This is a genomic window from Pseudomonas sp. FG43 (assembly GCF_057809175.1).
Map to the genome: position 1 here is coordinate 1 of NZ_JBMDJL010000020.1, position 57671 is coordinate 57671.

A 57671-nucleotide genomic window follows, 5' to 3' on the forward strand; every position below is an offset into this window, starting at 1 on the left:
GTTCGTGAATTGCCGCGAATACTGCTCTTTCTGAGCTGCCTATACGGCAGTGAAGACTTCTACGGCGGCCACCATCGATTCTATGATTTTCTGAGCTGCCTATACGGCAGTGAAGAGCACCCCCGTTCAGCTTGGCAACTTCGTCGATTTCTGAGCTGCCTATACGGCAGTGAAGCTTGAGTTCGTGAATTGCCGCGAATACTGCTCTTTCTGAGCTGCCTATACGGCAGTGAAGTCATTTTACACGCTGATGTGCTGGTTCCATGTTTTTCTGAGCTGCCTATACGGCAGTGAAGCTCCACCAGCGAATGGTGGGCTTATCACTCCAATTTCTGAGCTGCCTATACGGCAGTGAAGTCTGTAACCCTGCAAAGCCTCCGCCCCGTTCCTTTCTGAGCTGCCTATACGGCAGTGAAGTCCGCTTCATCACGATCCGGCCAGATAATGCATTTCTGAGCTGCCTATACGGCAGTGAAGGATCGCTCAATCATCGACAGGGGCCGCGCCTTTTTCTGAGCTGCCTATACGGCAGTGAAGGGGTCGTCTTCGTCGGCGGCTGGTGCGGCCTTTTTCTGAGCTGCCTATACGGCAGTGAAGTAGACACTTTGCTCGATAACCCTCCGTTTTCAAAGAAAAATATGCGCCTGAAGCCGTTTTACCCCTTTTTTCATCAAGTTTTGTAAGTCATTGATTTTTAAAGCACGAACCTGAGACGAAAAAAAGAGGGTCAAGAAAGGGTTCATTCCTGGCCGTTGTAGACAGGTGTTCAAACACTATGCGACATAGCCGTACCTGTTGATATGTCGCAGCCAAGGCCCCTCCCACGAAAATTCATTGCCCGCGATGCATCTCACGGGTAGATCCGATCCCAGTGGGAGGGGGCTTGCCCGCGACAGGGCACACTCTTCACTGCCGCATAGGCAGCTCAGAAATGCACCGCTGCTGATATTCGCACTGCCTGCGTTTTGAACCATGCATTTTTCATTGCCCCGTCGCGGGCAAGCGCGCTCCTGCGTATTTTCAGAGCGGCATATATGCCTCTTCGCGAATGAATTCGTTCATGCAATCGTTTGCGAATGGCAAAGTGTTAAAAAACCTGACCAAGTGGTTTATATATTTATCAAGCGTTTTTTATGGCATGACAGGCACAATATTGTAAAAGAATTTGACGGCCATTATTTTGATGTTAATCTCTGCGCGCTTTTTCAGTGGGTCGTTATCTGCCTCGGGAAGTTTCAATACTCCCACCCACTCTGAAAGGCCTCTATCCAGGGTACTGCCAGCGCCTGGATACGAGAGCAGCTACAAGAATTAAAATAAAAACAGTCAGCCAGGTTTTCAGAGTATGCGCCGTCAAGAACGCAAAAAATTGCCGCTCCCGTTCCTATCCTCCATGCCTTGCGCTTCTCTGCGGGCTGCCTTGTTGCGCTAACTTCAAAAACATCATTGATTCGCTTATGCCTGAGGCCATGCATTTTGTGTCATGCGTTGCCTCACCCGTTGTTGTTCCAGCAGTACTTATAAACAATAAAAAAGGTGCTTAGCACCACAGGGATGTCACACATGACAACAGCTATAAAACAAAGTGCCGAATCCGTTGTATCTATCGCTCAACAGGAAGTCAGAACTTTCCGTTTTGATGACCAACAGTCCAAACTGCTGCATACATTCTCGCAAGAGTTGGCGGCCATTGGCGGGCCGCAAGCCGCGGGCGCGAGGGCCAAGGCTTCTGTGGCGGCCACTGAGTTGAAGTTCTCGATGTCGAAAGAGCAATGCGAACTTCTGGGTGCTTATTCCGATGGTCTTATCTCGCTGCTGATATTTGAAGGTTTGCAAAAGATCAGCGATGTCAGCCCTCCCGATGAGTTGCCGGAGCTGGAAGCACTGGAGAATCGAGACGACGTACTGTGCATGGCCGCACGTAATCAGATCCTGTTGAAGCTTGTGGATAACAGTTCCTTTGCCTATGACATGGACAACGAAGGCAAACTGGTTCGTCTGGTCGCCAACTTCAAAGGCGGTGGCTTGACTAAAATCGAGGCCGAGCCGGAGATAAAGGAACTGAGTTCCCATTCAGGCCTAGCGCTCGGGCCTCATACCGAAGCACCTTACTGGTGTGCCGTGAACGCTCAGGACGGGCATTCGCCTTCACCGTCCTCGCTGATACTGTCAGCCCTCTGGAACCCGAGCCAGGAGCCGACCACCGTCATCCCGCTCCCGCCTGTGCTGGACAAGATCGGTGTAACCCATTGCCTGGCATTGACGACCGGCAGTTTCCAGTTCACTCGCAGCGACTCTTTTGTCAGCGGTAAAGGTGAAGATGGTAAAGGCGTGTCGATTCTGGAGTTCGATAATAAAGTCGGCTTTGCGGCCCGCTTCAATTCATATCGTTTTTCAGTCAATGAAAACGCTTCGCCCTTCGTGAAAAAAGCCTACGCCGCTCTTTGCGACGGTATTAAAGAAAGCACGCCGTATGAGTACGTACTGACTCAGGAGTCGGCCATTATCATCAATAATATTCGGGCCTTGCATTGCCGGGATGTCATCAAGGATAACCGGCGGGTACTGGTCCGTATCTTTGGCATGTCCAAGTTCTCTTCCCCTCTCGTTATTTCAGAGGACCCGCTGTTGCTGCGTGGGTGATTGCGTTGCTCTCGGTTTTGCCGAGATTCTTGAACGGCCAGCCATGCAGATGGCTGGCCTGTATGGGTAATGAGGGAATGTGATGTCTTGGGATTTGATTGGCATGTTGGCGCTCGTGGCTTTTTGCGCCGGTTTTTTTGATGCGATTGCCGGAGGCGGCGGGCTGATAACATTGCCGGCACTGTTTCTGGCCGGTGTCGACCCGATCAGTGCAATTGCCACAAACAAGTTCCAGGCGGCTTCGGCAACCATTTCGGCAACGGTCACCTTTGCTCGCAAGGGCATGATCGAATGGCGGGAAGGTCGTTTTCTGGTGTTATGCGGGTTTATTGGCGGTGCCAGTGGTGCGTTACTGGTCAGCTCCATCGACAAGCACTATCTGGAAGTCTGCGTACCGATCATGCTGATTCTGGTTGCGCTTTATTTTGCTTTTTCGCCAAAGATCGGCAATGAAGATCGCCGCAAAAGAATCGGTATTCTATTGTTCTCATTTACCGTTGCGCCTGCCTTGGGTTTTTACGACGGTGTATTTGGCCCTGGTGTCGGTTCGTTCTTTATTGTGGGTTTCGTCCTGCTGTGCGGCCTGGGAATGATGAGAGCAATGAGTTTTACCAAACTGGCCAATGCTTCCTGCAACCTGGGTTCTCTGTCGGTCTTTATCACCAAGGGCGTGATTATCTGGCCGATAGCAATTGCCATGGCCCTGGCGGCCTTCATTGGCGCTCAACTGGGTGCGCGGGCCGCTGTAAAGGTTGGCCCAAAGTTGATCAAACCCATGTTGGTCGTGGTGTGCTGCGCGCTGGCCATTAAACTCTTGAGCGTGGAAACCAACCCGTTGCGCGTTGCATTCATGCACACACTGGCTTCGTTATGATCAATCTGCCGGCGTTAACCCGCGATTCTCGACTTCGGTCCCGGTTGCAGTTTGATGAAACGCCGGCGGGTCCTGCCTGTTATTTTTCACAGGCCTTCGAGGGGTATGAACTTGAAGGTCGAATCCTGTCGAGCACAGCGACGCCAGATGCAATGCCGCAGGTTCTGGCCATTCATGGTGCCCGCTCGGATTACAGCAAACTGAACGGCATTCTGTACCCTTTGCAGGCATCGGGCGTTGCCAGTTTGAGTTTCAATCTTTCCGGGCACAACACAACAACTGATATCCCGTTAGCAGACACTTCCCTGGCCAATAACCTGCAAGAAGCCTTGCGGTTTGCCGATTGCCTGGGCACAGGTTTCAATACCGTGATCGGCCACAGCATGGGCGGAGCACTGGCCCTGAAAGTGGCTGAAGCCCACAGAGCCAGCGTCAAGAAGGTCGTCCTGTTTTGCCCTGCCCTGTATGCAGATGCGGCGTATCAACAACCGTTTGGCGAGCCGTTCAAACGTGCCATTTCGGTCCCCTGTAACTTTCTCGACTCATCGTCGCTTGAGTTCCTGCGCGATTTCGAGGGAGAACTCATGCTGGTAATCGGCGAGTTCGATGGTCTTGAATCCACGGCTTTCGGCAAAGTTGTCGGTACATCGGTGGGAACAGTGACAATAGATCAGGGCACGCCGCAAGAACGCATCATCAATAGCGCGATTCCTTATGAAGTGATCGAAGCCATTGAAAAGAACCTGCTTCCCCATCAGTTCAAAAAGCATGTTCTGCCCGAATGCGACCATGCTGTTTCGGCCTGGTTTCGCAATAACCCAGAATATGCGCAGCAACTTTCGTTAGAGATTTCAGATTTCATCAATAGCTGAACTCGCCGACAGAATACCCACTCGCTCTTTTCGACTGGTCTATCGTTGAACCTGATCGCCCCATGAAGGGACGGCCGTTCATAACATGGAGAAGTCTATGAAGAAGCTGGTGATGGCGACATTCGCTGCAACTCTATTGCTGGGTAGCGTCACGGCTCCGGCCCTTGCCGAGAGCGAGCTGGAGAAAGGCGTCCGGCACGATGCCCGTGAAGTGGAAAAGGGTGTCAAACATGACGCCGAAGAAGTCGACAAAGGTGCCAAGCACGACGATGAAGAACGCCATAAGGCGGACAAGCATGTCGACAAGGAAGAGAAGAAACTTCTCTGACCTGCCCTGGATATCCAGAACCTGGCCGTCAGCCAAGAACTGACGGCCGGGTAATATTACTCGCCCTTCTCGTCTTTCACTTTCTGCGCCACTTCACCGGCCATGGACGTTGTCACCACGCCCCCCACACCTGGCACGACTCGCGTGACGGTTTCGTTGACGGAGGTGCTGATAGTGCGGGTGTATTCCTCAATCTGAATGCCGCCACGCATGTGGGCAGAAACCACTTGAGGCGTAAGAACCGTGCGGGTGATGGTGGAGCTGATGGTACGGAACAGGTTGCCCAGGGCTGAAACGATGGAAATGACGGTCAGCGCCGCAAAGGGAATCGAGAGCCACATGATGCTCATCTTGAACAGCGCATTCCGGGTGGTAAGCCCATTGAGGCTTCGGCAATAGATGATCGCAGCCACCAGATAAGCACTGGCAAGTACGGCAATGGCCAGCGGGTCACGAATATCGAAGGCCAGTCGGGCAAGCAGCAGGCCGTAAATGACCACACTGGTGAGCACATCCGGGATCAGGCTTTTCAGGCCATCCACAGCTTTGGAGATGTTGTAGATCACAAAACCGATCACCACGATCCAGCCAATCACCGGGATGACAGCCAGTGCCATGATCAGCACTGACAACAGCAGGCCACGGATGATGCCGTGATGCAGGTTGTTCTTGATCAGGAAATAGACGAAGTAGCTACAGGAAAACAGCGCAATCAATGCGAATGAAACGCCAGCGGCTTCGGGTTGCAGAAAAAAGCTCAGGCAGCCCACGGCGATCATGAAAGCCATACACAGGTAACCACTTTGATTCATTGATGTTCGTCCATGACGGAAGCTCTGCGCATCCTGCGAGGTTGGGCCGAGCCGTGATTGAAGTTACAGCGGTATCGGCGTGACATCATTCATCTTTAAAAGTAATCCATCGCTCTCACTTCAACGACGCCTCAAGAAACCCCACCAGCGCCTGCATCCGCGCACTGCGGTGCTTGCGCGAGGGCACCAGCAAAAGAATCGGCGCGCTCTCGAACGACCAGTCCGCGAGCACCCGAACAAGGGCGCCGCTCTGGATGGCATCGTTTACATCCCACTCGGAGCGCAGGACCAGCCCTTGATCCTGCTCGGCCCAACGGCGCGCAACGCTGCCATCGTTGCAGAGCATCGCAGGCTCGATACGCAGCGTATGCCGGGCGGTCTGTTTGCGCAGGTGCCAGAGCGTGACGTCTTCTTCGTTCTCGCGAATGCAGATGCAACGATGGTTAGCCAGTTCGGCCGGGCTCTGCGGTACACCGTAAGTTTTCAGGTATTGCGGGCTGGCACACAGCCAACGCTCGTTTTGCACCAGCGTGCGGGCAACCCATGAGCTGTCATTGATGCTGCCGATATGGATCACGGCGTCGCTGTCGTGCCGATCCGGCCAAGGGGTTTCGCGCAGGTCCAGGTGCAGGCGCAGCCCTGGGTGAAGCTTCGCAAACCGGGCCAGCAGTGGCGCGATGCGTTGGCGACCGTAGCCGAAGGGTGCAGCGAGTCGCAGGGTGCCGCTCAACTGATCGTCGGGCTGCTTGAAAGACTCGGGCAGTGCTTCCAGCCGCTCCAGCAAGGCTGCGCTTTCTCTGGCAAAACGCTCGCCTTCCGCCGTCAGGCTCAGGCGTCGGGCATCCCGATTGGCCAGGTTGGAACCCAGCAAAGCCTCCAGCTTGCGCAAGCGCATGGACAGCGCCGGAGGTGAAACATTGAGGGTTCTGGCGGCTGCGCTCAGGGATTCGGAGCGCGCCAGGGTCACGGCCAGACGCAGATCTTCGATGGTGATCATTCAATTTTACTTAATCATAAGTGACAGCCGATTTAACCATGGATTTACGGTTGATCAGTAGAGTGAGGCCATCAGTCGACATTGGAGAACCGACCATGCCCACCGCTCTCTCTACTCTTGAAACGCCTGCCGCGATCATTGATGTGGCCAGAATGCAGCGCAATATCCAGCGTATGCAGCAGCGCATGGACGGCCTGGGCGTTCGCCTGCGCCCCCATGTCAAAACCAGCAAGTGCCTGCCGGTGATCGAGGCGCAGATAGCAGCAGGTGCCAGTGGTGTCACGGTGTCGACCCTGAAAGAAGCCGCGCACTGCTTTGCGGCCGGGATCACTGACATTCTCTACGCGGTCGCCATGGTGCCCGGCAAGTTAGCTCAAGCGCTGGTGCTCAAACGTCAGGGTTGCAAGCTGAGCATCATCACCGACAGCGTTGCCGGAGCTCAGGCCATCGTCGCTTTTGGCCAGGAGCGAGGTGAGGTGCTGGACGTCTGGATTGAAGTCGACAGCGATGGCCATCGCTCTGGAATCAAGTGCGACGACGATGTGCTGATCGAGGTCGCGCAGGTGCTGCATGACGGCGGAATGCATCTCGTCGGGGTCATGACTCATGCAGGCTCCAGCTATGAACTGAACACCGCCCAAGCCCTGCAACGGTTGGCCGAGCAAGAGCGTTATCAGTGCGTCAGCGCCGCCGAGCGGATTCGGGCGGCAGGGCTGCCGTGCCCGCAGGTGAGTGTAGGCTCGACACCCACCGCGCTGTCGGCTGCCGATCTGCAAGGCGTCACCGAAGTGCGTGCCGGGGTCTATGTGTTCTTTGATCTGGTGATGCATAACGTCGGCGTGTGCCAGGCCGATGAACTGGCCTTGAGCGTGCTGACCACGGTCATCGGCCATCAACTGGACAAGGGCTGGGTGATTACCGACTCGGGCTGGATGGCCATGAGCCGCGACCGTGGCACGCAACGTCAGCAGCAGGATTTCGCCTATGGCCAGGTGTGCAGCGAAGACGGCCAATGGATCGACGGCACCCTGCTGCACAGCGCCAACCAAGAGCACGGCATAGTGACTCTGCAAGCATCAGCAGGCAGCGACCTGACCGCCCTCTTCCCGATAGGCAGCCGCCTGCGCATCCTGCCGAACCATGCCTGCGCGACGGGTGCGCAATTTCCTCATTACCACGCCCTTGATGCCAATAGCGAAACGCACATCTGGAGTCGTCTGCATGGCTGGTAAACCGATCGACCTGGTCCACACCCCGAATGCTGCGGCACCGGGCGGGCATTATTCACAGGCCGTGCGTCATCAAGGCTTATTGTGGGTGTCCGGCCAGTTACCGGTACGCGCCGATGGCAACCACAGTGTCGATGAGCCTTTCGAGGTCCAGGCCGCCATTGCCCTGAATAACCTGCTGGCGATTATCGAAAAGGCCGGCAGTGGCGCAGATGATCTTCTGAAGGTGACCGTCTATATCGTCGGCATCGAACACTGGCCCGCGTTCGATCAACTCTACGCCCGCTGCCTGGGCCAACATCGCCCGGCACGCGCGGTGGTGCCCGTGCCGGTTTTGCATCATGGGTATCTGATTGAGATCGAGGCGGTTGCGCGGTGTGAGGGCTGACGTCAACGCAGGAACCCGGCCCATGCCGACACCAGCAACAACACCGCCATGCCACGGTTCAGCCGCTGCATGGCCTGCCCGGACTTGAGCAGCCGCGCCGATCCACGGCCCAGCAATGCCCAGCACGCCATGCAGGGCAGCGATACCAGGAAGAACACCAGCGCCAGATCGACCACCGTGCCCTGGCTGAAGACACTGACGACCGCCAGCGCCATCATCCATGTCTTGGGGTTGACCACTTGCAGGCCTGCCGCGCCGACAAACCCGAGCCGTTGCTGTTTGTCGTCCTGCTCGATGGTGCTGGCACTGGTGAAAATCTTCCACGCCAGCCAGGTCAACCACGCCACACCGACAACCGACATCAGCGTCTGAGCACCGGGAATCTGTACCAGAGAACGTCCCACGCCAGTCCCGACTACCAGCACCAGTGCCGCTGCGCCCATGCAGCCACCGAAAATGATCGGCAGGCTGGCGCGCAGGCCATAACGGGCGCTGTTGCTCAGGACCAGAATATTGGTCGGGCCTGGGGTAATCGAGGAAACAAAGGCAAACAGCAGGAAGGACAACATGAGCACAACTCCAGAAGCGGGATGCGCTCATGCTCGCCCGGTATGCGACCTTAGTCTGGAAGATCCGTGCAGCGGTTTCGATAGGCCGATGGTGTCATGCCGTTGGCTCGCAGAAACCATCGACCCAGGTGGCTCTGATCGGCAAAACCCAGGTCGCTGGCAACCTGAACGGGCAACGCTCCGGCAGCCAGCATCCTTCGGGCCTGGGCCAGACGCAGTTGCACAAGATAGGCATGGGGTGGCAAGCCAAATGCCGACTTGAAGGCACGACTCAGACGAAAACGATCCACGCCGCAGACCTGAGCCAGTTCATCAAGGCCAAGATCGCGTCGAAAGTTGGCATGCAGATAGTCACGGGCGCGCAAGGCGACCTGTGGCAGACGCGGGTCCTGATTCTGCCGAAGCCGCCAGCGCAGATTGCCGGTCAGCCGCTCCAGCAATCCATCGAGCGCGCTTTGCCGGAACAACCGCGTTTCCTGCCCATGCAGCGCGGCAAAAGCAAAAAGAGTGGCGTTGGTCAGTCGCGGGTCGCTTGCCAGAGTGCTGGCGAACCCCAGTTGATAGCCATCTGGCGCGTCTTCAAACAGCGAGGGCAACTCACGGGCCACCCAGTCCGGGTCGAGGTAAAGCATCCGGTACGTAAAGCCGTCTGCACTTGGCGCATCCCCATCATGAATCTCCCCCGGCTCCAGCATGAACACCTGCCCCGGCGTACAGGCATAACGCTGCCGCCGACAATGAAACTGCTGCACACCCTGCTCCGTGACACCCACCAGATAACTGTCATGCCAATGCGGATCGTAGACATGAGCATTCCCCTGGAAATGGGCATGCAACGTCTCGATACCGGTGTCGCGGTCCTGAGCAAGATTGATCCAGTTGCTCTGAGTCATGGTGGGCTTACAGGGTTTGGGGTCGGGTTGAGTGTTATCGCGTATGGGCGGTGGGAAGTCTAGAAGGTTTGTGCAGGGTTGGCTGATCACGGCCCTCAAAGCCTGTAGGACCGGATTCATCCGGGAAAGCCGTATTGAAACGCCTTTCGCGAATGAATTGGCTCTGTGTTTCAAGTCAGTCAGAGGGCCGTGAGAGCAACTGGCGATGCGTGCCTGAGTCGGTTTGCTGGGCTGCCTATGCGGCAGTGAAGTGGGTTCACGGGCATACGGTGTGCGCGCCGTGCTTTCTGAGCTGCCTATGCGGCAGTGAAGTCGGCGTAGCGTTCCGCCCGGCTGCCCATGACTTTCTGAGCTGCCTATGCGGCAGTGAAGCCTTGGCCATCTGCGCCACTGCCGAATCGCTGTTTCTGAGCTGCCTATGCGGCAGTGAAGGAAGAGGATCCGTTTGGCGATCCGCCGCCAATTTTCTGAGCTGCCTATGCGGCAGTGAAGCGGTCACACCGCCGATGCCTTTGTCTTCGGCATTTCTGAGCTGCCTATGCGGCAGTGAAGTTTCAGCTTGTTGCATCGGCTGCCGGTGTGCCATTTCTGAGCTGCCTATGCGGCAGTGAAGTTCCGCAGGCTGTAAGGTTGGTCGCCTTTGCTTTTCTGAGCTGCCTATGCGGCAGTGAAGCATCTTTCTCTGATAGGCGGGGATTGCTGCAATTTCTGAGCTGCCTATGCGGCAGTGAAGAGTTTTACCTGTTCCGCGCTCACCAGTTTCAATTTCTGAGCTGCCTATGCGGCAGTGAAGACCAGGTAGCCGGCGTCGTTGCCATCCTCGTTTTTCTGAGCTGCCTATGCGGCAGTGAAGGTGGTGAATCACACGAAGAGCGCTACGTGAAGTTTCTGAGCTGCCTATGCGGCAGTGAAGGTGAAACAAAATACCCCGACCAGCAATTGGCGTTTCTGAGCTGCCTATGCGGCAGTGAAGGTATTGGCGCACGCCGGTCGTCGCGACAAGCTTTTCTGAGCTGCCTATGCGGCAGTGAAGACTGGATGGACAGGCCACATGAGCGCGTGATTTTTCTGAGCTGCCTATGCGGCAGTGAAGCGATCAGTTCTGCAAGCACACGCTGAAAGTGCTTTCTGAGCTGCCTATGCGGCAGTGAAGTAGACACTCTGCTCGATAACCCTCCGTTTTCAAAGAAAAATATGCGCCTGAAGCCGTTTTACCCCTTTTTTCATCAACCTTTGTAAGTCATTGATTTTTAAAGGACGAACCTGAGGCGAAAAAAAGAGGGTCAAGAGAGGGGTCCTTCCTGGCCGTTTTAGACAGGTGTTCAAACGATATGCGACATGGCCGTACCTGTTGATATGTCACCATCAACGCCTCCACAACGAGTCGCTAAAAACCGGAGATTCTGTCTGAACCCTGTCGCGGCCAAGGCCCCTCCCACGAGACTTCATTGCCCGCGATGCCATCTCACGGCTAGATCCGATCCCAGTGGGAGGGGGCTTGCCCGCGACAGGCACACTGCAGATGATCATGCTTCTCGCAGTGCTGGCGACATTGCCAAGAGGCCTGTCGCTGTGATTGTTCGGTAATCCAGGAACGCTTGCGGCGGCGAGTGTGGGTTTAGTTGCTGATCATGACCCTCTTTTTTTCACCCAAAATGCACCCTTTTAAATCAACCACTTACAGAAATCATGAAAAAAAGGGGTAAAACTGTTAGTGACACATATTTTTCTTTGAAAACGGAAGGTTATCGAGCAGAGTGTCTACTTCACTGCCGCATAGGCAGCTCAGAAAGCAAGACGAATCATCACGGCATGCAGCAGCGGCTTCACTGCCGCATAGGCAGCTCAGAAACAACGAATAGCCCTGGAGGCGATCATGAACGCCTTCACTGCCGTATAGGCAGCTCAGAAATACGACCCGGTCACTAACGGTCATCTGCTCTGATTAACTGCCGAACAGGCAGCTCAACACCAATCAAATCATCTTTCTAAAAACCATAAACAACTGATTTACATAAATTTAAAGCACTCACTGTAGGAGCGCGCTTGCCCGCGACGGCAATATTCCTGACGACAGATGTGTATCGACTCTGTCTATGCCGTCGCGGGCAAGCACTCTCCTACGGCCCTTTCCGTAACTCCCTTCGTACACAAATCGCGGACTGGTCTTTCTGACACTCTGCCGCTCCCCGGCTCAAAAAACATAAAGCGCCGCCCTACGCTATCGGCTATATATGTTTTCTCTCACCGGCCTAGTGCCATTAGTGGTAGTGCTTCTTTCATGGATGACATCAGCTCTTCGGATCTCAAGACGATCCTGCATTCCAAACGCGCGAATATTTATTACTTGCAGCATTGCCGGCTATTGGTAAATGGCGGTCGGGTCGAGTATGTGACCGATGCGGGCAAGCAGTCGCTGTACTGGAATATCCCCATCGCCAATACCACGACTGTGTTGTTGGGCACCGGCACTTCGGTCACTCAGGCGGCGATGCGTGAGCTGGCCAAGGCGGGTGTGCTGGTCGGCTTTTGCGGCGGTGGCGGCACGCCGTTGTTCAGTGCCAACGAGATCGATATCGAGGTCGCATGGTTCTCGCCGCAAAGCGAATACCGGCCAACCGAATACCTGCAACGCTGGGTCGCGTTCTGGTTCAAGGATGATCTGCGACTCGAGGCCGCCAAGGCTTTTCAACGGTTGCGGCTGGCACACATCAGGCGCCAATGGGTCGAGCACAAGGCCTTCGCCAAAGCCGGTTTCAAAGTCGATCCGGCTGAGCTGGACAGCGCACTTGAGCAATCTCTCGTAGCCCTGAACAACGCTCCAGACCACACCTTCCTGCTCACCGAAGAAGCCCGGCTGACCAAACGCCTCTTCAAACTCGCGGCCACGGCGATGAAGTATGGCGATTTCGTGCGGGCCAAGCGTGGCGCAGGTGGCGACCCGGCCAACCGGTTTCTCGATCACGGCAATTACCTCGCTTATGGCCTGGCTGCAACGGCCACGTGGGTGCTGGGCCTGCCCCATGGTCTGGCGGTGCTGCACGGCAAGACCCGGCGCGGCGGACTGGTGTTCGATGCTGCCGATCTGGTCAAGGACGGGCTGATCTTGCCCCAGGCCTTTATCTCGGCCATGCGTGGCGACGATGAGCAAGCGTTCCGCCAGGCCTGCATCGAGAACCTGACCCGCAGCGAAGCACTGGATTTCATGATCGACAGCCTCAAGGACGTTGCCGAGCAACTGGGAGGCAGCGTCGCGTGAATATTCTGCTTATCTGCCAGTGCGACAAGCGAGCACTGGTAGAAACCCGGCGCATCCTGGATCAGTTCGCCGAACGTCGTGGTGAGCGCACCTGGCAAACGCCGATCACCCAGGCCGGCCTCGACACCTTGCGCCGTCTGTTGAGAAAAAGCGCCCGCCGCAACACGGCGGTGGCCTGTCACTGGATCAGAGGACTGGACCATAGCGAATTGCTATGGATTGTCGGTGATGCCAGCCGCTTCAATGAACAGGGCGCCGTACCGACCAACGTCACACGCCGCAATGTGCTGCGCAACGGCGATGAAAACGACTGGCACACGGGCGAAGACATCACCTTGCTCGCGCAGATGGCCGCGTTACTGCACGACCTTGGCAAATCCAGCATCGCTTTTCAGAAACGCCTGACAAGCTCCATCCACGAGAAAAACCTTTATCGCCACGAGTGGGTTTCGCTGCGGCTTTTTCTGGCATTCGTCGGGCGCGACTCCGACGAAACCTGGCTTGAACGTCTGGCCAAACCCGACTCACTGGACGATGCCAGCTGGCTGGCTGAAGGCCGATATCTGCGCGATGGTCTTGACCCCGACACGCCGCCTCCTTTTCGCCAATTGCCACCACTGGCGGCAGCGATTGCCTGGCTGGTCGTGACTCACCATCGCTTGCCGACAAAGCCTTTTGAGGATTATCTGGGCGACGAAAAGCTCTGGTTCGGCAAGCCATCGCGCAACATATCCACAGCATCGCTGAGCAATATTCTGGATGGCATCACCCACGAGTGGAACGAGCTGAAACGCCCTGCCGAACCGGGCGAGATAAAGCCTTACTGGCAGTTCGAGCACGGTTTACCGGTGACGCTGCCCAAATGGCGCACCCAGGCAGCGAAACTGGCTACTCGCCTGTTAGTGCTGCTGGGCAAGGCAGGCAAAGGCGACTGGCTGAATAACCCTTATGTCATGCATGTGGCACGCATGAGTTTGATGCTGGCCGACCATCATTACTCGGGGCTAAAGGCCGACTCGAAAAAGCGCGTCCAGGGCGATGCACAATGCCTGCTCTACGCCAATACCGAAAATAACGTGCTCAAGCAGAAACTGGATGAACACTTGCTGGGCGTGGCTCGTCTTGCGGGCACCATCGTTCATGGGCTGCCGGGTTTCGAGCGTCATCTGCCGCGTCTTGCAAAGCACAAAGGGCTGCGCAAACGTAGTGGTTCGGAACGCTTTCAGTGGCAGGACAAAGCCACCGATGCCGCCACCAGCCTGCGCGACAAGTCATTCGAGCACGGGGCGTTCATCGTCAATATGGCTTCGACCGGCTGCGGCAAGACTCTCGCCAACGCCCGTATCATGAATGCCCTGGCCGACCCGCAACTGGGGTTTCGCTGCACGTTCGCCTTGGGCCTGCGCACGCTGACGCTGCAGACCGGGGCCAGCTATCGCCAGGATCTGCACCTGAACGAAGACGAACTGGCCGTGCATGTCGGCGGCTCGGCCAGCAAAGCCTTGTTCAAGTTCCACCAGAAGCAGGCGGAGCAAACAGGCTCGGGCTCGGTGCAGGCCTTGATCGAAGAAGACAGCCACGTTTTGTACGAAGGCCAGTCGAGCGATCACGGTCTGCTTTCCAAAGCCATGGCCAATCAGGACATACGCTCGCTGCTCAGCGCGCCCATGCTGGTCTGCACCATCGATCATCTGATGCCCGCCACCGAAGCCCAGCGCTCGGGCCGCCAGATCGCGCCGATGTTGCGCATGATGAGCAGCGATCTGGTGCTCGATGAACTGGACGACTTCGACCTGTCTGATTTGCCCGCCCTGACCCGCCTGATGCATTGGGCAGGCATGCTCGGTACGCGGGTATTGCTGTCATCGGCAACATTGCCGCCGGCGCTGGTGGACGGGATGTTTCAGGCCTATCGGGCAGGTCGTGTGCATTATCGACGCAACCGCGGCTCCCATGACCATCAGACTTATTCACCATCAGATGTAGCGTGCCTGTGGGTGGATGAGTTCAGCGCCCACGGCACGACCTGCGCTGATATCCAGCACTTTCTCGCCGAGCATGAAGCCTTCGTGCAGCGTCGTGTTGAAGAACTGGGCAAAGCCGAGCCGCGAAGATGCGGTGAGCTGATACCGCTGAATATCACAGCCAAAAAACCGGAAGCCATTCGTGTCGAGTTCGCCAGGCATGTGCGCAGCGCCATGCTTGAGGCCCATGCCCGACACGCAGAAAGCTGCCCGCACAGCGGCAAGCGGGTCAGTTTCGGTCTGGTGCGCATGGCCAATATCGAGCCGCTGTTCGATACCGCTCTGGCGTTGTTTCAGGCTGGTGCGCCCGAGGATTACCGCATCCATTTATGCGTTTACCACTCGCGTTTTCCACTACTGCTGCGCTCGGCCATCGAAGCACAACTGGACACCAGCCTGAACCGGCGCAAGCGTGAAGCGGTTTATGGGCTGCCGGGGATTCGGCAGGCCATCGATCAATCGCCCGAGCAGAACCATCTGTTTGTGGTGCTGGGTTCTCCGGTGACGGAAGTCGGCCGTGACCACGATTATGACTGGGCCATCGTAGAGCCGTCGTCCATGCGCTCGTTCATTCAACTGGCCGGGCGCATACAGCGGCATCGCAACGAACCCTGCAAGTCGCCCAATGAGCTTATCTTCGATGCCAACCTGCGACACTTTGAACACCCGCAGGCAGCCGCTTTTGTGCAGCCGGGTTTCGAGAACAAAAATGGCGCGCTTGATGATCCGTTCAGGTTGACGACCCATCGGCTCGGCAAGCTGCTGAAAGAGGATGAATACAAGATCCTCACAGCCCGCCCGCGCATCCAGCCGCGACCCGCTCAGGAGTGGCAGGCCAAGAAAAGCCTGGTGGATCTCGAACATAGTCGGCTTGCGGCACAAATGCTGCCCAAGGATCACAGCCAAACATCGAAAACGACATTCAGCCTGGATGCGGCCTGTGCCTGGCAGTATCCACAGGCTTCACTGACCTGGATCTTGCCGCAGCATCAGCCCTTCCGCGAACAGACCACACAGGAAACCGAACTGGTGTTTCTGCCTGACGAGGATGAAGAGCAACTTGTGCTGCATCGCATTCATGAAGAAGCCAAACGCGGCAAGCCTGCAATTCATACCCTCGCCCAGAGCGAACTCACCACTATCGACCTCGACAGCTTGCTTGGCCCACGGATAACCCCTTGGGGTCGGCATGACTTGATGGAGCTGCTTGTTGAACAGGCAGAGGCTCAAGGCCTCTCCCTTGAGAGATGTGCCGAGAAATTCACCTCGGTCAGCGTGCGTGAAAGCCGGTTTGGGTGGAGGTATCACCCGGTTTTGGGGTTTGAAAAAGCCAGAAACGAATAAACATCAAGACAAAGGAAGGCATATGCAGATAGAGAATTACCCAAAACCAGTCATGGGACTGGCATCCGCCAAGTCGATTTTTAAAGGTTCCGAACATGGATGAAGGATCTAGGCCCTCGCCCCGCTCCACCCTTTTTCGTACCGCCATCACTGCCTTTATCAATGAGCGCAAAGAAGCAAAGCTCAAAGGCAATGATAAGGGCGAAGGTGGTCAGGCTGCCGGCAAATATGATTACGCCACCTGGCTGGCCGATGCCGCTCGCCGGGTCACTCAGATTCAGGCAGTGACTCATGTGCTCAAGGCCACGCATCCCGATGCTCGAGGCAGTAGCCTGCATGTCGTGCCGCAATCGCTGCATCAACATGCCGAGGTAGGCAGCCATTTATTGGGGGAGGTGTATGCCGACGATATCGTTGGCAATGCTGCCGCTCTCGATGTGTACAAGTTTCTCAAGGTAGAAGTCGAAGGCCGTCGCCTGCTGGACTGGCTGCAAGCCAATGATGCTGACCTGTTGAATGCACTGAGCGCTGACGAAGCCACTGCTCATGAATGGGCATCGGCATTCAAGGACCTGATCCGGTCTGCCTCTACCCTGACCTCTCACACCATGGCCAAGCAGGTGTACTGGAGCGTTTCCGGTAATCCGACTGACAACTCGGGCTTTCATCTCTTGCAGCCCTTGTTCGCCAGCAGCCTTGCCCATGCGGTGCATCAGGACATCAACGATGCGCGCTTCGGGGAAGTCAACAAAGCGGCCCGGCAGGCCAGACGGGAAGAAAAGCTTCACGCGGGGCAAAACCACGATTACCGTAATCTGGTCACCCGCAAGCTGGGTGGTACCAAGCCGCAGAACATCAGCCAGCTCAACAGCGAGCGCGGTGGGGTGAATTATCTGCTGGCTTCGATACCGCCAACCTGGAAGCAGGACAGGTCACCTAACTTTCTCAACATCGAAACAGCGTTTGATCGTTTTCGATATTTTGAAGGTGTTCCCGAGCAGATCGAGGCCTTGTGCACGCTGCTGAAAAAAGACCCGCCCAAAATTCTGCCTACTCGGGATGCACGCAAAAGCATCGAAAAAGCGTTGGGCCTGTCACTGGTCGCCTTTGGCCTCACCAGTCGCGAACGACTCGAACCGGGCTGGAGCCGTCATCCTGATTGCGACCTACCGTTATCTGAACAACTGTGGCTCGACCCTGGCCGTATCGATCTGCCTTTGCGCGACGATCATCTCGATGAGGATCAGGCATTTATCGCGGCCTTTGAGCGCAATGACTGGCCCGATCAGGTCGCCAAGCGCTTTGGCCAATGGCTGAACGCGATCCTGCGCGATATAGGTTTGCCTGTCGGCGATGTGGAGCTGAGACACTGGACAAAACAGGCAATCATTGAGGCTGACTCTTTCATGCCGATCACTGGTCGGGAGAGCGCCAATGGCTGACTGCCCCTCGTTCACTCACCTGCTGGTTATCCCACGTATTCGCGTGCAGAACGCCAACTCCGTTTCCAGCCCGCTGACCCACGGTTTTCCGTCGATGACGGCATTCCTGGGGCTGATGTGGGCATTGGAGCGCAAGACCCACGATGCAGGCCTGGAGCTGAAATTCAAGGCTGTCGGCGTCGTTGTGCATCATCACGAAGAGCAAATTACCGACAGCAAATACGTGAGTGCCTTGCGCCTGACCCGCAATCCCATCAACAAGGACGGCAGCACCGCCGCGATTGTCGAGGAAGGCCGGATGCATATGGAGATCAGCCTTGTGTTCGGAGTGCAAGGCGACACGTTGCCGACCGATAGTGAAGCCACGCTGTTGATCGCCCGACAAGTACGCGATCAGCTTTCGCAAATGCGTATTGCAGGCGGCAGTGTGGTTCCGTCCAGTGCGCCCCCCTACAAGCAGCAGCCCTTCCTGGCGCTCACGCCCAAAGAAGAAAGCTACAGGCAAGAGTTGTTCAGCAAAATCCGCTTGCGCCTGCTGCCGGGCTTTGCGCTGGTTGATCGTCAGGATTTGCTCGAAAAGCGGCATGACGCGCTCAAGGAGCAAGATCCCGATGCATCTTTGCTCGACGCCTGGCTGTCGTTATCACGCATCAACTGGCAGAGCGTTGCCAACGAGGATCCGGACAAGAAGCCCAAGTGGGTCAGCGATAAAAAGGGCGGCGGCTGGATTGTGCCCATTCCTGTCGGCTATGGCGCGTTGAGTGATGTGCTAGCCGCTGGTTCGGTGGCTAACGCCCGCGATGGGCAAACCGAATTCCGCTTCGTCGAAAGCCTGTATGGCATCGGTGAATGGATCAGCCCCCATCGCCTGCACAAACCAGAACACCTGCTCTGGTACGCCGATTCGCAACCCAATGATGGCCGCTATCGCTGCGCCAACGATTATCGCCCTGTTGTTTTGCACGACTTCGACTGACTGCTGACCATCTTCCTAAAAGGTATTTGAACATGGCTAAAGACACCCTCAAGACCGCTTCCGTTCTGGCTTTCGAGCGCAAGCTCGATCCTTCCGATGCGCTGTTTCATTCAGGCGACTGGCAGTCTCGCGAAAGCTGGACGCCGGTGGAAGTTCGTGAAAAATCGGTACGTGGCACCATTTCCAACCGCCTGAAAACCAAAGACCTGGACCCGGCCAAACTGGATGCCCAGATCGAAAAGCCCAACCTGCAAACCGTGGATGTCGCCGCCCTGCCCCACGATGCCGACACCCTGCGGGTCAGCTTTACCCTGCGCATCCTGAGTGGCACCGGCCAGCCTTCGGCCTGCAACGACACCGAATATCGCGACAAGCTGCTTGCTACTGTAAAAAGCTACGTAGACGGCAATGGCTTCGATGAACTGGCACGCCGCTATGCCCATAACCTGGCCAACGGTCGTTTCCTGTGGCGCAATCGCATCGGTGCCGAGCAGGTGCAAGTGGAAGTCGCTCATCGGGTGGATGGCAAGGATGCGTCGAAATGGGCTTTCGATGGTCTGGCGCTGTCTCTGCGGGACTTCAACACCAGCGCTGAAAACACCAAGGCATTGGGCGAACTGACGCAATTGATCGCCAGCGGTCTGGCAGGTAAACAGCATGTGCTGCTGGGCGTGACGGCGTATGTACGCATCGGCGCGGGGCAGGAAGTCTTCCCTTCGCAAGAACTGATTCTGGACCGATCCAGCGGCACCAAAAGCAAGACGCTCTATCAGGTCGGCGGTATCGCGGGCATTCACTCGCAAAAGATAGGTAACGCCATTCGCAGCATCGACACCTGGTATCAGGAAGCCGATATCAACGGCCCGATTGCCGTAGAACCCTATGGCTCGGTCACCACGCAGGGCAAGGCTTATCGCCAGCCTCGCAGCACCAAGGATGACTTCTACACCCTGCTCGACGGCTGGGTGCTCAAGGACAAGGTGCCAGAGCTGGATCAGCAGCATTTCGTCATCGCGACCCTGATTCGTGGCGGCGTATTCGGTGAGGCGAGCTAAGCCATGGATCACTACCTCGACCTGCAATTACTGCCCGATCCGGAGTTTGCAGCCACGCAACTGATGAGCGCGCTGATGTCCAAGCTGCATCGCGGTTTGCATGACCTGCGCCGCAATGACATCGGCATCAGCTTCCCCGCTCTCGGAGGCAAGGCCAGCGGTCTGGGCGACCACCTGCGCCTGCATGGCAGCGCGCAAGCGCTGGATGCCTTGATGGCACTGACCTGGCTGACGGGCATGCGTGACCATGTGCGGGTAGGCGAACTGAGCGTGGTGCCAAGCGACGCGCAGCATCGCCGTGTCAGCCGCGTGCAAGTGGACAGCAACCCGGAACGCACAAGGCGGCGCCTGATGAAACGCCACGGCATCACTGAAGAACAAGCCCGAGAACGCATCCCCGACAGCGCCGCAAAACGCTGCAACCTGCCCTTCACCCAACTTCGCAGCCGCACCAGTGGCCAGACGTTTCTGCTGTTCATCCAGCATGGATCACTACAGGCCAACGCCCAGCCGGGGACCTTCAATAGCTATGGGTTGAGTGCTACGGCTACTGTTCCCTGGTTTTGATGCTCTTTTGGCTAATGGACCGAAACCCCTTGCAGGTGATGTAACTGCGAGGGGTTTGGTTTGGGCTGCCTGTGCGGCAGTCGGGCCGTTTCGCAAATCATCACCTATGGCACCATTTTCTGAGCTGCCTATACGGCAGTGAGCAGATATCGCACCAGGGCAGACTGACGCTGGCTTTTCTGAGCTGCCTACTCGGCAGTGAAGCTCAAGCGCGCTGATGAAAGAGCGGGAGATCTTTTCTGAGCTGCCTATTCGGCAGTGAAGCAGGCGCACTACGAACTCCATGTTCGACCTCCTTTCTGAGCTGCCTATTCGGCAGTGAAGTCGCCCTCGACCGCATCATGATTGGCTTCCATTTTCTGAGCTGCCTATTCGGCAGTGAAGAGCTCGGCCATGGCCCGAGCTTTCGACGTGTATTTCTGAGCTGCCTATTCGGCAGTGAAGGGACAGGACCCTGGAGCGCGCTCGCGCTCACCTTTCTGAGCTGCCTATTCGGCAGTGAAGCCATCGTCGCTTACTACTGCCCCGGTTGTGATTTTCTGAGCTGCCTATTCGGCAGTGAAGTTTGCCAAGCACTGAATTGCTGGCTCCCTTGCTTTCTGAGCTGCCTATTCGGCAGTGAAAGCTCCGCGCAGAATTCTATTGTGCTTTCGCTTTTTCTGAGCTGCCTATTCGGCAGTGAAGTAGACACTCTCCCCGATAACCCTCCGTTTTCAAAGAAAAATATGCGTTTTCAGCCGTTTTACCCCTTTTTTTATCGAGCTTTGTAAGTCGTTGATTTTTAAAGGATGAACCTATGGTGAAAAAAAGAGGGTCAGGAAAGGGTAATGCCGATCATTTAAGGCCTACATGTCACCAGTGGGAGGGGCTATGTGTTCTTAGGATAGATCTATCAGCAGCAAACACCCCCGCTCTCGACTACCCTCAAACCCATCATTTAAGCGGTTGATGCTCTGGCCACCTTGACTGATGGGGACAAGAATAATAATGAAAGACCCTTATGCCTTCGGGTTCTACAGTGCCTGTTTTGCGCTGATGGTGGTGGTTGCGGCGACTTATTACAGCGCGGCTTCCGGTACTCATCCGATTCGGACAGCAGATGCCTATTTTGTCATTTATTCGGCCTCTTCTCTGGTCGAGGCTCTGGCGATCATCGGGATCGCGGGGGTGACGTTCAAGGCTTATGGGTCCTGGAAGCGGGATGTGCGCCAGCACAAGGCGCTTGGCGTTATCTGGGATGCCAGTGTGGCGTTCCGGGAGATCGAGATCGGGTTCAACGAGTGGTTCTTCGGCCCGGATGCCGAGCTAAAGGCCGGCAACGATGCGCGCCAGATCGATTCGCTGCTCAGCGCCAGCCCGCTGGGTCTGGCGCTGAGGGCGTTCAAAAAACAGTGCATCCTGCTGGACAAGGTGGTGATCAAGAGTCACTGGCGCTGGCTGAACCATGCAGCCGAACTCGAAATGCTGGCGCGGGCGCTAAGTGCCGAAGCGTTCGGGGCCGTGGGCAAAGGCAAGATCACCCACTCCATCGTGGATTTTCTCTATGCCCATGAGGGTGAGGCCTGGCAAAGAACCCAGGCCGATTGGGAAACCCTCATGACGACGATCGAAGAACAGCTCACAGAGCTGGAAGAGTCCTACACATAGGCCCGGGCCGATCAGATATCCAGCGTGATCTTGCCGAAATGCCGGTTGGTTTCCTGATAGCGGAATGCTTCGACGATATCGGTCAGCGGGAACGAGCGGTCAATGACCGGGCGGATACCGGTGGCGTTGATCGCGCGGATCATGTCCTGCTGCTGGCTGCGACTGCCGACCAGCACGCCTTGCAGGCGCAATTGCTTGATCAAGGCCGGCACGATTGCCAGTTGTCCGGCAACGCCGGTCAGAATGCCGATCACCGAGATATGCCCGCCCACACGCGCCGCCTGCATGGACTGCTCAAGTGTCGATGGACCGCCGACTTCGATGATGTGATCGACACCACGGCCACCGGTCAGGGTGCGGGCTGTCTCGCCCCAGTTGCTGTCCTTGCGATAGTTGATCAGGTGATCGGCGCCCAGTTCGCGCAGACGCTCCAGTTTCTCGTCACTGGAGGATGTGGCGATAACCGTTGCTCCGGCCATTTTGGCGAATTGCAGGGCGAAGATCGAAACGCCGCCTGTGCCCTGAACCAATACGGTGTCGCCTGCTTTCAGGCCGCCATCGCTCATCAACGCACGCCATGCGGTCAGGCCAGCGGTGGTCAGGGTCGAGGCTTCGGCATGGGTGTAGCCGATAGGGGCGTGGGTGAAGGAAGTGGCGCGGGCCGTGACCTGTTGGCGGGCATAGCCATCGATGCCATCGCCTGGCACCGTGACAAAACCTTCTACCAGTGGCTCACCACTGATCCAGTCCGGGAAGAAGGTGCTGACGACTGAATCCCCGGCCTTGAACTCGCTGACGCCCTCTCCCACCGCCGTGACCACGCCAGCGCCGTCGGCCATGGGAATGCGTGACTCGCTAGGCCCCCACATACCGCTGACCACTGCGAAGTCGTGGTAATTGAGGGAGTTGGCATGCAGGCGCACGGTGATTTCCCCGGCCTTGGGCGCCAGCACTTCGCTGTCACCGACAATAACGCGCTCGTAACCGCCACCGGCCTGTACATAAATGGTTGTGTTGCTCATGATCGATCTCCTGTCTGTTCAACGTCCTGTGAAATGACGAAATGCTTACCCGTTAGTTCAACGAACGGGCATGGCTCTGTTGCGGCTTCACATCGCCCTGGCAAATGAAGCACTCTGCCGCGTCCGACCAAACCAATCAAACCGCTGCGAGTATCCAGCCCCATGATGAATCTGAAATACAGCGTACCGGCCGCCCTTCTGCTGGGCCTGACAGGCATGGCTCAGGCACAGGAATCAGCCTCGCATCTGGACAAGGTGATTCAGGCCGGTGAACTGTCAGTGTGTACCACCGGCGACTATAAGCCTTACACCTTCCTGCGCGAGGACGGCGAGTACGAAGGCATCGACATCACCATGGCCCGCTCGCTGGCCAAAAGCCTGGGGGTCAAGGTGACATGGGTTTCCACCACCTGGAAGACCCTGATGCCGGACATGGTCGCCGGCAAATGCGACATCGGCATGGGCGGCATCTCCGTCACCCTGGAGCGCCAGAAGAAAGCTTTCTTCAGCAACACGCTGGATGTCGACGGCAAGATCCCGCTGGTCCGCTGCGAGGACCAGGCGCTGTATCAGACCATCGAGCAGATCAACCAGCCGTCCGTACGTCTGATCGAACCGGCCGGTGGCACCAATGAAGCTTTCGCCCGCGCCTATCTGCCCAAGGCTCCGATTGCCTTCCACGACAACAAGACCATCTTCCAGGAGTTGCTGGACAAGAAGGCCGACGTGATGATCACCGATGCCTCCGAAGCGCTCTATCAGCAGAAGCGCATGCCGGGCCTGTGTGCGGTCAACCCGACCCGCTACATGCAATACGGTGAAAAAGCCTATCTGCTGCCACGGGATGACGTGACCTGGAAAAGCTATGTCGACCAGTGGTTGCACTTGAGTAAAGCTACAGGCGCCTACCAGCAGGCGCTGAGTGAGTGGTTGGCGGTACCGGGCCAATAAACTCCAGGCCATGGCTTTAGCTCAGGAGTTACACGCCGATAAAAGATAACGCGCCTTCAGAGCGCGGCATCTCCAATCTGCGAAACACGCTCCATCAAGGGGAAAGTCATGGCACACGCTCAAGTCGCCACCAGAACCGGCCTCACCGTAAAACAGCGTTTGATGTTCTCGACCTTCGCGATCATCGTTGCGTTTTTCGTCTTGTCGGTTTTCATGATCCAGACGCTCAAGACCTCGACCGAAAACGTCGATGCGCTCTATAACCGCGACTTTCTGGCGACAGAGACCGTGAACAATATTGATGGCACGCTCACTCGGGTGGACATCAACATTCTGCGCATGATCGCCATTGGCAACCCGGAGCAGACAGCAGCCTGGAAAACCGAGAACGAAAACGCCTTCACTCAACTGGACAAGCTGACGAGTCAGTTGAGCCAGGAAACGGCTGGCACTCTGGATGCTCAACTGACCCAGCAATTGCAGCGCGACTATGCGAAGTTGCGTGACGGCATGCGCCATCAGACCAGCGTGATCCAGACCGGCGATATTGCAGGCGCGACCAATATCAACCGCACCGAGGTCAAGCCTTTCGCTGAGCAGGTCTTCAAGACCCTGCAAACCCTGCGCGAGCAAGGCAAGCAACAGGCTGGCAAACGCTTCGAGGCGCAGGAAGCGAGCGCCAGCAAGGCCAATAGCCTGGCAATTGGCGCGACGCTGGTCATTGCTCTGCTGGGTGTCATCGCGACGCTGCTGACGACTCGCAGCATTCTCGGCGCCATTGGTGGAGAACCCGACATGGTGGCTGGTATCACCCGCACCATCGCCAAGGGGGACTTGAGCAGCACCATCAACGTTGCGAGCAATGACAAGTCCAGCGTGGTGGCTGCCGTCGGTGCCATGCAGGCGCAGCTTCGCGAGACATTGCAGCAGATCTCCAGCTCGGCAAACCAGCTCGCCTCGGCAGCCGAGGAAATGACCGCCATTACCGAAGATGGCGTCAAGGGGCTGCACAAACAGAACAACGAGATCGATCAGGCCGCCACGGCAGTCAATCAAATGACCAGCGCAGTGGAAGAAGTGGCCCGCAATGCCGAGAACACGGCACGCTCTTCCAGCAGTGCGACAGGTGCTGCGCAGGACGGGCTCGGGCTGGTCAAAAAGACGGTCAGCGCCATCGATACCATGAGCAATGATGTACAGAAGACAGCCAGCCTGATCGGTGAGCTGGCAGATCAGTCCCGTGATATCGGCAAGGTGCTGGACGTGATTCGAGGCCTTGCGGAGCAGACCAACCTGCTGGCACTGAACGCCGCCATCGAAGCAGCACGTGCGGGTGAAGCCGGCCGTGGTTTTGCCGTGGTTGCCGACGAAGTCCGCGCCCTGGCCCACCGTACGCAGCAATCGACCAGCGAAATCGAACGTCTGGTCACCAACATCCAGAGCGGCACTGAACGCGCGGTAGGTTCCATGCGCGGCAATACCGAACTGGCCAGCGAAACGCTGGGCATCGCCGAAGGTGCCAACGAGGCGCTGAGCAAGATCAATGCGGCGGTGAGCGAGATCAACGACCTCAACCTGGTGATCGCCAGCGCTGCACAGGAGCAGGCGCACGTTGCGCGGGAAGTTGACCGTAACCTGGTGAACATCCGCGACCTGTCGGCGCAGTCTTCTTCCGGCGCACAGCAAACCAGTACGGCCAGCCGCGAGCTGTCACGACTGGCTGTGGATCTGAGCGGCATCGTCGGACGTTTCCGCCTGTCCTGACCCAAGACACACTCTTTGCGCTGCCAGCAGCGCAAAGAGTGTCTTCCAGCCAAACATTCGGTTGAAAGCCAGTCCGTCCTGAAATAGCGTATTGCCTTGGACGATCAAGGAAAGACGCATGAAACCCAGCAAAACCATCACTCGTGCGTTCTGTGTCGAGTTGCAGCAGGAACTGTCCATTACCGCCGCCCGCCGCGAGTATTTCTCTCAGGAGCCACCGCGCTCGCGATTCGAGTTTCTGTGCTCAAGTGAAGCCTGCCGTGCGCTGGGTGCGAAGGTGACAGGCGTCAGGTATGACGTAAAGCCTCAGGACAACCCGACCTTCGTGGCCGCACACTTTCGCGCCAACCCGCATTACGAGCATCACGCCACCTGCGAGTGGGTCGAGGAAGACGCCCGGCAAGCCAGGGAAGAACCCGAGGTTGAAGAGACCGATCCACAGGCCCGTATCCGCAAGGCCAAGCGCAAGCTCGATGACTACATCGATGTCTTCGATCCGGTCATAAAAGACCCGGTCAAGGAAAAGGCCGGGGCAGACAAGTCCGGCCCTCGCGCACCACAGGCCACGAACGACTCTCCAGCGACAGAAGCTTCGACGCCCGCTGCACCGCGCTACAGTGAAACACGCACCAATAATCTTGAACGTCTGGTGGACAGCTATCGCCAGGCCAAGGCGCAACTGCCGCCCGATGATTTCAAACTGCTGACCTTGAGGATTCCCGGCCAGGGCGAGTTGTCCCTGCGCTCGTACTTTCGCCATATCAAATATGCGCAGACAGGCGACAACGGCCGCGTGCTGTATGGCGGCGGGCTGGTGGAACGTTATGGTCTGGGGTTCAAGTTCAAGTTCTTCGACCGTCTTGAAGCCAAGCTGGTGACGCTGTACGTGTCACCGGCGCAGATGCAGGCTTATCGGTCCAGTCGCTACATCACCGAACTGTTGAGCCATGCCGATGAAGTGAAGTTCTTCACGGTTTATGCACTGGGGAATGTCGTCAAAAGCCCATCGGGGAAAAGCTTCAGCGTCGAAGTCGACGACCTGCGGCATCTGGCGATTGTGCTGGGGCCAGCGAAGGAGTGATTGGGCTGGAGCGAATTCATTCGCCAATGAATTCGCTCCAGCATCGATCGTGGGGAAATCAGACCTTCACGATCCAGCCAGCAGGCGCTTCAACATCACCGGACTGTACGCCAGTCAGTTCAGCATAAAGCTTGCGGGTCACGGGGCCGACGTCTGTTTCGCTATAGAAGACGTGCAGTTTTTCCTTGTAGGAAATGCCGCCGATCGGGGTGATGACAGCAGCCGTGCCGCAGGCGCCAGCTTCCGTGAAGTCACCGATCCTGTCGATCAGCACATCATCTTCCACCACGGTCAGGCCCAGGCGGGTTTGAGCCAGTTCCATCAACGACAGGCGTGTAATACCTGGCAGCACCGAAGGCGACTTGGGTGTGATGAACTTGTTGTCGGCCGTGATAGCGAAGAAGTTGGCCGAACCGACCTCTTCGATCTTGGAGTGAGTCTGCGGGTCCAGATAGATGCAGTCAGCGAAGCTGTGCTTTCTGGCTTCGGAGCCTGGCATCAGGCTGGCGGCATAGTTGCCACCCACCTTGGCCGCGCCGGTGCCGTTCGGTGCGGCACGGTCGTAACCGGAGATCACGAAGTTGTTCGGCTTCAGGCCACCCTTGAAATAGGCGCCGACCGGAATGCAGAAGATCGAAAAGATGAATTCAGGTGCGCTTCGCACGCCGATGTTGTCGCCTACGCCGATCACGAACGGACGCAGGTACAGGGCACCGCCCGAGCCATAAGGCGGGATGAAGCGTTCGTTGGCCTTGACGACCTTCTTGCACGCCTCGATGAAGACTTCGGTCGGCACATGGGGCATCAGCAGGCGCGAACAACTGCGCTGCATGCGCTGGGCGTTCTGGTCAGGACGAAACAGGTTGATCGAGCCATCCTTGCAGCGATAGGCCTTCAGGCCCTCAAAGCACTGCTGACCGTAATGAAGCGCGGTAGAACCTTCGCTGATATGCAGAAGGTTGTCTTCAGTCAGCGAGCCTTCATCCCAGGCACCGTCACGCCAGTGAGAGAGGTAGCGCTTGTCGGTTTTGATGTAGTCAAAACCCAGGGTTTCCCAGTTAATGCTTTCTTGACTCATAACGCCCTCTATCATTTAGCCGCTGCCTGGACGAGTCAGGCCAATGCCGTATTCTGCCAGATCATTTCGACCCTGAGGCTTGAAATAAGCATAATCCGCGGGTTTTGAAACGGTAGCTGCCAGAGCCCCGTCATTTTTCTTGCCCCTGGCCACCAGGAGCTTGAGTATCTAGTGAACGATGACTGCCTTTCCTTGGCGATCATTTAGTCATTCAGCGTTGTTTTGTTATACCTTCAGCTAACGAAACTACAACCCCCCACGCAGAAATGACGGAGCACAACCATGGGTGTAGAAAAAATCCTGCTGGCCTTGACCCTGACCGGCCTCGTCAGCGTGGCCAGTGCGGCTGACAGCAAGCCTGTCAACTCAAGCAAGCCAACAACGAGCCAGAGCACCACGACTCAACAGCCCCGAAGCCCGCAGCCGTCCACAAACAATACGGTTGTCACTCCTGAAGACATCAAGCGCTTCAAGGCGGGCAACGTGACAAAAGACGAAGTGAAATGAGCAGACGAAAAAAAACCCTGTGCCTTTCGGAACAGGGTTTCTGATTTTCGGGCTCAGGTGCAAGTCAGAAGGCGTAAGTCACCAGCAACTCTTTGGTCACCTGAAAGTCCACCGACATCATCACGCTCAGTGCAGTGATGGTGAAGATGGAGAACACGAACAGCTTGCGGGCCCAGACAGTATCGTCCGCAGCCTTGTAGCCTTTCCAGGCCATGTACAACCAGTACATGCCCATGCCCGCCGCAACGGCGAGGTAGTTCAGACCCGCGTAACCGCCGAACGTCAACATCAGGGTCGCCACGAGGAACGCCAGGATGTAGAGCAGGATGTGACGCTTGGTGACCAGAATGCCGCGCTTGACCGGCAATACCGGAATTTTCGCTGCACGATAGTCGTTGAAACGGAAGATCGCGATCGCATACGAATGCGGCATCTGCCACAGGCTGAACATCACCAGTAGCGTCCAGGCAGCAAAGTCGAAGCTGTTGCTTACTGCGCAGTAGCCAATCACCGGAGGCATGGCCCCCGACAGGCTGCCTATCAGGGTGCCATGCACGGATTTACGCTTGAAGTACAGGCTGTAGAAGCCCACGTAAATCACAAAACCGATGACTGCCAGCAAGGCAGCCAACGGGTTTGCATAGGTGTACAGCAGGCTGACACCGACGATGCCAAGAATCGTGGCATAGAGCAGTGCAAGCTTGATGGACACCAGACCCTGCACCAGCACACGGTTGCGAGTCCGCTCCATGCGCTGGTCGATATCCCGATCGATGCAGTTGTTGAATACGCAACCTGACGCTACGACCAGAGAGGTACCGATTACCGCCGCAAGAAACACGATGAAATCGATATCCCCCTTGGAAGCCAGAAAAAAGCCACCTGCCACCGAAAGCACGTTACCGAAAATGATCCCCGGCTTGGTGATTTGGATAAAGTGCTTCAGGGACATCTGGTATTCCTCAATGCGCCATCATTTCGCGATGGATACTGAAAATGATCCACAGCGAGAGGCCGACCAGCAGAACGATAACCAACGCGGTGAAGGCAAACGCCAGCACGTTGTTACGTTGCGCACTCGTGAAGTCCAGGTGCAGGAAGTAATGCAGATGCACCAGGATCTGAACGATCGCAAAGGCCAGGATGATCGCAATGGTCAGGTCTTTCGGCAGAACCGGGGACATGACCAGGGCGAACGGGATGGCGGTCAGGATGATCGACAGCACGAAACCGATGATGTAGGACTTCACGGAACCGTGGCTATTGTCTTCAGCTGGATGATGTGAATTCGCCATTTACAGGGCTCCCATCAGATAGACGATAGTGAACACACCGATCCAGACCACGTCCAGGAAGTGCCAGAACAGGCTCAGGCAGCTCAGGCGGGTCTTGTTGGTGTTGGTCAGGCCCTTTTTCTGGACCTGATACATCATGATACCCATCCAGATCAGACCGCTGGTTACGTGCAGACCGTGCAGGCCGACCAGGGCGAAGAACGCCGACAGGAAGCCGCTGCGGCTAGGACCGTAGCCTTCGTGGATCAGGTGATGGAACTCGTAGATTTCCATACCGATAAAGGCAGCACCACAGAGGAAGGTCAGGGCCAACCAGCCCAGGACCTGACTCTTCTTGCCTTTGTACAGCGCCAGCATGGCGAAGCCATAAGTGATACTACTGATCAGCAGGAACGCGGTTTCGACCGCCACGAAAGGCAGCAGGAAGATGTCCTGGCCCGACGGGCCACCCGCGACACTGTTGACCATCACGGCGTAGACCGCGAAGAACGATGCGAACAACACGCAGTCGGTCATCAGGTACAGCCAGAAGCCGTAGACCGTCATTCCACCGCTGTCGTGGTGATCGTCATGCCCATGGTCATGAGCGTCATGACCGTGGGCTCCGGAGTTGATAGCAATATTTGACATGTTTAAACCTGTTCCAGCGAGGACTTGACAGGAGTGTATGCACCGTTGGCCGCCAGGACCTTGTGATGCTCACCTTCAATACGCGCTACATCTTCAGCAGGCACCATGTAGCCCTGATCGTCACGTGCAGCGTGAGCAACGAACACAGCAATGGTCGCTACCAGACTTACGCCAACCAGCCACCAGATGTGCCAGATGAACGCGAAGCCGAAGACGGTCAACAGCAGGCCCATGTACAGGCCGGTGGCCGTGTTGTTAGGCATGTGGATAGCCGAGTAGTGAGCTGGAACCTTGTAGGCGGTACCTGCGCGCTTGGCATCCGTGAATGCGTCGATGTCTTTTGCCTCAGGCAGCTCGGCAAAGTTGTAGAACGGCGGTGGCGAAGAAGTGGACCACTCAAGCGTGTGGCCATTCCATGGGTCACCGGTCAGATCGCGGTTCTTGTTGCGGTCACGGATACTGACGAACAACTGGATCAGCTGCGAAGCGATACCGGCTGCGATCAGGAACGCACCGAACAGAGCAACGTTCAGGTAGATGTTCCACTCAGGCATGTCGGTAGCGTTCAGGCGACGGGTCATACCCAGGAAGCCCAGCGCGTACAGCGGCATGAATGCAACGAAGAAACCGCTGATCCAGAACCAGAACGCTGCCTTGCCCCACTTCTCGTTCAGGGTGAAACCGAACGCTTTAGGGAACCAGAACGCGAAGCCGGCGATGTAACCGAATACCGCACCGCCGATGATGACGTTGTGGAAGTGAGCGATTACGAACAGGCTGTTGTGCAGTACGAAGTCAGCACCAGGAATCGCCAACAGAACGCCGGTCATGCCGCCGATCGAGAAGGTGACCATGAAGCCCAGGGTCCAGAGTACTGGCGCAGTGAAGCGCAGGCGGCCCTGGTAGATGGTGAACAGCCAGTTGAATAGCTTCACACCCGTCGGTATCGCGATGAGCATCGTCGCCAGACCGAAGAAGGCGTTGACGTTCGCACCCGCACCCATGGTGAAGAAGTGGTGCAGCCATACCATGAAGCCCAGTACACAGATCGCGCCGGAAGCGAAGATCATGGACTTGTGGCCGAACAGACGCTTGCCCGAGAACGTCGAGATGACTTCGGAGAAGACACCGAACGCAGGCAGAATCAGGATGTAAACCTCAGGGTGACCCCATGCCCAGAACAGGTTCACGTACATCATGGGGTTACCGCCCATTTCGTTCGTGAAGATGTGGAAATCCAGGTAACGGTCAAGGGTCAGCAACGCCAGGGTAGCGGTCAGGATCGGGAACGAAGCCACGATCAGGATGTTTGCCCAGGTGCAGGTCCAGGTGAAGATCGGCATGTCCATCAGTTTCATGCCAGGGGTACGCATCTTCAGCACGGTCACCAGGAAGTTGACGCCCGTAAGGGTCGTACCTAGCCCGGATAGCTGTAGCGCCCAGATGTAGTAGTCAACACCTACTCCAGGACTGTATTGCAGACCCGACAGCGGCGGATACGCAACCCAGCCGGTCTTGGCGAACTCGCCGACACCCAGGGAGATGTTGATCAGCAGCATGCCCGATACCAGCAGCCAGAAGCTGAGGGAGTTCAGGAACGGGAAGGCTACGTCACGAGCACCGATCTGCAGTGGCAGAACGATGTTCATCAGACCGGTGAAGAACGGCATCGCCATGAAGATGATCATGATCACACCGTGAGCGGTGAAGATCTGGTCATAGTGTTCAGGCGGCAGGAAGCCTTCGGCGCCATTCTGGGCCATGGCCAGCTGGGCACGCATCATGATTGCGTCGGCAAAACCGCGCAGCAGCATGATCATGGCAACGATGATGTACATCACGCCGATTTTCTTGTGGTCGACGGACGTCAACCACTCGGTCCACAGGTAAGACCACTTCTTGAAGTAAGTGATTGCCCCGACAACGCCCAGACCACCGAGCGCGATCATGGCAAGGGTCACCATGACTATCGGCTCGTGGAACGGTACCGATTCCCAACTTAATTTACCTAACATCGTTTACTCCTCTGCCCCAGCAGCTGAATTTTTGCCCTTTTCCGCACCTTCGGTACCGGCAACTTCCTTCTCACCAGGGATAACCTTCTTGCCTGGATTCATACCTTCATACTTGTCGATGATGATCTGGAACAGGTTCGGAGTAACCGTGGAATAAAGTTCGACGGGATTGCGTTCGCTAGGTTTGGCCAGTTCAGCGTATTCAGCAGCACCAAGCTGTTTAGGTGAACTCTTGACTTCGTTGATCCAGGCATCGAAATCAGCCTGGCTGGTGGCGATAGCCTTGAATTTCATGCCGGTGAAACCCGCGCCACTGTAGTTGGCCGAGATACCGTTGAACTCGTGGTTTTCATTGGCGATCAGATGCAGCTTGGTGTGCATGCCAGCCATTGCGTAGATCTGGCCACCCAGGCCTGGAATGAAGAACGAGTTCATTACAGAGTCGGATGTAACCTGGAAATTGATCGGGGTATTGGCAGGGAAGACGATCTTGTTGACCGTGGCGATGCCTTGTTCCGGATAGATGAACACCCATTTCCAGTCGAGTGCGACAACCTGGATGGTCACAGGCTTGACGTCTGACTCAAGCGGACGGTACGGGTCCAGCGAGTGAGTGGAGATGTAGGTGAAGTAGCCCAGGAAGACCAGCAGGATCATGGGGATACCCCAGACCGCGACTTCGATCTTGGTCGAGTGCGACCAGTCTGGCGTGTACTTGGCAGCCTTGTTGGAGGCGCGATACTTCCAGGCGAAGACGAAGGTCAGGACGATGACCGGGATGACCACGATCAGCATCAGCAACGTGGCGATGATGATCAGGTTCCGCTGCTCGATACCCACCTGCCCTTTCGGATCGAGCAGAGGGACGCCGTCACAGCCGCTGAGCAACAGCATGCTGAACAGGGCCAAGTAGCCAAAAAACCTGGGGTACCTTTTTTTACTCATCTCACGACCTCTAAAAGCAGCTTGCGCGGTGCAGTGGGTTTCGACCGCCAACACTTTACCCTGCCAGTGCCGGCATCTTTTTTAAATTGAACAAGGACCTGCCGGAACGCTCTGTTGCGAAACGACAAATCCGGGGGTTTAGCTATGAATTCTTATTCTGAGTCGCCGGAAACTGCCCCGCTTTCGCAGTTCAATCGCCTTGCACGCGGTCATTCCTGCGCGCTCAGAGGCAAGCATTGCGCTGCCTGTTTAGCCTGCACAGGGCGCTCCGAGCCTCAAAATTTCTGATCGCCAAGCCTGGCTGGACGATGAGTGCTGGCGATTGTAGATATGTAAATTTTTATTGACTATGCCTAATTTTGTAACAGTTAATATCAAAACTTGCAACAATCGCAAATCATTGATCTTCATAACCAGAAAAAATGCCTCGTCAAAACGAGGCATTTTTCCACCAAAGCCCTTGTGATCAGTAAGGTCTACGGCGGTTACGAATGACCCCTGCCGGGACCAGAACGGCCGTCAGAACGAATGCTATCAGAGCCCACTGAGCCAATGACAACCCCATGACGGGCGGATAGGGAGTGGAGCAGAAACCACTGACCTGAAATACCAGCGGGAAAAGCGATGCCAGAGGCAGACCGTCGACGATAGGTTGCAGGGTGTCGATGCCGCAACTGACGGCCGGATACGCCAAGGTGTAGACATGGTGGCCGGCTGCTGCGATGCCGCCCAGGGCGCTGAAGGTCACCAGGGTTTCCAGCACCGTTATGCTGCGGCGGCCAGGCATGGCCGCGCCGATGAAAGCGAAGATGGCGATGAACAGCAATGCATAGCGTTGCAGGATGCACAGCGGGCAAGGCGCCTCGCCCAGCACGATCTGCATGTACAGGGCGCCACCGATCAGGGACAGGCAGATAATTCCCAGCAAGACCAGAAAACGCTTTTCACGCCTCAGGTACAACGTGTTGTCGCTCATTCACATACCTTATCGAAATGGTGTGCAGGTGCGCAGGGCCAGCACTGGCACTTGCAGGAGGGCTGACCCGCGAGTGTAAACACCCTCTGTCGGGGCGTGCGCGATATTCATCTCTCGTCCCTGCCAACTCAAGCACCCACCCGCCATACGGATGTATTTACCAACCGGATGGTTCCCGAGGGCCGAAAGACGAAGTGGAGGAGCGGGGCGAAAAAACAGATCTCTTCCTTATATATAGAAGGATGCGTCTTTTTGTCGCACCCGACCCTCTGCAAGCCGAAGTGCGACAGTTTACCGCAGGGTAATCCCGGGACACAGCTACCGGCTCCTGAAAGACACAATCGGTAATTCTCTTTCGTTCTGTGACGCAATCAACCGTTTGACGTCAAACAAATCAAACTGCCAGTATTGCGGCCCCGGCTCTTGCGGCCGAAAACAATCCTGCACGAAGTGAAAATCACTTTTCAAGAAGAGTGACTGAACACACAGGCCTTCAACGCTGCGGCCAGTTAGCCTAAAGCCAGCCTGTCGCATGTCGATAACCTGTCACTGAAAGTTGTTTTGCGCCCTGTAGCGACGAACACCTATAGCCAGAAGGTTTTTATGTCACCCACCAACGTCCGAGCAGATTCACTTTCGCTGCTGCTGTTCACTTTACGCAGCGGCAAGCTGATGGCGATCAACTTGCTCAAGGTCAGTGAAATCATCCCCTGCCCGCCCCTGACTCACCTGCCCGAGTCCCATCCGCACGTCAAAGGTGTTGCGACACTGCGCGGTGCCTCTCTGTCGGTGATCGATCTCAGCCGTGCCATTGGCGAGCGTCCGCTGGCCGATCCCGATGGCGGGTGCCTGATCGTCACCGACGTAAGCCGCTCCAAGCAGGGTCTGCATGTGCAGGCGGTGAGCAAGATTGTCCATTGCCTGACCACCGATATCCGTCCTCCGCCTTTCGGTTCGAGCGGCCGCTCGTTCATCACCGGCGTGACCCAGGTCGATGGCGTCCTGGTACAAGTGCTGGATATCGAAAAAGTGATTCACGGCATCGCTCCGGCACAAATCGTTGTCCAGTCCGACGAGTTGCCTGCCGAAGACGTCATGGTTCTGTCCCAGGCCCGGATTCTGGTCGTCGACGACAGCCAGGTCGCCCTGCAGCAATCGATCATCACCTTGCGCAATCTTGGTCTGGAGTGCCACACAGCCCGTAGCGCCAAGGAAGCCATCGATGTCTTGCTTGAACTGCAAGGCACCCCGGCGCAAATCAACATCGTGGTTTCAGACATCGAAATGTCCGAAATGGATGGCTATGCCCTGACCCGGACCCTTCGCGAAACCCCGGACTTCCAGAAGCTGTACATCCTGCTGCACACTTCTCTGGACAGCGCGATGAATGGCGAAAAGGCTCAGTTGGCAGGCGCCAATGCGGTACTGACCAAGTTCTCGTCCCCCGAGTTGACCAAATGTCTGATCACGGCGGCACACTCGGTCGTGGCTCAGGATATCTGACCCGCAACCCGCCACGTCCAGCAGGCCCATCCAGTACCGACGCATCAGCCCGACATTGCTGGCTGATGCGTCGGGATCTCGGGCAGCCAGTGCCTTTGCAGCATTGGCCCGCGCCTGTGCGCCCCCTGCCCTTTACGCTTGATCAAGCCCCGGACATCCATTGCCTGCTGACCCTGGGTTATCGGGGTGGCAGCGGAAGCGTGCCGGACTATCGCCACTGGCTAATGGCTTTCGAGCATGACCCCGAGTTCGACACCGACCTGTGTTTCGTCGCTCAGGACGATCAAGGACCGGTCGGTGTGATTACCTGCTGGACCAGCGCCTTCATCAAGGATCTTGTGGTTCACCCACGGGCTCGCCGCAAAGGCGTCGCGATGGCGCTGCTGACTCATCTGTTCGGGCACTTGCGCCAACGCGGCGAAGCGTGTGTCGACCTGTTGGTGATGGAGAACAACCTATCGGCCCGGCGACTGTATGAAAAATCAGATATGTCCTACATCCGACGCTCAGCAATCGAACAGGAGTGATCTGCCATAATCCAGGCCCGAAGCACTGCCCCTGGAGGTCGATCATGAAACCATTCCTCGCACTGCCGATAATCCTCTCGGCTCTCGCCTGCCAGGCCAATGCGGCCACCCCGCAAGCATGGGATGCTCTGGACAAGGCCATGCTCGACGCCTGCCTCAAGGCCAGCCAGCTCAAGGGCAGTAAACCCGTCGGCACCAGCGCACAGTTCGATGACCGGGTTGGCTACAGCGCCCTGCTCCTGCAAGGACGCTACCCCCAAAAACACATGAACAACCGCAAGGGCACCGAGCTGTGCCTGTACAGCCGTAAAAACCGGCAAGCCAGCGTGACCGAATGGGACAGCCTCCCCCTCAAGTGAAGCAGCGCTGGCGCACAATTTGCTTTGCAACCTGTCCAGGCCGCGAATGACAGCAACTCGCTGGCAGTCGCGGCAGCTACTCTGAACGGGTTACCGAAACAATGAACACTCAGTTTTCCTGCGTAGGTTGCGGTGGCTGCTGCACCGATCACCATGTTCCCCTGACCCTGGTCGAAGCCACGCAATGGGCGGCTGACGGCGGTTCGGTGATCATTCTGACCGAGGCGTTCCTGAGTAATGGCTACGGTGTGCCCGAAGCACAACTGACCCACGCCACACGCCGCTCGACAGTGGTGAACAGCGGTTCTGCACAAGCCTATGTGGCGATCACCTTTGCCGCTTACAACGTCGGTCGTTGCCGGAATCTTGACGCAGAAAACCTCTGCCGCATCTACGAACGCCGCCCGCTGGTGTGCCGTATCTATCCGATGGAGATCAACCCGCACATTCCGCTGCGCCCCGAAGCCAAGGACTGCCCGCCGGAATCCTGGGAGCAGGGTCCGGACTTGATCGTTGGCAACAAGCTGGTCGATACCCAACTGATGGCGCTGATCGAGCAATCACGTCAGGCCGACAGGGATGAAATCGCTACCAAACAGTCGATCTGCCAGCTATTGGGCATTCGCACCACGGCGCTCAAGGGCAACGGGTTTGTGGCTTACCTGCCGGACATGCAGGCTTTTGCAGCCGCCATCGAACAGGTCACCCACGGCACAGAGCTGGTTGCGGGTGATACAGGCTGGGAATTTCACGTGGCCGGGCAAGAGGTCATCAGCACGCTGAGCCTGGCAGGTGCCGAAGTGACAACCCGCGACCCGCTGTCCTATATGTTCATTCCCCTGCAAGCCACCTGAGTGCAGGCAGCCTGAACGCAGGCCGCCCGAATCAGCGCTTGCCCATCGAACGACGGGTTCCGGCAGGCGCAGCGCCGGGAGTCTTGTGGTGCGAAGATTTGCCCGCTTTCTGATACCAGGCCTGATCTTTCTTGGCTTGAGCGAATTCAGAAGGCTTGAACGGAAAGCTGAACGGTGCAATCGCGGGTTTCTTGTCAGTCTCCGGCACTGAGTCGGTGACGGCTTCTGGAGCTGGTGTTTGTTCAGGGGTTGTCATGGCGACACCAAAAGTCGAAATGGCCGGGCACATGCCCGTGGGCGCGCAGCATACCTCAATCGCTGAGCGCTTGCCCGGCCAGACATCAGCCGTGCGTCGTCATCATTTGTAGAACAGATCCACCATGACCTCTGCCTCGAACGGCCCGGCCTTGGGTCGGGTAGTCTGCCAAAGCAGCTCGGCATTGAAGTCCACCCTCGCCGTCTGGTTTTCACCCAGCAGATCGGCCAGATGAAACAGCTCGTTATAACGCAGTGGCGCATTAGTCCGTTCGCTCACGATGCGAATGCCCAATGAATTGTTGTTGCCCGGCACCAGAACATCGCCGGACAGGCGTCCCGTCACGGGCCTGAAACGCGCATTGAGACTGAACGGTGATTCACAGCTGCGGTTGGCCAGGAGCGAAAACGGACGCCTGGCAAAAACCTTCCCGACCTCTACACGCTGAATGCCCAGCGAACCGAACTCCAGTGTTTCGGGCAAGACCTGCAACTGGGCCTCACAGGCAATGAAACGCAAACCCGACAGGTTGTTGATGACATAACTCAGGCTGCGGCCCGGCACCGGGTCCAGGCCAGCGGCATCGTCAAGCTGGAACATCCGGTAATCCAGCAGGTCGCTGGCCACTCCCGAAGGCGGAGTCGGCCCATGCTTTTGCACGAACACCGAAAACGCCATATTGAAACGCACCTTGGGACAAGCGCCGATATTGGAATCCCCTTCATGGCACACCGGCACGTACTGCCGGGTACTGATACGCCCGCTGGTTTGCAGGTAGTCCACGCCATCGAGGGTCAAACCGGCCCGAATACCCTGGCCGATCACCCGATTGTCCGGGTTGAGGTAGATGAAGACTTCCTGCTGCACGGACTGCTGCCCTTCCCGAGCGCATTCGACCTGAATGTTCAGCCGCTCGGAACGCCATACCACGTCCCCATCGGGGACCGAGGCAGGTATGGCGACCGTGCTGCTCAAGTCACCATGAATGGCGGACTCACCCGTCCCCTGTGTCTTGCACACCAGAGCAAAACCGGTGGCCGGGCTCAGTGCCACTGAAAGAACGAGGGTTTTCAACCAGCGATTGGCAGGGAAACAGGTCATGTCAGCATTCTTCTTGAAGTTTGATGGAGTCGGGCGTGAAGGGCATCCGCCCGTTCAACCGCGTGCAATAGGCGCGCTGAGCGCCGTAGTCGGTCAGCGCCTTGAATGAAAATATCTGCGGCTGGATGCGTCGAGGCACTGGCAGTTCAAGGCGAGCCCCCGGCTCCAGCAACAGATAATCACTGAGCAGAAGGTCACCGAGCCTCACGGTTTGCAACGTGACGTGGTAAGGCGTGGGATTGCGGACCTGCACCTCTTCATCAGCCAGATTCCAGCTCAGGCGCTGTGCGGTTTCAGCCGGATCGCCCTGCAAACCGGGAGGCCGATAGAACACGTTGATACGCTGACGCACAGCAATATTGAGCTGGTTGCTGCCCTCACGACGCCTGGGCACCTCCAGAACATACAGGTGCAACAGGGACTCACGGTCCTCAGGCATGCCTGCGCCCTGATACAGCACCCGCAGCTCCTGCTTTCCAGCCGATGGCAGATGGAAAAAATGCGGGGTGATGGCAAATGGCAGAACAGTGCGCTGCTCCCTTGGGGTTTCATCGCTGTCCTGCGGAGCGCTCAGCCAGGCCTGAACCAGCACCTCATGCTCACCTGGGTTGCTGGCCTGGATAGTGGCTTCCCGGAAGGCACCATCAAAAATCAGTCGGGTGCCCGCCAGCGACACTGCCGCCTGCACACTGCTGCACGCCCAGCAGAGCAACACAACCAGCCCGTTACGAAATGCCCGACTCATTGGCAAACCACCTTGAGCCGTTCATACGCATGCCTGGGGTCTTTGGGTGGCAAAGTGAACGGAGCCCGGCAACCTTGCCCGGACCACTGCACGCGCAACACGCCGCTGTCCTTCTCGCTAAGCACCAATGCCTGACTGCTCGGATCGACAACGGCAAGGGTTTTACCCTGTTCGTCTTCGACCGTGGCGCCCAGTGGAATCTGCGTGGCATCGGCACGTACCAGCTCGAACTGCACACGCCGACCTTGCGAGGCCTTGAAAACCACCAATGGTATTGCGCCACGACGCGGCACGATCTGGGTGATCGCGTTATCCAGATCGATATCGGCACCCAGTTGACGGGTGTCCAGCGAAACCCAGTTGGAACGATAAGGCTGGGCATAAGGCAGGACCGCAAAGCCATTGTCCGAAGTTTCCACATTGTTGTAGGACTTCAGCTTTGCACCACCGACATCAGGCACCTGCACCAGCGCGAAGGTTTCCCCCAGCGGCTGACCCAGGTTGATCCCTGCACCATGGGCCACCAATGAACCGGACGCGGCCAGGGTCAAGGCGTCATAGTCTCGCCCCTGGCTGTAGCCCGTCTCGAAACGACCGAAAGGCGTCGTGACATTGAGTTTGCCGGCACCAAAACTGCCCGAGCTGCTGTCATGACCGGCCTGGACGGAATAGAACAGGTCACGATGATCCAGCACCTGACCGTTGAGCCCGGTCTGCATGGAGTATTCGCCGGAGTCATCACGCACGGCATTGAACGAGAGACGCGAAGACCCCGGCTTGTCGCCCAGTGGCAAGGTCATGCTCAGGGCAATGCGGTTATCGGTTTCTCCCCTCCTGTCAGTACCGGACTCCTGGTTGCGTTCGAGGGACAGGCTGTAATTCAAGGTGCGCCAGACGGCGTTGTAGGACAGATAAAGCTGCCGGGTCTTGCCGGGCAGGTTCCAGTAACGCTGCTCGGAAGCGGTCAGGCTCAGCGAGCCCGTCTGGCTCGGCAATACCTGAGTGACGTTAAGCTCCAGCCGGTCCCTCGCTCGCCCGTTTGGAATCAGGGCAGGCCGCTCGTCCGTTTCACTGACATGCTGGTTGAGGGTTCGATACTGCTCGGTCGAATAGCGATAGCCAGCCACAGCCAGTGTGGTGTTGGTCACATCCAGCGTATTGGCATAACGTACCCGTATGCTCTGGCCGCTACGGGTCTGCTCCTTCAACTCGCTGATCGAATGGGTGATATCGAGAGAGACCGCCCCCAGCCCGGTATTGACCCCGGCCCCGACATTGGCGGCGTTGTAGTCTTCGGCCAGTTGCAGACCACCAAAGCCGGTGACCCGCTCGGAAAGGCCATATATCACGGCAGCACTGGTGAAGTCGGGCGAGGCCTGATGATCGTCATTGCTGTCCACCTGCCCTGCGGCGAGGCTGTAGCGAAACGAACCGGCAGGCACCATGATCGGCAAGGATGCATACGCCTGAGTGAAAGTACGCCGCCGGCCATCAGCCTCGATAATGGTCACCAACAGATCGCCATTGGAACCGCTGGGATAGATGTCGGTGATCTCGAACGGCCCCGGCGAGACGTTGCCGCTGTAAAGCATGAAACCGTTTTGCCGAACCTCGACCGTGGCATTGGTTTCGGCGGTGCCACGAATCACGGGCGCATAAGTGCGCTCGCTGTCGGACAGCATTCCATCGTCAGACGCCATCGCAGCGCCCTTGAAAGGCACACTGTCGAAGACCTGGGAATCGGTGAAGGTTTCACCCAGGGTCAACTGGCTCTTGAGAGCCGTGATATCGCGCTGGGCGAAAGTGCGGTTGCTGCGAAAACGATAGGACTGATTATCGCCATGGACCAGCGAAGACTCATTGCGCAATCGCCAGGCACCGATGTTGAATCCATTGCGCAGCCCCAGATAATACTGATCCGTTTGCAGCCCGCGTTGACGGCGCCTTGCGCCATTGAAGTTGTAATTGACGAAGCCTGCCGTTTCGCCTTGGTCCCAAAGCTCCGGCGACACATAGCCTCGCCTGCTGCGCGCCATGACAGCCTGGGGAACACTGATATCGAGCCGCAAGGCATCGGGGCGATAATCGACGCGGGCAAATTCAATACTGGCTGCCAGATCGAAACACTCTTGCTGCGCAGCGCCCGTCAGATACTTTGGGTCCAGCCCGAAGTTCTGAAGCATATCCGGGCTCAGGCAGGGCTCGATCAGACCTGACTGGCTGTCAGGAATGAACGTAATATCCCGGCGGCCGCTCAATGCCCGGTTGACATACACATCCACCCGATAAGTACCGGGTAATACGCTGTTGGCGCGCAGAAACTCCTGAAGATCAGGAGGCTGGTCACTGCCTTGAATGAAAGCGGTATTGAACTTGACGGCCTGGACACTTCGCGTGTCCGCCGATGCGCTGGTGAGCGCGGTCATGCATAAACTCATCCCCACCATTGCCAGCCGACAACGCCGCAATGACCTTCGGGTATTGCAGTTCATCCAGTGTGCTGTGTCATAAAGGTCAAAGCCCGACATGACTTTCTTGTTGTTCTGGTTGTGCCATTCCATTAGCTGTTTTCACTCTACTTCGCAGATTTAACGTGCAGCGGAATCCTTTCACGCAGATGCACGGCTACCGAGCCACTGTTATCGTCAGGACTCAAAGGGTTAAGAATCAATAAAAGCGTCCAGGCTAATATTGGGAGAGTTATCGCTATCGGGCTTTACTGGCCAGAGTGATTTGTTCCCCCTTCAAGGTCGCTTGATAAGGAACTTGCCCACCGAAGTCGTTGATGCTGATAAAACTTAGCGACACTGGCCCGCCAGCGGACCTGTGCATCAACGTCAGACGCAGGCTCTGGCCCGGCGAAAGCATCTGGCTTTCAAGGCTGGCCAGTTCCTTGCCGCCCTGGCGGGTGGACAGTTTGAGCATCGATACATGGTAAGGACCCGGATTTTCCACCTCCAGGATATCCCCCTTGAGTAGCCGCCAGCGCAACGTCTCCGGGGCAACCGTCGGGTCGCCCGGCAGGCCCTGGGGCCGGAAGAAAACCTTGATGCGCTGGCGTATCGCGATCTGCAATGTGTTTTCCGATGCCGTCTGGGGAATCTCCTGCACATTGAGCCAGAGCACTGATTCGCGGTCTTGCGGCAAACCGGAACCGGCATAGATGATACGCAGCAATTGCTTGCTGCCACCGGCCATCCGGGCAAGGGTCGGCGTCACGACAAAAGGCAGTTTTGCAGCCACGGCATTGGCCGCAACGGACTCCGTAGCCGGAGCCTCAAGCCAGGATTGCAGGAGAATCTCCCCTCCGCCGCTGTTGTGTACGCCAAAACTGGCTTCCTTGTCACCGCCCTGATAAACGACCCGTGTAGTGTTGAGCACAATGCCCGCCTCGACGACGGACATCCATAACCCCACCGCAAGAAGTACGGCAGAGCGAAAATAGGTAAAAGACATGGGAGCATTCGCTTTGAGTTCGGCATGAGGCAGGGCGAGCAACGCTCACCCTGCCGTTTCATCACTCGTAGTCCAGCACGAAAGGCATGAAACCATCGGCATTACCCGGATTGGTTGGCGTGCCATTGAGGACATAGACAGCACCGAAGTTGATTTCTGCCGTCGCACCACCCGCGCCGTCCTTGATCAGGGTGTTGTCGATAGTTTCGTTACCGCTCAGATCCATAAGTACATTGGATGCGTTAAGCAAACCAATGCCGACACCGTCCGCTGCACCGGTAGTGCGCAACAGTTTTGAATCATTGTTATCCAGACCACTGCCATTACGGGCGGTAAAGCGCATCTTCACCATGTTGTATTGATCGGCACCCGCGCTGCAGTTGACCAGCAACTGAATGGGCATCGCCGTTTCAAGCTTGCTTTCACTCGAAAGACCGATATCGGAAAACGAAACATTTCCAAGATCGACATTGATCTCACCAGGGTTGGTGCCAGGGCTGACACCGGTACCCGGAGCAACATCACAGGAAATATTGGTCAATGTTCCATTGAATATCAACTTACCGTTGTTGGCCGCATTAGCCATGTTTGCGGTACCCAAACCCAGTACACCCATTACAGCCAACGTGAGAGAAAACTTTTTCATACCAACGACATTCCTTGTGTTATTTCGTGTGTGCCCACTATCGGACGGCGAGCACTATAGGTCCCGGACTTTTTCGCCGCTGTCAGGCCAATGACTTTGAAACGCGAGATAAAAAGATTTAACGTGAAGTACTTTTCTGTAGGAAAAGTAAAAAACAGCCTACACGCCATATAATTCAAGGATGTCGCAGAAAAACCCACTAAAAGAGTCAACCAAAGATTGCATTTGGATAAAAACACTTTTCTGTTTTTCAGGCATAAAAAAACCGTCACATTGGCAAACGTGACGGTTGGAGAGAAGGGAAATAGTTACTGGTAGGTAATTATTAACAACCCTGTCTGGTTTTTACTCTGATTCTGTAGGGTTGCCTGCAATGAAGTGGATGACAACACTTGGTACTGCGTGCTGAACGGAATGGCTTTATCGCTGCATGCATTGCGCGAGGTACTCATCTGGAACGTGATACCGGAAACCTGGACATACCGGACATCATTGCCAGGCCCGACAGCAGAGGCCTGCACGATATCACAGCCGGTATTGACAACTTTGCCGTGAAACCTCAGCGCCTCCGCCTGCACCGTTACAGGAACAGCCAGGAACAGCCCGGGAATAACCATCGCGGCAGCCACTCTTCGAGCTTTGGACAGAGCTTCCAGAAAACATCTACAAACCGACGCCTCGCTCTTCATGGCAACACTCCGTTTGATCATCTGACAGATTTCAGTTAAGTCGACGAAAGGATTAACCGCCAGAAAAATCACACGCACACGTAGGACTTTTCTCATAGAAGTGCGAAATGCCTGCACCGTATCTGCAATAACTTTCCGCACACGCACCATGAGCGATTCAAGCGTTTTCCAGTTCAACCTATAAACCAGATATCGCCCGAAGCGGGCTTTTCTTGATGCTGTGCCTTTCACATGACGCTTGCTGACATTTCTGACAGCTAAAAGTCATTCTACTGACCGGATTTACCCGTTATAAGGAACACCTGACATTGCGGTTTCTCACTTGACCCTCCCGGCGCCTCCTTCACATGCGTAAACAGACCAGAATCGTCATTATTGTGGCCACCCTTGCAACGCTTGCCGCGATTGCCGCCTGGAACCTGACTCGCCCTGCTGCTGCCAAGATAAGCACCCCGGTCGCCGTGCCGGTCAAAGTGATCAGTGTCAGTGCCGAAGACGTACCGCGCTTCGTAACCGGAATAGGTTCGGTGCTGTCCTTGCAAAGCGTAGTGATTCGCCCGCAGGTAGACGGCATCCTCACCCGCCTGCTGGTCAAGGAAGGGCAATCGGTCAAGGCCGGCGACCTGCTGGCAACCCTGGATGATCGCTCGATTCGTGCGGCACTCGAACAGGCCAAGGCACAACTGGCCCAGAGCCAGGCGCAACTGGATGTGGCGCAAGTGGACCTCAAGCGCTACCGCCAGCTCACTGACGACAATGGCATTTCCAGGCAGACCTTCGATCAGCAACAGGCCCTGGTTCGCCAGCTCAGTGCCACCGTGCTGGGTAATCAGGCAACGATCAATGCCGCACAGGTCCAGCTTTCCCACACTCAGATTCGCTCGCCAGTGACAGGCCGGGTCGGGATTCGCAATGTGGATGAAGGCAACTTCCTGCGCGTCAGCGATACCGCCGGAATGTTTTCCGTTACCCAGATAAACCCGGTAGCGGTCGAGTTCTCCCTGCCGCAACAGATGCTGCCCACTTTGCAGAGCCTGACCGCGAACACCACCTCGGCGACGGTCAAGGCTTATCTGGGCGATGGCGCCAACGGCACGCTGCTGGGTGAAGGCAAACTGGCCTTGATCGATAACCAGGTCTCGGCCACCACCGGCACCATTCGCGCCAAGGCACAGTTCGACAACGCCGAGGAAAAACTCTGGCCCGGGCAACTGGTCACGGTAAAAATCCAGACCGGCATCGAACGCAACTCGCTCAAGGTTCCGCCTCAAGTCGTGCAGCGCGGTATCGATCAGCATTATGTCTACAGGGTGACGAGCGAACAGAAAGTCGAAGTCGTGCCCGTCACCGTGCTTTATCAGGATAGCGACCTGACTCTGATCAGCGGGCCAAGTGCCGGTGATGTACTGGTCAGCGACGGTCAATCCCGACTCAAGCCGGGCGTGCGGATCGAAGTCGTGAATGAGTCGCCTCAGCCTCCCCTGCTCAAAGTGGGGAGTGCTAAATGAAGGGCCAGGGTTCCATTTCGGCCTGGTGCATCGATCATCCGGTCGCCACTCTACTGCTGACGTTCGCTCTGGTGCTGCTGGGTGTCATCGCCTTCCCGCGCCTGCCCATTGCCCCGCTGCCCGAAGCGGAATTTCCGACGATCCAGGTCAACGCGCAGCTTCCCGGCGCCAGCCCGGAAACCATGGCTTCTTCGGTCGCCACGCCCCTTGAAGTGCAGTTCAGCGCGATACCGGGCATGACACAAATGACCTCCAGCAGTGCGCTGGGGTCGACCAACCTGACGCTGCAATTCACACTCAACAAAAGCATCGATACCGCCGCCCAGGAGGTCCAGGCCGCCATCAATACGGCCGCTGGCCGCTTGCCCGCCGACCTGCCGAACCTGCCGACCTGGCGCAAGGTCAACCCGGCCGACAGCCCGGTGCTGATCCTGAGTGTCAGCTCCAACCTGATGCCCGGCACCGAACTGAGTGACATCACCGAAACCCTTCTGGCCCGCCAGCTCAGCCAGATAGAAGGCGTGGGACAAGTTGCCATCGCCGGTCAGCAACGCCCGGCGATCCGTATCCAGGCTGCACCGGAAAAACTCGCCGCACTGGGCCTGACCCTGGCGGATATACGCCAGTCCGTGCAACAGACCAGCCTGAACCTGGCCAAAGGTGCCTTGTATGGCAAGGACAGTATTTCCACGCTGTCCTCCAACGATCAGTTGTTCAAGCCGCAGGACTACGCGCAGTTGATCGTTTCCTACAAGGACGGCGCCCCCGTCCACCTCAAGGATGTGGCGAGAGTCATCAACGGTTCGGAAAACGCTTACGTCAAGACCTGGTCCGGCGACCAGCAGGGCGTCAACATCGCGATTTTCCGCCAGCCCGGCGCCAACATTGTGGATACCGTGGACCGCATTCAACGCGAACTGCCACGCTTGCAGGAAATGCTGCCCGCGTCAGTAGACGTCTCGGTCCTCAACGACCGGACCCGCACCATCCGCGCCTCGCTGCATGAAGTCGAGCTGACCCTGCTGATCGCCGTGTTGCTGGTGATCGCAGTCATGGCACTGTTCCTGCGCCAGCTGTCGGCCACGCTGATCGTCAGCAGCGTACTGGGCGTGTCGCTGGTTGCCAGCTTTGCGATGATGTACGTCATGGGCTTCAGCCTGAATAACCTGACGCTGGTTGCGATTGTGGTGGCCGTCGGCTTCGTGGTGGACGATGCGATTGTCGTGGTGGAAAACATCCATCGCCATCTTGAAGCAGGCCAAGGCATGCGTGAGGCGGCGATCAAGGGCTCGGGGGAAATCGGCTTCACGGTGGTATCGATCAGTTTCTCTCTGGTGGCTGCCTTCATTCCGCTGTTGTTCATGGGCGGCGTGGTCGGGCGACTGTTCAAGGAGTTCGCCCTGACAGCCACGGCGACCATTCTGATTTCCGTCGTGGTTTCCCTGACACTGGCTCCAACGCTCGCCGCCATGTTCATGCGCGCCCCCAAGCACAGCCAGCATCAGAAACCGGGCTTTGGCGAGCGGCTGCTGGCGCTCTATGAGCGCGGCTTGCGCAAGGCTCTGGCTCACCAGCGTCTGACGCTCGGGGTCTTCGGCCTGACGCTGGTCCTCGCGGTTGTCGGTTATGTGGTCATTCCCAAGGGTTTCTTCCCGGTCCAGGACACCGCATTCGCTCTGGGGACCACCGAAGCCGCAGCCGATATTTCCTATCCGGACATGGTGAAAAAACACCTGGAGCTGGCAAAGATCGTCGGGGCCGACCCGGCGGTGCTGGCGTTCTCGCATTCGGTCGGGGTCAGCGGCAACAACCAGACCATCGCCAACGGCCGCTTCTGGATTTCTCTCAAGCCCCGAGCCCAGCGCGATGTGTCGGTCAATGAGTTCATCGACCGCCTGCGTCCGAAACTGGCCAAGGTCCCCGGCATCGTTCTTTACCTGCGCGCCGGCCAGGACATCAACCTCAGTTCCGGCCCCAGCCGTAGCCAGTATCAATATGTGCTCAAGAGCAACGATGGCGACCTGCTCAATACCTGGACCCAGCGCCTGACCGAAAAACTGCGCAGCAATCCGGCATTCCGCGACCTGTCCAACGACCTGCAACTGGGCGGCAGCGTGACCCATATCGAAATCGACCGCAGCGCCGCCTCGCGTTTCGGGCTGACCACCGCCGATGTCGATCAGGCGCTCTACGACGCCTTCGGCCAGCGGCAGATCAGTGAATTCCAGACCGAGGTCAACCAGTACAAGGTCGTGCTGGAGCTGGACGCACAACAGCGCGGCAAGGCCGAGAGCCTGAACTACTTCTACCTGCGCTCGCCGTTGACCAACGAGATGGTGCCGCTGTCGGCACTGGCCAAGGTCAGTGCGCCGACCATGGGGCCGCTGTCCATCAGCCATGACGGCATGTTCCCGGCCGCCAACCTGTCCTTCAACCTGGCCTCGGGCGTGGCGTTGGGCGATGCAGTACGCATGCTGGATGAAGCCAAGAAAGAAATCGCCATGCCGGCGGCGATCATCGGCAACTTCCAGGGCGCAGCCCAGGCATTCCAGAGTTCACTGGCCAACCAGCCATGGCTGATTCTGGCGGCGCTGGTGGCGGTGTATATCATTCTGGGTGTGCTTTACGAGAGTTTCGTCCACCCGCTGACCATCATTTCCACCCTGCCCTCGGCGGGCATCGGCGCGCTGTTGTTGCTGTGGATGATGGGCCAGGACTTCTCGATCATGGCGCTGATCGGTGTGGTGCTGCTGATCGGCATCGTCAAGAAAAACGGCATCCTGCTGGTGGACTTCGCACTTGAAGCCCAGCGTGAACAAGGTCTGACGCCACGGGAAGCAATCTATGAAGCCTGCATGACACGCTTTCGTCCGATTATCATGACCACCCTCGCCGCCCTGCTCGGCGCGCTGCCGTTGATGCTCGGCTTCGGGGTCGGTGCCGAACTGCGCCAGCCACTGGGGATTGCAGTGGTCGGCGGCCTGCTGGTCAGCCAGATGCTGACGCTGTTCACCACGCCGGTCATCTATCTGCAACTGGAGCGGCTGTTCCATCGCCGCCAGCCAGAGCCTGCGCCAGCGCTGGCCATCCACAAGTGAGAGTCGTCCCATGCGCGTGCTGATTATCGAAGACGAAGAGAAAACAGCGGATTACCTGCATCGCGGCCTGACCGAACAAGGCTATACCGTGGATCTGGCCCGGGACGGTATCGAAGGGCTGCACCATGCCCTGGAAAACGAATACGAAGTCATCATCCTCGATGTCATGCTGCCAGGCCTTGATGGCTTTGGCGTGCTGCGCGCATTGCGGGCAAAGAAGCAGACACCCGTGATCATGCTGACCGCACGCGAGCAGGTCGATGACCGGATTCGCGGCCTGCGCGAAGGTGCAGACGATTATCTGGGCAAACCGTTTTCCTTCCTGGAACTGGTCGCACGCCTGCAAGCGCTGACCCGGCGCAGCGGCGGCCATGAACCGGTGCAGATCAGCATCGCCGACCTGTGGATCGACCTGATCAGCCGCAAGGCCACGCGCTCCGGCGTACGCCTGGAACTGACAGCCAAGGAGTTCTCGCTGCTCAGCGTGCTGGCCCGACGTCAGGGCGAGATTCTGTCCAAGACCGCCATTGCCGAGATGGTCTGGGACATCAATTTCGACAGCGACGCCAATGTCGTGGAAGTCGCGATCAAGCGTCTGCGCGCCAAGCTGGACGGCCCACACGAACAGAAACTGCTGCACACCATTCGCGGCATGGGCTACGTGCTGGAGAACCGTGGTGCGGACTGACTCCATCGCCTTGCGCCTGAGCAGCCTGTTCGCGCTGGTCGCCTTCGGGGTGTTTCTGCTGATCGGCTGGGCCTTGTACCTGCAAGTCGACAAGAGCCTGGACCTGCTGCCCAAAGCCGAAGTGGATGCGCGCTACAGTGTGCTGGAGTCGGCAGTCAGTCGCTTCGGCAACCCCGAGCACTGGGGCAAGATCAAGAACAAGCTCACCTTGCTGAGCGAAGAAGACAAGCGTATCCGCTTCTGGGTCGTCAGCGACGATCCGGTCTATGAGTATGGTCGCCCGAGCGCCGAGATCCGCAATTTTGCCCACGGTCCACTGGGCATGCGCGACCTGAAACTGGCCGATCACCCGTATCCTTTCAAGGTACTGGTCAGCGAGTTTCCGGCCAAGGACCAGCGCCCCACGCTGCGCTTCATGACAGCCATCGACACGGAAACGTTCTGGCATACACAGCACTCGCTGCTGATTGCGCTGATCAGCCTGGCAGTCGTCGGGATTGCCCTGGCTTCAGTGCTGGGCTACTGGGTGGCGCGCATTGGCTTGCGACCGCTGGCCAGCCTTTCGTGGGAGGCCCAGAAACTGTCACCGCCGCATTTGTCCGGTCGCCTGCAAATGTCGCCATTGCCTCCAGAGCTGGAACAGTTCGTCACCTCTTTCAATTCGACGCTGGAGCGTGTCGAACAGGCCTATTCGCGGCTTGAGTCTTTCAACGCCGATGTGGCCCATGAACTGCGCTCACCGCTGACCAACCTCATCGGCCAGACTCAGGTAGCACTGACTCGCGGTCGCTCGGCCGAGCATTATTTCGAGGTGCTGCAATCGAACCTTGAAGAACTGGAGCGGCTGCGCTCGATCATCAACGACATGCTGTTCCTGGCCAGTGCCGATCAGGGCAGTAAAGTCACTGAGCTGACCTGCTCCTCTCTTGCTCAGGAAGTCGCCACTACCCTCGATTACCTGGATTTCATCCTTGAAGACGCTCAGGTCAAAGTCGATGTGCAAGGTGACGCCAGCGTGCCTATCGAAAAATCCCATCTTCGCCGGGCCCTGATCAATCTGCTGCACAATGCGGTGCAACATACCGAGCCGGGTGAAGTGATTCGCGTGGACATTCAGCCAGGCAGCGGGCATGTCAGTATCGGCGTCGCCAACCCCGGCCCACAAATACCGGGAGAACATCTGCCCCGGCTGTTCGAGCGGTTCTATCGGGTAGATGCATCACGCAGCAACAGCGGCGCCAATCATGGCCTGGGGCTGGCGATCGTCAAAGCCATTGCGCTGATGCACGGCGGAACCGTCTTTGTGAAAAGCGAGCAGGGTTTCAATACGTTCGGAATCCACTTACCGCTCTAACTCAGCGTCATAAAAACCACGCCAACAAACAGCACACTAATGAAATATTCTTATTCACTGTGCTGCCCCCGAAAAACCCGTCCTTACTTGAATTAATTCATATATTTTCATAAAGAGCGTGATATATATCCCGGCCCGAACCGCCCTGTTTTGGACATACAACGGCTGCGATGAATTCTCCTGTGCCCGTGCAATCTGCAAAATATAAATGGACTCGTTCCGAGAACGTGCTGATCTGTGGAAGCTCGCTGTCCATGCTGGCCATACTGCTCATTGTCGCGTTCCTGCTGGCGCGTGAGCGTTCTGACGCAACATTGTCAGCGGCCCGTACAGCCTCCAATATCGTTCAATTGATCAATGCCGATGTACTGCGCAATGCCGAGCTGTATGACACTTCATTACAAGGCATCCTCAAGTCGTGGAAGCGTCCGGACCTGCCAGACATTTCGCCGGAACTGCGACAGCTTGTCCTGTTTGATCGCTCCACAATAGCGCCGTTCAAGGGCGATATGGTGCTGCTGGATAAAACCGGAAAGATTATTGCGGACTCTTTGTCGGTGACGCCGCGTAACGATAACTTTTCAGATCGTGCCTATTTCCAGAGCCACCTGAAAAACCCGTCCCAGGGCCTGCACGTAAGCGGTCCGTTCAAGACACGCTGGGGCAATCCGGATTGGTGCATCAGCCTCAGCCGTCGCATGTCTGGCCCCAATGGCGAATTCGAAGGCGTCGCCAGTGGCGTCATACGGCTGATTTACTTCAAGCAACTGTTCAAGAGCCAGGTGCTGGAAAAAGGCAGCAGCATCAGCCTGATCACGGCACAGGGCACCATGCTGGTCCGCTACCCAGATATTGAAGGCCAGGACCTGACGGGGAAGGATTACAGCGCCTCGGAAAACTTCAAGCGTATCGTGCAGGAAGGCACCGGCAGCTTCACCGCCATGTCATCCCAGCTCAAGGCCATGCGCTTCTATACCTTTTCCCGTGTCGGCGATTTACAACTGATTGTTGTGATCGGTCAGGCCGAGGAAGAGGTGTATGCGGTCTGGAGACGCAATGCCTGGCTGGTGGGCAGCGCCACTGGTGTGCTGTGCATCGGGATTGTCTGGCTGACCTTGCTGCTGTGCCGTGAACTGCGCCGCCGCCACATGGCTGAAGACAAACTGGCCAGCCTCGCCGCGACCGATGGCCTGACCGGGCTGGCAAACCGGCGTCAGCTCGATGATGCGCTGGAGATCGAATGGGCGCGAGCGCTGCGCTCCGGCAAGCCACTGTCGCTGTTGATGATCGATGTGGACCATTTCAAGGCCTTCAACGAAAGTCATGGCCATCAAGGCGGAGATGAAGCACTGCGCAAGGTCGCCTACACCATTTCACGCAATATCCGTCGCCCTGGCGATATAGCCGCACGCTATGGTGGCGAGGAGTTTGTCGTGGTGCTGCCTGAAACCGATCTGCAGGGCGCGATGGTATTGGCTGAGTCGATCCGTCTGGCAGTCGAATCCATTCCTCCGTTTACCGACGACACACAATCGATCACGGTCAGCATTGGTGTCGCATCACAGATCGTCCAGCAGGACAATAAGCTCGAAGCCCTGTTCGGGCTGGCCGACAAGGCGCTGTATCAGGCCAAGAACAATGGACGCAACAGAGTGGAACAGAGGCTGTTCGCCCGGAGCTGAACGCAAAAAACGCCAGACTGGCTGGCGTTTTTCTTCAAGCCTGCGGCAAACCGCTATCAGGAAGCGCGACGCACCTGATCACGCAAGGCCTTGACCTGATCGTGATTGCGCTGGGTGCCATCAAGCTGCTTGCGCACAAGGGCAACCACGTTGGTAGGCAAGGATTTCTCCTGAGCCTTTTGCAGGGCTTTCTTGTAGGCTTCCAGAGCATGATCCTCGCCACGCTCCACTTCATTGAGAATGGCTTCGTCGCTCTTGCCGGTCAGCGCTGACTTGAGGTCAACCCAGACGCGGTGCAGAGAGCCAGCAGCGCTGGAACTGGTTTCCGGCTTGCCACCCAGCGCCCGGACTTCAGCCTGCAACTCGCTGACAGCGACACCGCACTCGGTAGCACGGGTCTGGAAAAAGTTCTTGAGCAAAGGGTTTTTCAGATCCTCAGCGCTGGTTTCAAAGCCCTTTTGACCGTCTTTGCTGGTTTCGATCAGATCGTTGAGCAGGTCAATGGATTCTTTATTGACGTCGGTCATTTCAATATCCTTACTAGGCAGTGTGGAAAAGTAATGTTGCTGACCTTAGTGATTGCAGAGCCCATGCCAGCTTCTTTCATTATTTTTTATAGATATTTTTCAATGACTTAGAAAAACCAGCCAATACATCACCCGCTCTTTCTGCATGAACTGTCGTTTTGCCTGCATGCAGAATGCAGGCAGGTTCTCATTTGCATTACGTTACTGATGGCTTACACATGAACCCGGAAAAACTAAAACTGCTGGTCACCCGTGAAATGCCGTTCGGCAAATACAAGGGCCGGCTGATTGCCGACCTGCCGGGCCATTACCTGAACTGGTTCGCTCGTGAAGGTTTCCCACAGGGCGAGCTGGGTGGGCTGCTGGCCCTGATGCAGGAAATCGACCATAACGGCCTGAGCGCGCTGCTGGACCCGCTGCGGACAAGGCCTCGCCAGTCTCTTCGCGACTGAAGTCTCCTACCCGGACGCTGCAGGAGCGAATTCATTCGCGAGGCGGCCTTGATACGCAGGCAAAAAAAAGCGGCGCCCCGGACCAGGGGGCACCGCAAAACCATACAAACCAACAACAACTTCTTTAAAGGCCTCGCGCCTGATGCCCGAGGCCAAGTGTTCAGCCAAACAACGCAAGCGCCTCTGCCGTGGCTTCCTGAATGCGACCCCAGTCGCCATTCTTGACCCAGGCGTTATCGATCATCCAGGTCCCGCCCACGCACATCACGTTAGGCTGTGCGATGTAGCTTTTGAGGTTCTCGGCATTCACGCCGCCAGTCGGGCAGAAACGCACTTCGTTGAACGGGCCGCCCAAGGCCTTGATCGCCGCCACGCCGCCGCTGATTTCAGCCGGGAACAGTTTGAAACGGCGATAGCCCAGGGCATAACCGATCATGATTTCCGAGGCACTGCTGATACCGGGCAGCATCGGCAGCGGGCTATCGACCGCCGCTTGCAGCAGGTCATGAGTGCTGCCGGGCGTCACGATGAATTGCGAGCCAGCCGCTTCGGCATCGGCCAGCATCTTGCGATCCAGCACGGTGCCCGCGCCCACGCACAATTCGGGGCGCTGCTCGCGCAGGATACGGATCGCACTCAGGCCAAACGCTGAACGCAAGGTGATTTCCAGGGCTGTCAGGCCACCGGCCGCCAGGGCATCGGCCAGCGGCAGGACATCCTCGTCGCGGGCAATGGTAATGACCGGCAGGATTCTGGCCTTGGCGCAGAGTTCGTCGATCTGGGCAATCTTGTTCGCCATGCTGTTTCGCGGCTGATTATTTTCGTTCGTTGTCATGGCGACGGTTCCTTTGCTTATGGGCACCAGTAAATCTCAAGTGTTGAGTTGAGGAAGGCACGGACCGGCAGTTGAGCAATGTCATCGCCCGCCAGCGCCGTGCGCAAAGTGTCGAGCTTGGCCTGGCCGGACACGGAAAGAATCGGGTGACGCGCCGAAGCCAGCAGGCGGCGAGTCAGGGTCAGGCGCTGATGCGGCACGCTGGGGGCCAGCATCGGCAGGCAGCGGCGCTCGTCATTCAGGTCCAGTGCCTGGGCAAGGTTCGGGCTGCCGGGGAACAGGGACGCGGTGTGCCCGTCGTCGCCCATCCCCAGGATCAGCACATCAATGGCTGGCAACTGCGCCAGAATCTCATCGGCTGCCAGAGCCGCTTCTTCCAGGCTCGCGGCCGGCGTGTACAGGCCAATGAACTTCGCCTCGGCCACCGGGCCTTGCAGCAAGTGGCGCTGCAACAGGCCAGCATTGCTGTCGGCATGCTCGACAGGAACCCAGCGCTCGTCAGCCAGGCTGATGACCACTTTGGACCAGTCAACAGGCTGCTCAGCCAGGCTCTGGAAAAACGCCACCGGGCTGCGTCCACCGGACACCACCAGGGTCGCCACGCCATTGGCGGCGATAGCCGCTTTCAGGCGCTCGGCCACATTGCCAGCCAGCGCACTGGCCAACTGTTGCGGGCTATCGAATTCGCGTGCCACCAGCCCTGCTGGCAGCTCAAGATCACATATCGCCATACCACGACCTCCCGTCACGAGTAATCAGGGCAATGGAGCTCATAGGTCCCCAGGAACCGGCGGCATAAGGCTTGGGCGCATCGCCTGCCTTCTTCCAGCCAGCGATCAACTGATCGCACCATTGCCACGCATACTCGATCTCATCTTTGCGAACAAACAGGTTCTGATTGCCGCGCATCACTTCCAGCAACAACCGCTCATAGGCATCCGGGACCCGGGCGCTGCGATAGGTGTCGGAAAAATTCAATTGCAACGGGCCGCTGCGCAACTGCATGCCTTTATCCAGCCCCTGATCCTTGGTCATCACTTGCAGGGAAATGCCCTCATCGGGCTGCAGGCGGATAATCAGGCGGTTGCTGATCTGCAAGCGCTGTTCAGGCGCAAAGATGTAGTGCGGCGGCTCTTTGAAGTGGATCACGATCTGCGACAGCTTCTGCGGCATGCGCTTGCCGGTGCGCAGGTAGAACGGCGTACCCGACCAGCGCCAGTTGCGGATGTCGGCGCGCAGGGCCACAAAGGTTTCGGTGTCGCTCTGGGTATTGGAGTTTTCTTCCTCCAGATAGCCGGGCACCGATTTGCCTTCGCTGTAACCGGCGGTGTATTGCCCACGCACCACCTGGGTCGCCAGACGCTCGGGCGTGAACGGTGCCAGCGCCTTGAGCACCTTGACCTTCTCGTCGCGGATGCTGTCGGCCGACAGGTCGCTGGGCGGGTCCATGGCGATCAGGCAGAGCAGTTGCAGCAAGTGGTTCTGGATCATGTCGCGCAACTGGCCGGCCTGATCGAAATAGCCCCAGCGGCCTTCGATGCCAACCTTCTCGGCCACGGTGATTTCAACGTGGGAGATATGATTCTGGTTCCACTGCGTCTCGAACAGGCTATTGGCGAAACGCAGGGCAATGAGGTTTTGCACCGTGTCCTTGCCCAGATAGTGGTCGATCCGGTAGACGCGGTTTTCCGGGAAGAACTGCGCGACGGCATCATTGACCCGTCGCGAGGACGCCAGATCATGACCGATGGGCTTTTCCAGCACGGCACGGGTACGATCGGCCAGACCGACCGAGGCCAGGTTCTCGCAGATGGCGCCGTAGACCGATGCAGGTGTCGCGAAGTAGGCAATAAGCGTTTCAGCATTACCGACACGCTCGGCCAGCGCGACATAATCCTCGCCTTTGAGGAAGTCCACGTGCAGATAGCTCAGGCGCGACTTGAAACGCTCAACGTTATCCGTCTCCAGTTCAGCCTCGGGAATGAAGCGGCGCATGGATTTTTCGATGTACGCCAGATGCGACTGCTCGGTGCCAGGTTCACGCGCCAGGGCAAGAATCCGGGTGTCTTCATGCAGTAATCCGGCGCGGTCGAGTTGGTAAAGAGCCGGGAACAGCTTGCGCACTGCCAGGTCACCCAAGGCGCCAAACAAGGCAAAAGTGCACGGTTCAACCGTAATCGAGGGCATAATGTTGGTTCTTTTATCAAGTTAGGCTACAAATACCTTTTTTAAAGGCGTTACTCAAGGCCGAATGTAGTAATAACCACAACATTTTGTCTAAAACCATATTCCAGTGGTGATCAACACAGGCCACCAGTACGATAGGCCACCTTTGCTACAGGCTAAAGAGCTAATACAAAACCGTTGGTTAATCAGCCGCGACAAGGACTTTTAATGGACCGCGCAAGAAATCTCCTGGAGCAGATCCAGGGTCGGCTCGAAGAGCTGAACAAGGCTGAACGCAAGGTCGCCGAGGTGATCCTGCTCAACCCGCAGATGGCTACGCGGCTCAGCATCGCGGCCCTCGCCCAGGCGGCAAAGGTCAGCGAGCCGACGGTCAACCGCTTTTGCCGCTCGTTCAACGTCAGCGGTTATCCCGAGCTGAAACTGCAACTGGCGCAAAGCCTGGCCAGCGGTGCGGCCTATGTCAGCCGCGCCGTGGAAGCCGACGACAACCCCGAGGCCTACACTCAGAAGATTTTTGGTAGCGCCATCGCGTCACTGGACAGCGCCTGCCAGCAACTGGACCCGAACCTGATCAGCAAGTCGGTGGACATGCTGATCCAGGCCCGCCAGATCCATTTCTTCGGCCTGGGCGCCTCGGCCCCCGTGGCGCTGGACGCACAGCACAAGTTCTTCCGCTTCAACCTGGCGGTCACCGCCCATGCCGACGTGCTGATGCAGCGCATGATCGCCTCGGTGGCGCATACCGGTGAGTTATTCGTGATCATTTCCTACACCGGTCGCACCCGTGAACTGGTGGAAGTGGCACGCATTGCGCGGGCCAATGGCGCCTCGGTACTGGGCCTCACCGCTGCCGGCTCTCCCCTGGCCAAGGCCAGCACCGTCAGCCTGAATATCCCGCTGCCAGAAGACACCGATATCTACATGCCGATGACGTCGCGGATCATCCAGCTCACCGTCCTCGACGTGCTGGCCACCGGCATGACCCTGCGCCGTGGCGTGGACTTCCAGCCACACCTGCGCA

The 57671-nt window shown here is 57.3% G+C and carries 50 protein-coding genes, 2 pseudogenes and 2 CRISPR repeat arrays (1 of these 54 running past the window's edge); of the genes and pseudogenes, 29 read left to right on the forward strand and 23 right to left on the reverse strand.

Going from position 1 to position 57671, the window contains the following annotated elements:
- Positions 1-27: 27 nt before the first annotated feature.
- Positions 28-597: a CRISPR direct-repeat array (repeat unit 28 nt; unit sequence TTTCTGAGCTGCCTATACGGCAGTGAAG).
- Between the two features lie 966 nt (positions 598-1563).
- The 4 genes from ACODS3_RS20565 (at position 1564) to ACODS3_RS20580 (ending at position 4717) form a co-directional block, all read left to right on the forward strand.
- Positions 1564-2643 (forward strand): hypothetical protein, encoded by a 1080-nt coding sequence (locus ACODS3_RS20565; protein ID WP_489036025.1) that lies wholly within the window; start codon positions 1564-1566, stop codon positions 2641-2643.
- An 82-nt stretch (positions 2644-2725) separates the two neighbouring features.
- Entirely contained in the window at positions 2726-3517 is a 792-nt protein-coding gene (locus ACODS3_RS20570) for a TSUP family transporter (protein ID WP_201005904.1), read from the forward strand.
- Positions 3514-4389, forward strand: coding sequence for an alpha/beta hydrolase (locus ACODS3_RS20575; protein ID WP_489036027.1), 876 nt, complete (start codon positions 3514-3516; stop codon positions 4387-4389). The genes ACODS3_RS20570 and ACODS3_RS20575 overlap by 4 nt, the downstream gene beginning before the upstream one ends.
- Before the next feature lie 97 nt (positions 4390-4486).
- On the forward strand, positions 4487-4717 hold the full coding sequence (locus tag ACODS3_RS20580; protein ID WP_201005909.1) for a hypothetical protein: 231 nt from the start codon (positions 4487-4489) through the stop codon (positions 4715-4717).
- A gap of 56 nt (positions 4718-4773) precedes the next feature.
- On the opposite strand, the gene ACODS3_RS20585 is transcribed toward ACODS3_RS20580, so the two are convergent.
- On the reverse strand, positions 4774-5529 hold the full coding sequence (locus ACODS3_RS20585; protein WP_489036029.1) for a hypothetical protein: 756 nt from the start codon (positions 5527-5529) through the stop codon (positions 4774-4776).
- 115 nt (positions 5530-5644) lie between these two features.
- Positions 5645-6526 carry a LysR family transcriptional regulator gene (locus ACODS3_RS20590; protein WP_489036031.1) on the reverse strand — a complete coding sequence of 294 codons (882 nt, stop codon included), beginning with the start codon at positions 6524-6526 and terminating at the stop codon, positions 5645-5647.
- Between the two features lie 95 nt (positions 6527-6621).
- Between ACODS3_RS20590 and ACODS3_RS20595 the strand changes: the two genes are divergently transcribed.
- Positions 6622-7758, forward strand: a complete 1137-nt coding sequence (locus tag ACODS3_RS20595) for a DSD1 family PLP-dependent enzyme (RefSeq protein ID WP_304575471.1) — start codon at positions 6622-6624, stop codon at positions 7756-7758.
- Positions 7748-8143 carry a RidA family protein gene (locus tag ACODS3_RS20600; RefSeq protein ID WP_489036033.1) on the forward strand — a complete coding sequence of 132 codons (396 nt, stop codon included), beginning with the start codon at positions 7748-7750 and terminating at the stop codon, positions 8141-8143. Before ACODS3_RS20595 ends, ACODS3_RS20600 begins: the two co-directional genes overlap by 11 nt.
- A gap of 2 nt (positions 8144-8145) precedes the next feature.
- Here ACODS3_RS20600 and ACODS3_RS20605 read toward each other — a convergent pair whose 3' ends face one another.
- Together ACODS3_RS20605 and ACODS3_RS20610 are read right to left on the reverse strand one after the other, a co-directional pair.
- A complete protein-coding gene (locus tag ACODS3_RS20605; protein ID WP_201018006.1) occupies positions 8146-8712 on the reverse strand; it encodes a LysE family translocator in 567 nt (188 codons plus the stop codon).
- 50 nt (positions 8713-8762) lie between these two features.
- Positions 8763-9605, reverse strand: a complete 843-nt coding sequence (locus tag ACODS3_RS20610) for an AraC family transcriptional regulator (RefSeq protein ID WP_201018007.1) — start codon at positions 9603-9605, stop codon at positions 8763-8765.
- Positions 9606-11886: 2281 nt separating this feature from the next.
- Between ACODS3_RS20610 and cas1f the strand changes: the two genes are divergently transcribed.
- From cas1f to ACODS3_RS20645, 7 genes are all read left to right on the forward strand, one after another.
- The gene (cas1f, locus tag ACODS3_RS20615) at positions 11887-12864 is read left to right on the forward strand and encodes a type I-F CRISPR-associated endonuclease Cas1f (RefSeq protein ID WP_201018008.1); all 978 of its coding nucleotides are present in this window, start codon (positions 11887-11889) and stop codon (positions 12862-12864) included.
- Positions 12861-16232: a type I-F CRISPR-associated helicase Cas3f gene (gene cas3f / locus ACODS3_RS20620; RefSeq protein ID WP_489036036.1), complete on the forward strand. Its 3372-nt coding sequence runs from the start codon at positions 12861-12863 to the stop codon at positions 16230-16232. Before cas1f ends, cas3f begins: the two co-directional genes overlap by 4 nt.
- A 95-nt stretch (positions 16233-16327) precedes the next feature.
- Positions 16328-17674, forward strand: coding sequence for a type I-F CRISPR-associated protein Csy1 (gene csy1, locus ACODS3_RS20625; protein ID WP_489036038.1), 1347 nt, complete (start codon positions 16328-16330; stop codon positions 17672-17674).
- Complete coding sequence (csy2, locus tag ACODS3_RS20630) at positions 17667-18650, forward strand: type I-F CRISPR-associated protein Csy2 (RefSeq protein WP_489036040.1); 984 nt, start codon at positions 17667-17669, stop codon at positions 18648-18650. The genes csy1 and csy2 overlap by 8 nt, the downstream gene beginning before the upstream one ends.
- 32 nt (positions 18651-18682) lie before the next feature.
- Positions 18683-19705 carry a type I-F CRISPR-associated protein Csy3 gene (gene csy3, locus ACODS3_RS20635; RefSeq protein ID WP_489036042.1) on the forward strand — a complete coding sequence of 341 codons (1023 nt, stop codon included), beginning with the start codon at positions 18683-18685 and terminating at the stop codon, positions 19703-19705.
- Positions 19706-19708: 3 nt separating this feature from the next.
- Positions 19709-20272 carry a type I-F CRISPR-associated endoribonuclease Cas6/Csy4 gene (cas6f, locus tag ACODS3_RS20640; protein WP_489036043.1) on the forward strand — a complete coding sequence of 188 codons (564 nt, stop codon included), beginning with the start codon at positions 19709-19711 and terminating at the stop codon, positions 20270-20272.
- 116 nt (positions 20273-20388) lie between these two features.
- Positions 20389-20956: direct repeats of the CRISPR family, unit length 28 nt; unit sequence TTTCTGAGCTGCCTATTCGGCAGTGAAG.
- Between the two features lie 303 nt (positions 20957-21259).
- Entirely contained in the window at positions 21260-21919 is a 660-nt protein-coding gene (locus tag ACODS3_RS20645; RefSeq protein WP_201005926.1) for a hypothetical protein, read from the forward strand.
- A gap of 11 nt (positions 21920-21930) precedes the next feature.
- On the opposite strand, the gene ACODS3_RS20650 is transcribed toward ACODS3_RS20645, so the two are convergent.
- Entirely contained in the window at positions 21931-22941 is a 1011-nt protein-coding gene (locus tag ACODS3_RS20650) for a zinc-dependent alcohol dehydrogenase family protein (protein WP_304575462.1), read from the reverse strand.
- Between the two features lie 162 nt (positions 22942-23103).
- Between ACODS3_RS20650 and ACODS3_RS20655 the strand changes: the two genes are divergently transcribed.
- The 4 genes and pseudogenes from ACODS3_RS20655 (at position 23104) to ACODS3_RS20670 (ending at position 26737) form a co-directional block, all read left to right on the forward strand.
- Positions 23104-23892 carry a transporter substrate-binding domain-containing protein gene (locus ACODS3_RS20655; RefSeq protein ID WP_489036046.1) on the forward strand — a complete coding sequence of 263 codons (789 nt, stop codon included), beginning with the start codon at positions 23104-23106 and terminating at the stop codon, positions 23890-23892.
- Positions 23893-24000: 108 nt separating this feature from the next.
- Positions 24001-24540, forward strand: a pseudogene (locus ACODS3_RS20660) (MCP four helix bundle domain-containing protein); the annotation flags it as partial.
- A 414-nt stretch (positions 24541-24954) separates the two neighbouring features.
- Positions 24955-25656: pseudogene (locus tag ACODS3_RS20665) on the forward strand (methyl-accepting chemotaxis protein); the annotation flags it as partial.
- A gap of 118 nt (positions 25657-25774) precedes the next feature.
- Complete coding sequence (locus tag ACODS3_RS20670) at positions 25775-26737, forward strand: ATPase (RefSeq protein ID WP_489036048.1); 963 nt, start codon at positions 25775-25777, stop codon at positions 26735-26737.
- A 58-nt stretch (positions 26738-26795) separates the two neighbouring features.
- Here the strand turns inward: ACODS3_RS20670 and ACODS3_RS20675 are convergent, their stop codons facing one another.
- Entirely contained in the window at positions 26796-27815 is a 1020-nt protein-coding gene (locus ACODS3_RS20675; RefSeq protein WP_201018018.1) for a branched-chain amino acid aminotransferase, read from the reverse strand.
- Between the two features lie 282 nt (positions 27816-28097).
- Here ACODS3_RS20675 and ACODS3_RS20680 point away from each other — a divergent pair, with 282 nt between their 5' ends.
- Positions 28098-28322 carry a hypothetical protein gene (locus ACODS3_RS20680; protein ID WP_304575458.1) on the forward strand — a complete coding sequence of 75 codons (225 nt, stop codon included), beginning with the start codon at positions 28098-28100 and terminating at the stop codon, positions 28320-28322.
- A 64-nt stretch (positions 28323-28386) separates the two neighbouring features.
- On the opposite strand, the gene cyoE is transcribed toward ACODS3_RS20680, so the two are convergent.
- From cyoE to ACODS3_RS20710, 6 genes are all read right to left on the reverse strand, one after another.
- The gene (gene cyoE, locus ACODS3_RS20685; RefSeq protein WP_201005939.1) at positions 28387-29274 is read right to left on the reverse strand and encodes a heme o synthase; all 888 of its coding nucleotides are present in this window, start codon (positions 29272-29274) and stop codon (positions 28387-28389) included.
- A gap of 10 nt (positions 29275-29284) precedes the next feature.
- Entirely contained in the window at positions 29285-29617 is a 333-nt protein-coding gene (gene cyoD, locus ACODS3_RS20690) for a cytochrome o ubiquinol oxidase subunit IV (RefSeq protein WP_025258799.1), read from the reverse strand.
- A complete protein-coding gene (cyoC, locus tag ACODS3_RS20695) occupies positions 29618-30247 on the reverse strand; it encodes a cytochrome o ubiquinol oxidase subunit III (RefSeq protein ID WP_201005941.1) in 630 nt (209 codons plus the stop codon). It abuts the gene before it with no gap.
- Between the two features lie 2 nt (positions 30248-30249).
- Positions 30250-32262: a cytochrome o ubiquinol oxidase subunit I gene (gene cyoB, locus ACODS3_RS20700; RefSeq protein WP_201005943.1), complete on the reverse strand. Its 2013-nt coding sequence runs from the start codon at positions 32260-32262 to the stop codon at positions 30250-30252.
- Between the two features lie 3 nt (positions 32263-32265).
- The gene (gene cyoA / locus ACODS3_RS20705) at positions 32266-33207 is read right to left on the reverse strand and encodes a ubiquinol oxidase subunit II (protein ID WP_201005945.1); all 942 of its coding nucleotides are present in this window, start codon (positions 33205-33207) and stop codon (positions 32266-32268) included.
- Positions 33208-33673: 466 nt separating this feature from the next.
- Positions 33674-34183 (reverse strand): disulfide bond formation protein B, encoded by a 510-nt coding sequence (locus ACODS3_RS20710; RefSeq protein WP_201005946.1) that lies wholly within the window; start codon positions 34181-34183, stop codon positions 33674-33676.
- Between the two features lie 603 nt (positions 34184-34786).
- Between ACODS3_RS20710 and ACODS3_RS20715 the strand changes: the two genes are divergently transcribed.
- The 4 genes from ACODS3_RS20715 (at position 34787) to ACODS3_RS20730 (ending at position 37426) form a co-directional block, all read left to right on the forward strand.
- The gene (locus tag ACODS3_RS20715) at positions 34787-35686 is read left to right on the forward strand and encodes a chemotaxis protein (RefSeq protein WP_201018020.1); all 900 of its coding nucleotides are present in this window, start codon (positions 34787-34789) and stop codon (positions 35684-35686) included.
- Between the two features lie 65 nt (positions 35687-35751).
- On the forward strand, positions 35752-36213 hold the full coding sequence (locus ACODS3_RS20720; RefSeq protein WP_201018098.1) for a GNAT family N-acetyltransferase: 462 nt from the start codon (positions 35752-35754) through the stop codon (positions 36211-36213).
- 44 nt (positions 36214-36257) lie between these two features.
- On the forward strand, positions 36258-36572 hold the full coding sequence (locus tag ACODS3_RS20725) for a hypothetical protein (protein WP_201018021.1): 315 nt from the start codon (positions 36258-36260) through the stop codon (positions 36570-36572).
- Between the two features lie 101 nt (positions 36573-36673).
- The gene (locus ACODS3_RS20730) at positions 36674-37426 is read left to right on the forward strand and encodes a YkgJ family cysteine cluster protein (RefSeq protein WP_201018022.1); all 753 of its coding nucleotides are present in this window, start codon (positions 36674-36676) and stop codon (positions 37424-37426) included.
- 31 nt (positions 37427-37457) lie between these two features.
- Here the strand turns inward: ACODS3_RS20730 and ACODS3_RS20735 are convergent, their stop codons facing one another.
- The 7 genes from ACODS3_RS20735 to ACODS3_RS20765 all read right to left on the reverse strand — a co-directional run bounded on the left by ACODS3_RS20735 (position 37458) and on the right by ACODS3_RS20765 (position 44550).
- Positions 37458-37682 carry a hypothetical protein gene (locus ACODS3_RS20735; RefSeq protein WP_201018023.1) on the reverse strand — a complete coding sequence of 75 codons (225 nt, stop codon included), beginning with the start codon at positions 37680-37682 and terminating at the stop codon, positions 37458-37460.
- Positions 37683-37784: 102 nt separating this feature from the next.
- Positions 37785-38783 carry a fimbrial protein gene (locus tag ACODS3_RS20740; RefSeq protein WP_489036054.1) on the reverse strand — a complete coding sequence of 333 codons (999 nt, stop codon included), beginning with the start codon at positions 38781-38783 and terminating at the stop codon, positions 37785-37787.
- Between the two features lies 1 nt (position 38784).
- Positions 38785-39534: a fimbrial biogenesis chaperone gene (locus tag ACODS3_RS20745; RefSeq protein WP_489036056.1), complete on the reverse strand. Its 750-nt coding sequence runs from the start codon at positions 39532-39534 to the stop codon at positions 38785-38787.
- Complete coding sequence (locus tag ACODS3_RS20750) at positions 39525-42089, reverse strand: fimbria/pilus outer membrane usher protein (protein WP_489036058.1); 2565 nt, start codon at positions 42087-42089, stop codon at positions 39525-39527. The genes ACODS3_RS20745 and ACODS3_RS20750 overlap by 10 nt, the downstream gene beginning before the upstream one ends.
- Before the next feature lie 145 nt (positions 42090-42234).
- On the reverse strand, positions 42235-42984 hold the full coding sequence (locus tag ACODS3_RS20755; RefSeq protein WP_489036060.1) for a fimbrial biogenesis chaperone: 750 nt from the start codon (positions 42982-42984) through the stop codon (positions 42235-42237).
- A 61-nt stretch (positions 42985-43045) separates the two neighbouring features.
- On the reverse strand, positions 43046-43630 hold the full coding sequence (locus ACODS3_RS20760; protein WP_201005956.1) for a fimbrial protein: 585 nt from the start codon (positions 43628-43630) through the stop codon (positions 43046-43048).
- 308 nt (positions 43631-43938) lie between these two features.
- Entirely contained in the window at positions 43939-44550 is a 612-nt protein-coding gene (locus ACODS3_RS20765) for a hypothetical protein (RefSeq protein WP_489036062.1), read from the reverse strand.
- A 116-nt stretch (positions 44551-44666) separates the two neighbouring features.
- Here ACODS3_RS20765 and ACODS3_RS20770 point away from each other — a divergent pair, with 116 nt between their 5' ends.
- From ACODS3_RS20770 to ACODS3_RS20790, 5 genes are all read left to right on the forward strand, one after another.
- Positions 44667-45827: an efflux RND transporter periplasmic adaptor subunit gene (locus tag ACODS3_RS20770; RefSeq protein ID WP_201018029.1), complete on the forward strand. Its 1161-nt coding sequence runs from the start codon at positions 44667-44669 to the stop codon at positions 45825-45827.
- Positions 45824-48925 (forward strand): multidrug efflux RND transporter permease subunit, encoded by a 3102-nt coding sequence (locus ACODS3_RS20775; protein ID WP_304575455.1) that lies wholly within the window; start codon positions 45824-45826, stop codon positions 48923-48925. The genes ACODS3_RS20770 and ACODS3_RS20775 overlap by 4 nt, the downstream gene beginning before the upstream one ends.
- 10 nt (positions 48926-48935) lie before the next feature.
- Positions 48936-49613, forward strand: coding sequence for a heavy metal response regulator transcription factor (locus ACODS3_RS20780; RefSeq protein ID WP_489036064.1), 678 nt, complete (start codon positions 48936-48938; stop codon positions 49611-49613).
- Entirely contained in the window at positions 49603-50967 is a 1365-nt protein-coding gene (locus ACODS3_RS20785) for a heavy metal sensor histidine kinase (protein WP_489036066.1), read from the forward strand. Before ACODS3_RS20780 ends, ACODS3_RS20785 begins: the two co-directional genes overlap by 11 nt.
- Positions 50968-51137: 170 nt before the next feature.
- Positions 51138-52649: a sensor domain-containing diguanylate cyclase gene (locus ACODS3_RS20790; protein WP_489036068.1), complete on the forward strand. Its 1512-nt coding sequence runs from the start codon at positions 51138-51140 to the stop codon at positions 52647-52649.
- A 56-nt stretch (positions 52650-52705) separates the two neighbouring features.
- Here the strand turns inward: ACODS3_RS20790 and ACODS3_RS20795 are convergent, their stop codons facing one another.
- Positions 52706-53176, reverse strand: coding sequence for a ferritin-like domain-containing protein (locus ACODS3_RS20795; RefSeq protein ID WP_201018033.1), 471 nt, complete (start codon positions 53174-53176; stop codon positions 52706-52708).
- Positions 53177-53394: 218 nt separating this feature from the next.
- Between ACODS3_RS20795 and ACODS3_RS20800 the strand changes: the two genes are divergently transcribed.
- Positions 53395-53628, forward strand: coding sequence for a DUF3820 family protein (locus ACODS3_RS20800; RefSeq protein WP_025258777.1), 234 nt, complete (start codon positions 53395-53397; stop codon positions 53626-53628).
- 160 nt (positions 53629-53788) lie between these two features.
- Here the strand turns inward: ACODS3_RS20800 and ACODS3_RS20805 are convergent, their stop codons facing one another.
- The 3 genes from ACODS3_RS20805 to zwf are packed head-to-tail and all read right to left on the reverse strand — an operon-like array spanning position 53789 to position 56650.
- Positions 53789-54463: a bifunctional 4-hydroxy-2-oxoglutarate aldolase/2-dehydro-3-deoxy-phosphogluconate aldolase gene (locus tag ACODS3_RS20805; protein ID WP_489036070.1), complete on the reverse strand. Its 675-nt coding sequence runs from the start codon at positions 54461-54463 to the stop codon at positions 53789-53791.
- Positions 54464-54480: 17 nt separating this feature from the next.
- The gene (gene pgl / locus ACODS3_RS20810; RefSeq protein WP_201018034.1) at positions 54481-55194 is read right to left on the reverse strand and encodes a 6-phosphogluconolactonase; all 714 of its coding nucleotides are present in this window, start codon (positions 55192-55194) and stop codon (positions 54481-54483) included.
- Positions 55181-56650, reverse strand: a complete 1470-nt coding sequence (gene zwf, locus ACODS3_RS20815; protein WP_201005968.1) for a glucose-6-phosphate dehydrogenase — start codon at positions 56648-56650, stop codon at positions 55181-55183. The genes pgl and zwf overlap by 14 nt, the downstream gene beginning before the upstream one ends.
- Positions 56651-56857: 207 nt before the next feature.
- Here zwf and ACODS3_RS20820 point away from each other — a divergent pair, with 207 nt between their 5' ends.
- Positions 56858-57671: the 5' portion of a MurR/RpiR family transcriptional regulator gene (locus ACODS3_RS20820; protein ID WP_201005971.1), read on the forward strand. 53 nt of this gene lie beyond the right edge of the window; the window shows 814 of its 867 coding nt (coding positions 1-814); its start codon is at positions 56858-56860; its stop codon lies off the right edge, out of view.

Bases quoted from the DNA above. Each gene is read 5' to 3' on its own strand.
- ACODS3_RS20735 (WP_201018023.1), bottom strand. From the start codon at position 37,682: ATGACAACCCCTGAACAAACACCAGCTCCAGAAGCCGTCACCGACTCA.
- ACODS3_RS20740 (WP_489036054.1), bottom strand. From the start codon at position 38,783: ATGACCTGTTTCCCTGCCAATCGCTGGTTGAAAACCCTCGTTCTTTCA.
- ACODS3_RS20595 (WP_304575471.1), top strand. From the start codon at position 6,622: ATGCCCACCGCTCTCTCTACTCTTGAAACGCCTGCCGCGATCATTGAT.
- cas1f (WP_201018008.1), top strand. From the start codon at position 11,887: ATGGATGACATCAGCTCTTCGGATCTCAAGACGATCCTGCATTCCAAA.
- ACODS3_RS20805 (WP_489036070.1), bottom strand. From the start codon at position 54,463: ATGACAACGAACGAAAATAATCAGCCGCGAAACAGCATGGCGAACAAG.
- cas6f (WP_489036043.1), top strand. From the start codon at position 19,709: ATGGATCACTACCTCGACCTGCAATTACTGCCCGATCCGGAGTTTGCA.
- ACODS3_RS20710 (WP_201005946.1), bottom strand. From the start codon at position 34,183: ATGAGCGACAACACGTTGTACCTGAGGCGTGAAAAGCGTTTTCTGGTC.
- ACODS3_RS20725 (WP_201018021.1), top strand. From the start codon at position 36,258: ATGAAACCATTCCTCGCACTGCCGATAATCCTCTCGGCTCTCGCCTGC.
- ACODS3_RS20680 (WP_304575458.1), top strand. From the start codon at position 28,098: ATGGGTGTAGAAAAAATCCTGCTGGCCTTGACCCTGACCGGCCTCGTC.
- ACODS3_RS20675 (WP_201018018.1), bottom strand. From the start codon at position 27,815: ATGAGTCAAGAAAGCATTAACTGGGAAACCCTGGGTTTTGACTACATC.
- zwf (WP_201005968.1), bottom strand. From the start codon at position 56,650: ATGCCCTCGATTACGGTTGAACCGTGCACTTTTGCCTTGTTTGGCGCC.
- ACODS3_RS20605 (WP_201018006.1), bottom strand. From the start codon at position 8,712: ATGTTGTCCTTCCTGCTGTTTGCCTTTGTTTCCTCGATTACCCCAGGC.
- ACODS3_RS20580 (WP_201005909.1), top strand. From the start codon at position 4,487: ATGAAGAAGCTGGTGATGGCGACATTCGCTGCAACTCTATTGCTGGGT.
- cyoA (WP_201005945.1), bottom strand. From the start codon at position 33,207: ATGAGTAAAAAAAGGTACCCCAGGTTTTTTGGCTACTTGGCCCTGTTC.
- ACODS3_RS20670 (WP_489036048.1), top strand. From the start codon at position 25,775: ATGAAACCCAGCAAAACCATCACTCGTGCGTTCTGTGTCGAGTTGCAG.
- ACODS3_RS20715 (WP_201018020.1), top strand. From the start codon at position 34,787: ATGTCACCCACCAACGTCCGAGCAGATTCACTTTCGCTGCTGCTGTTC.
- cyoE (WP_201005939.1), bottom strand. From the start codon at position 29,274: ATGTCCCTGAAGCACTTTATCCAAATCACCAAGCCGGGGATCATTTTC.
- csy2 (WP_489036040.1), top strand. From the start codon at position 17,667: ATGGCTGACTGCCCCTCGTTCACTCACCTGCTGGTTATCCCACGTATT.
- ACODS3_RS20585 (WP_489036029.1), bottom strand. From the start codon at position 5,529: ATGAATCAAAGTGGTTACCTGTGTATGGCTTTCATGATCGCCGTGGGC.
- ACODS3_RS20775 (WP_304575455.1), top strand. From the start codon at position 45,824: ATGAAGGGCCAGGGTTCCATTTCGGCCTGGTGCATCGATCATCCGGTC.
- ACODS3_RS20795 (WP_201018033.1), bottom strand. From the start codon at position 53,176: ATGACCGACGTCAATAAAGAATCCATTGACCTGCTCAACGATCTGATC.
- ACODS3_RS20590 (WP_489036031.1), bottom strand. From the start codon at position 6,526: ATGATCACCATCGAAGATCTGCGTCTGGCCGTGACCCTGGCGCGCTCC.
- ACODS3_RS20770 (WP_201018029.1), top strand. From the start codon at position 44,667: ATGCGTAAACAGACCAGAATCGTCATTATTGTGGCCACCCTTGCAACG.
- ACODS3_RS20565 (WP_489036025.1), top strand. From the start codon at position 1,564: ATGACAACAGCTATAAAACAAAGTGCCGAATCCGTTGTATCTATCGCT.
- ACODS3_RS20645 (WP_201005926.1), top strand. From the start codon at position 21,260: ATGAAAGACCCTTATGCCTTCGGGTTCTACAGTGCCTGTTTTGCGCTG.
- ACODS3_RS20650 (WP_304575462.1), bottom strand. From the start codon at position 22,941: ATGAGCAACACAACCATTTATGTACAGGCCGGTGGCGGTTACGAGCGC.
- cyoC (WP_201005941.1), bottom strand. From the start codon at position 30,247: ATGTCAAATATTGCTATCAACTCCGGAGCCCACGGTCATGACGCTCAT.
- ACODS3_RS20750 (WP_489036058.1), bottom strand. From the start codon at position 42,089: ATGGAATGGCACAACCAGAACAACAAGAAAGTCATGTCGGGCTTTGAC.
- ACODS3_RS20755 (WP_489036060.1), bottom strand. From the start codon at position 42,984: ATGTCTTTTACCTATTTTCGCTCTGCCGTACTTCTTGCGGTGGGGTTA.
- cyoD (WP_025258799.1), bottom strand. From the start codon at position 29,617: ATGGCGAATTCACATCATCCAGCTGAAGACAATAGCCACGGTTCCGTG.
- ACODS3_RS20720 (WP_201018098.1), top strand. From the start codon at position 35,752: ATGCGTCGGGATCTCGGGCAGCCAGTGCCTTTGCAGCATTGGCCCGCG.
- ACODS3_RS20790 (WP_489036068.1), top strand. From the start codon at position 51,138: ATGAATTCTCCTGTGCCCGTGCAATCTGCAAAATATAAATGGACTCGT.
- ACODS3_RS20655 (WP_489036046.1), top strand. From the start codon at position 23,104: ATGATGAATCTGAAATACAGCGTACCGGCCGCCCTTCTGCTGGGCCTG.
- pgl (WP_201018034.1), bottom strand. From the start codon at position 55,194: ATGGCGATATGTGATCTTGAGCTGCCAGCAGGGCTGGTGGCACGCGAA.
- ACODS3_RS20780 (WP_489036064.1), top strand. From the start codon at position 48,936: ATGCGCGTGCTGATTATCGAAGACGAAGAGAAAACAGCGGATTACCTG.
- csy3 (WP_489036042.1), top strand. From the start codon at position 18,683: ATGGCTAAAGACACCCTCAAGACCGCTTCCGTTCTGGCTTTCGAGCGC.
- csy1 (WP_489036038.1), top strand. From the start codon at position 16,328: ATGGATGAAGGATCTAGGCCCTCGCCCCGCTCCACCCTTTTTCGTACC.
- ACODS3_RS20610 (WP_201018007.1), bottom strand. From the start codon at position 9,605: ATGACTCAGAGCAACTGGATCAATCTTGCTCAGGACCGCGACACCGGT.
- ACODS3_RS20570 (WP_201005904.1), top strand. From the start codon at position 2,726: ATGTCTTGGGATTTGATTGGCATGTTGGCGCTCGTGGCTTTTTGCGCC.
- ACODS3_RS20600 (WP_489036033.1), top strand. From the start codon at position 7,748: ATGGCTGGTAAACCGATCGACCTGGTCCACACCCCGAATGCTGCGGCA.
- ACODS3_RS20800 (WP_025258777.1), top strand. From the start codon at position 53,395: ATGAACCCGGAAAAACTAAAACTGCTGGTCACCCGTGAAATGCCGTTC.
- cyoB (WP_201005943.1), bottom strand. From the start codon at position 32,262: ATGTTAGGTAAATTAAGTTGGGAATCGGTACCGTTCCACGAGCCGATA.
- ACODS3_RS20730 (WP_201018022.1), top strand. From the start codon at position 36,674: ATGAACACTCAGTTTTCCTGCGTAGGTTGCGGTGGCTGCTGCACCGAT.
- ACODS3_RS20760 (WP_201005956.1), bottom strand. From the start codon at position 43,630: ATGAAAAAGTTTTCTCTCACGTTGGCTGTAATGGGTGTACTGGGTTTG.
- ACODS3_RS20575 (WP_489036027.1), top strand. From the start codon at position 3,514: ATGATCAATCTGCCGGCGTTAACCCGCGATTCTCGACTTCGGTCCCGG.